Annotated in this window: 50 protein-coding genes, 1 other RNA gene and 1 pseudogene; 37 read left to right on the top strand and 15 right to left on the bottom strand. The window is 46.0% G+C overall.

What is annotated here, in order from left to right; translation table 11 throughout:
- The 5 genes from VST71_11560 to VST71_11540 form a co-directional block, all read right to left on the bottom strand.
- Positions 1-873: Hpt domain-containing protein (locus VST71_11560; GenBank protein MEC4686356.1), on the bottom strand; the 873-nt coding region annotated here is incomplete at its 3' end.
- Positions 873-1,268 (bottom strand): chemotaxis protein CheW, encoded by a 396-nt coding sequence (locus VST71_11555; GenBank protein ID MEC4686355.1) that lies wholly within the window; start codon positions 1,266-1,268, stop codon positions 873-875. The genes VST71_11555 and VST71_11560, both read right to left, overlap by 1 nt.
- Before the next feature lie 36 nt (positions 1,269-1,304).
- Positions 1,305-1,673 carry a response regulator gene (locus VST71_11550; GenBank protein ID MEC4686354.1) on the bottom strand — a complete coding sequence of 123 codons (369 nt, stop codon included), beginning with the start codon at positions 1,671-1,673 and terminating at the stop codon, positions 1,305-1,307.
- Positions 1,674-1,679: 6 nt separating this feature from the next.
- Positions 1,680-2,951 carry a response regulator gene (locus VST71_11545; protein ID MEC4686353.1) on the bottom strand — a complete coding sequence of 424 codons (1,272 nt, stop codon included), beginning with the start codon at positions 2,949-2,951 and terminating at the stop codon, positions 1,680-1,682.
- An 18-nt stretch (positions 2,952-2,969) separates the two neighbouring features.
- The gene (locus VST71_11540; GenBank protein ID MEC4686352.1) at positions 2,970-3,293 is read right to left on the bottom strand and encodes a septum formation initiator family protein; all 324 of its coding nucleotides are present in this window, start codon (positions 3,291-3,293) and stop codon (positions 2,970-2,972) included.
- A gap of 192 nt (positions 3,294-3,485) precedes the next feature.
- Here VST71_11540 and bioF point away from each other — a divergent pair, with 192 nt between their 5' ends.
- The 3 genes from bioF to bioD are packed head-to-tail and all read left to right on the top strand — an operon-like array spanning position 3,486 to position 6,035.
- Positions 3,486-4,634, top strand: coding sequence for an 8-amino-7-oxononanoate synthase (gene bioF, locus VST71_11535; GenBank protein MEC4686351.1), 1,149 nt, complete (start codon positions 3,486-3,488; stop codon positions 4,632-4,634).
- Complete coding sequence (locus VST71_11530; GenBank protein MEC4686350.1) at positions 4,631-5,326, top strand: SDR family NAD(P)-dependent oxidoreductase; 696 nt, start codon at positions 4,631-4,633, stop codon at positions 5,324-5,326. The genes bioF and VST71_11530 overlap by 4 nt, the downstream gene beginning before the upstream one ends.
- Positions 5,327-5,333: 7 nt before the next feature.
- Complete coding sequence (gene bioD / locus VST71_11525; protein MEC4686349.1) at positions 5,334-6,035, top strand: dethiobiotin synthase; 702 nt, start codon at positions 5,334-5,336, stop codon at positions 6,033-6,035.
- Positions 6,036-6,093: 58 nt separating this feature from the next.
- On the opposite strand, the gene VST71_11520 is transcribed toward bioD, so the two are convergent.
- Together VST71_11520 and VST71_11515 are read right to left on the bottom strand one after the other, a co-directional pair.
- Positions 6,094-9,612: an AAA family ATPase gene (locus VST71_11520; protein ID MEC4686348.1), complete on the bottom strand. Its 3,519-nt coding sequence runs from the start codon at positions 9,610-9,612 to the stop codon at positions 6,094-6,096.
- Positions 9,612-10,874, bottom strand: coding sequence for a DNA repair exonuclease (locus tag VST71_11515; GenBank protein MEC4686347.1), 1,263 nt, complete (start codon positions 10,872-10,874; stop codon positions 9,612-9,614). The genes VST71_11520 and VST71_11515 overlap by 1 nt, the downstream gene beginning before the upstream one ends.
- Positions 10,875-11,332: 458 nt before the next feature.
- On the opposite strand from VST71_11515, the gene VST71_11510 reads away from it, so the two are divergent.
- From VST71_11510 to VST71_11465, 10 genes are all read left to right on the top strand, one after another.
- Entirely contained in the window at positions 11,333-11,974 is a 642-nt protein-coding gene (locus VST71_11510) for a restriction endonuclease subunit S (protein ID MEC4686346.1), read from the top strand.
- Entirely contained in the window at positions 11,967-13,487 is a 1,521-nt protein-coding gene (locus VST71_11505) for a type I restriction-modification system subunit M (GenBank protein MEC4686345.1), read from the top strand. Before VST71_11510 ends, VST71_11505 begins: the two co-directional genes overlap by 8 nt.
- Before the next feature lie 77 nt (positions 13,488-13,564).
- Positions 13,565-13,864: a type II toxin-antitoxin system RelE/ParE family toxin gene (locus VST71_11500; protein ID MEC4686344.1), complete on the top strand. Its 300-nt coding sequence runs from the start codon at positions 13,565-13,567 to the stop codon at positions 13,862-13,864.
- A 1-nt stretch (position 13,865) separates the two neighbouring features.
- Complete coding sequence (locus tag VST71_11495; protein MEC4686343.1) at positions 13,866-14,963, top strand: HigA family addiction module antitoxin; 1,098 nt, start codon at positions 13,866-13,868, stop codon at positions 14,961-14,963.
- A 29-nt stretch (positions 14,964-14,992) separates the two neighbouring features.
- Positions 14,993-15,268: a thermonuclease family protein gene (locus VST71_11490; GenBank protein MEC4686342.1), complete on the top strand. Its 276-nt coding sequence runs from the start codon at positions 14,993-14,995 to the stop codon at positions 15,266-15,268.
- A gap of 129 nt (positions 15,269-15,397) precedes the next feature.
- A complete protein-coding gene (locus tag VST71_11485) occupies positions 15,398-16,636 on the top strand; it encodes a restriction endonuclease subunit S (protein MEC4686341.1) in 1,239 nt (412 codons plus the stop codon).
- Positions 16,637-16,653: 17 nt separating this feature from the next.
- Positions 16,654-16,890 (top strand): DUF2188 domain-containing protein, encoded by a 237-nt coding sequence (locus tag VST71_11480; GenBank protein MEC4686340.1) that lies wholly within the window; start codon positions 16,654-16,656, stop codon positions 16,888-16,890.
- Between the two features lie 74 nt (positions 16,891-16,964).
- Positions 16,965-20,330, top strand: coding sequence for a hypothetical protein (locus tag VST71_11475; protein ID MEC4686339.1), 3,366 nt, complete (start codon positions 16,965-16,967; stop codon positions 20,328-20,330).
- A gap of 89 nt (positions 20,331-20,419) precedes the next feature.
- On the top strand, positions 20,420-23,416 hold the full coding sequence (locus tag VST71_11470) for a type I restriction endonuclease subunit R (GenBank protein MEC4686338.1): 2,997 nt from the start codon (positions 20,420-20,422) through the stop codon (positions 23,414-23,416).
- Positions 23,413-24,141, top strand: coding sequence for a SprT family zinc-dependent metalloprotease (locus VST71_11465; protein ID MEC4686337.1), 729 nt, complete (start codon positions 23,413-23,415; stop codon positions 24,139-24,141). Before VST71_11470 ends, VST71_11465 begins: the two co-directional genes overlap by 4 nt.
- An 18-nt stretch (positions 24,142-24,159) precedes the next feature.
- Here VST71_11465 and VST71_11460 read toward each other — a convergent pair whose 3' ends face one another.
- From VST71_11460 to VST71_11425, 8 genes and pseudogenes are all read right to left on the bottom strand, one after another.
- Positions 24,160-26,265 carry a glycosyltransferase family 39 protein gene (locus VST71_11460; GenBank protein MEC4686336.1) on the bottom strand — a complete coding sequence of 702 codons (2,106 nt, stop codon included), beginning with the start codon at positions 26,263-26,265 and terminating at the stop codon, positions 24,160-24,162.
- Positions 26,266-26,628: 363 nt separating this feature from the next.
- Entirely contained in the window at positions 26,629-27,165 is a 537-nt protein-coding gene (locus tag VST71_11455) for an archaemetzincin family Zn-dependent metalloprotease (GenBank protein MEC4686335.1), read from the bottom strand.
- Between the two features lie 3 nt (positions 27,166-27,168).
- Positions 27,169-28,005, bottom strand: coding sequence for a 1,4-dihydroxy-6-naphthoate synthase (locus tag VST71_11450; GenBank protein MEC4686334.1), 837 nt, complete (start codon positions 28,003-28,005; stop codon positions 27,169-27,171).
- On the bottom strand, positions 28,005-28,580 hold the full coding sequence (locus tag VST71_11445; protein ID MEC4686333.1) for a LemA family protein: 576 nt from the start codon (positions 28,578-28,580) through the stop codon (positions 28,005-28,007). Before VST71_11445 ends, VST71_11450 begins: the two co-directional genes overlap by 1 nt.
- 76 nt (positions 28,581-28,656) lie before the next feature.
- Positions 28,657-29,412 (bottom strand): TPM domain-containing protein, encoded by a 756-nt coding sequence (locus VST71_11440; protein ID MEC4686332.1) that lies wholly within the window; start codon positions 29,410-29,412, stop codon positions 28,657-28,659.
- Complete coding sequence (locus tag VST71_11435) at positions 29,396-30,142, bottom strand: hypothetical protein (protein MEC4686331.1); 747 nt, start codon at positions 30,140-30,142, stop codon at positions 29,396-29,398. Before VST71_11435 ends, VST71_11440 begins: the two co-directional genes overlap by 17 nt.
- Before the next feature lie 78 nt (positions 30,143-30,220).
- Positions 30,221-30,844 carry a DUF2301 domain-containing membrane protein gene (locus VST71_11430; protein ID MEC4686330.1) on the bottom strand — a complete coding sequence of 208 codons (624 nt, stop codon included), beginning with the start codon at positions 30,842-30,844 and terminating at the stop codon, positions 30,221-30,223.
- A gap of 83 nt (positions 30,845-30,927) precedes the next feature.
- Positions 30,928-31,065, bottom strand: a pseudogene (locus VST71_11425) (SEC-C metal-binding domain-containing protein).
- A 120-nt stretch (positions 31,066-31,185) separates the two neighbouring features.
- Between VST71_11425 and VST71_11420 the strand changes: the two are divergent.
- The 24 genes from VST71_11420 to VST71_11305 all read left to right on the top strand — a co-directional run.
- Entirely contained in the window at positions 31,186-31,740 is a 555-nt protein-coding gene (locus tag VST71_11420; GenBank protein MEC4686329.1) for a UPF0158 family protein, read from the top strand.
- Between the two features lie 213 nt (positions 31,741-31,953).
- Complete coding sequence (zapB, locus tag VST71_11415; protein MEC4686328.1) at positions 31,954-32,211, top strand: cell division protein ZapB; 258 nt, start codon at positions 31,954-31,956, stop codon at positions 32,209-32,211.
- A gap of 9 nt (positions 32,212-32,220) precedes the next feature.
- Complete coding sequence (locus VST71_11410; GenBank protein MEC4686327.1) at positions 32,221-32,487, top strand: cell division protein ZapA; 267 nt, start codon at positions 32,221-32,223, stop codon at positions 32,485-32,487.
- 69 nt (positions 32,488-32,556) lie between these two features.
- Positions 32,557-32,811 carry a hypothetical protein gene (locus tag VST71_11405; GenBank protein MEC4686326.1) on the top strand — a complete coding sequence of 85 codons (255 nt, stop codon included), beginning with the start codon at positions 32,557-32,559 and terminating at the stop codon, positions 32,809-32,811.
- 416 nt (positions 32,812-33,227) lie between these two features.
- Positions 33,228-34,652: a cytochrome c biogenesis protein ResB gene (locus tag VST71_11400; protein MEC4686325.1), complete on the top strand. Its 1,425-nt coding sequence runs from the start codon at positions 33,228-33,230 to the stop codon at positions 34,650-34,652.
- Positions 34,645-35,727 (top strand): c-type cytochrome biogenesis protein CcsB, encoded by a 1,083-nt coding sequence (gene ccsB / locus VST71_11395; GenBank protein MEC4686324.1) that lies wholly within the window; start codon positions 34,645-34,647, stop codon positions 35,725-35,727. Before VST71_11400 ends, ccsB begins: the two co-directional genes overlap by 8 nt.
- Before the next feature lie 224 nt (positions 35,728-35,951).
- On the top strand, positions 35,952-36,587 hold the full coding sequence (locus VST71_11390; GenBank protein ID MEC4686323.1) for a response regulator: 636 nt from the start codon (positions 35,952-35,954) through the stop codon (positions 36,585-36,587).
- An 84-nt stretch (positions 36,588-36,671) separates the two neighbouring features.
- Positions 36,672-37,025 carry a response regulator gene (locus tag VST71_11385; protein MEC4686322.1) on the top strand — a complete coding sequence of 118 codons (354 nt, stop codon included), beginning with the start codon at positions 36,672-36,674 and terminating at the stop codon, positions 37,023-37,025.
- 88 nt (positions 37,026-37,113) lie between these two features.
- A complete protein-coding gene (trxA, locus tag VST71_11380) occupies positions 37,114-37,443 on the top strand; it encodes a thioredoxin (protein ID MEC4686321.1) in 330 nt (109 codons plus the stop codon).
- Between the two features lie 9 nt (positions 37,444-37,452).
- On the top strand, positions 37,453-38,784 hold the full coding sequence (gene ffh / locus VST71_11375; GenBank protein ID MEC4686320.1) for a signal recognition particle protein: 1,332 nt from the start codon (positions 37,453-37,455) through the stop codon (positions 38,782-38,784).
- A 102-nt stretch (positions 38,785-38,886) separates the two neighbouring features.
- Positions 38,887-39,123, top strand: a complete 237-nt coding sequence (gene rpsP, locus VST71_11370) for a 30S ribosomal protein S16 (protein MEC4686319.1) — start codon at positions 38,887-38,889, stop codon at positions 39,121-39,123.
- Positions 39,124-39,156: 33 nt separating this feature from the next.
- Positions 39,157-39,387: a KH domain-containing protein gene (locus VST71_11365; GenBank protein ID MEC4686318.1), complete on the top strand. Its 231-nt coding sequence runs from the start codon at positions 39,157-39,159 to the stop codon at positions 39,385-39,387.
- A gap of 111 nt (positions 39,388-39,498) precedes the next feature.
- Positions 39,499-40,005, top strand: a complete 507-nt coding sequence (gene rimM, locus VST71_11360; GenBank protein ID MEC4686317.1) for a ribosome maturation factor RimM — start codon at positions 39,499-39,501, stop codon at positions 40,003-40,005.
- A gap of 19 nt (positions 40,006-40,024) precedes the next feature.
- Positions 40,025-40,759, top strand: coding sequence for a tRNA (guanosine(37)-N1)-methyltransferase TrmD (trmD, locus tag VST71_11355; GenBank protein ID MEC4686316.1), 735 nt, complete (start codon positions 40,025-40,027; stop codon positions 40,757-40,759).
- Complete coding sequence (rplS, locus tag VST71_11350) at positions 40,756-41,106, top strand: 50S ribosomal protein L19 (protein ID MEC4686315.1); 351 nt, start codon at positions 40,756-40,758, stop codon at positions 41,104-41,106. The genes trmD and rplS overlap by 4 nt, the downstream gene beginning before the upstream one ends.
- Positions 41,107-41,124: 18 nt before the next feature.
- Entirely contained in the window at positions 41,125-41,742 is a 618-nt protein-coding gene (locus VST71_11345) for a ribonuclease HII (protein MEC4686314.1), read from the top strand.
- A 143-nt stretch (positions 41,743-41,885) separates the two neighbouring features.
- The gene (gene gatB / locus VST71_11340; GenBank protein MEC4686313.1) at positions 41,886-43,343 is read left to right on the top strand and encodes an Asp-tRNA(Asn)/Glu-tRNA(Gln) amidotransferase subunit GatB; all 1,458 of its coding nucleotides are present in this window, start codon (positions 41,886-41,888) and stop codon (positions 43,341-43,343) included.
- Positions 43,344-43,438: 95 nt separating this feature from the next.
- The gene (gene smpB / locus VST71_11335; protein ID MEC4686312.1) at positions 43,439-43,879 is read left to right on the top strand and encodes an SsrA-binding protein SmpB; all 441 of its coding nucleotides are present in this window, start codon (positions 43,439-43,441) and stop codon (positions 43,877-43,879) included.
- Positions 43,880-43,892: 13 nt separating this feature from the next.
- Positions 43,893-44,241: a transfer-messenger RNA gene (gene ssrA / locus VST71_11330) on the top strand.
- A gap of 274 nt (positions 44,242-44,515) precedes the next feature.
- Positions 44,516-44,704 (top strand): MIT C-terminal domain-containing protein, encoded by a 189-nt coding sequence (locus VST71_11325; GenBank protein MEC4686311.1) that lies wholly within the window; start codon positions 44,516-44,518, stop codon positions 44,702-44,704.
- Between the two features lie 76 nt (positions 44,705-44,780).
- A complete protein-coding gene (locus VST71_11320; GenBank protein MEC4686310.1) occupies positions 44,781-48,842 on the top strand; it encodes a P-loop NTPase fold protein in 4,062 nt (1,353 codons plus the stop codon).
- 725 nt (positions 48,843-49,567) lie between these two features.
- Positions 49,568-49,900 (top strand): hypothetical protein, encoded by a 333-nt coding sequence (locus tag VST71_11315; GenBank protein ID MEC4686309.1) that lies wholly within the window; start codon positions 49,568-49,570, stop codon positions 49,898-49,900.
- Between the two features lie 107 nt (positions 49,901-50,007).
- Positions 50,008-51,096 (top strand): Fic family protein, encoded by a 1,089-nt coding sequence (locus tag VST71_11310; GenBank protein ID MEC4686308.1) that lies wholly within the window; start codon positions 50,008-50,010, stop codon positions 51,094-51,096.
- A gap of 512 nt (positions 51,097-51,608) precedes the next feature.
- On the top strand, positions 51,609-51,782 hold a 174-nt coding region (locus tag VST71_11305), incomplete at its 3' end, for a helix-turn-helix transcriptional regulator (GenBank protein MEC4686307.1).

Here is a 51,782-nt window from a genome sequence, read left to right as displayed (position 1 = left end):
CTCTCTCATATCCATATTGATCCTGTCGATCATCCTGATATGATCCGAAAACCGAACAAGGAAATTGGCGGAGTCTTTAAGTGCCTCCGTTATATCATCCATTATCTCGTGGAGCTTGTTGGTAAAGAGATTCAGCTCATCATACCTGTCAAACTCGAGTTCCCTGAAATCTTCAAGTAGTGCATCCACATATGTAATCTTGTCCGGAATGGAATAAGCGTATTTGCTGTTGAAGTCATCTATTTCCTTTGTTAGCCTGCTGCCGGCATACTCGATTTCGTCTTTAATATCTAATATTCCCCTTGTTTCAGAAAGTAGATAATTTTTCAGGATTGTTAACTCACCTACGAGGTTCATCATCCGTTCTATGTTATCAACATGAACTCTGACGTAATTCGACAGTACCTCGACGTCTTCTTTTCTCCGGGGCACCTGCCTCTTTTCGGGTACAGCCTTTTCTTTCTTGACAGAGATACTCTTTGCAGTCTTTTCCCCGGAAAGGATTTCTTTAAGGCTTTCCTCGACTTCAGCGGCAACTTCTCTTGTTTCAGGATTTCCAAGTGTTATTTCCGATATGAGGAGTTTTATGGCATCAAGGGTATGGAGAAGCCAGTCAACGACCGGTCTGGTAACGGGGGTATTGCCGTCCCGGATTGACTCAAGGACATCTTCGAGGTTATGTGCAACCTTGCTTGTGGTATCAAGTTTGACAAGTGCAGCGGAACCCTTAAGGGTGTGAGCAGCCCTGAAAAGCTCCTGTATGCCGGAAAGTTCCGAAGGGTTCTTTTCCAGTTTAAGGAATCCTTTTTCAAGGACAACCAGGTGTTCTTCCGCCTCTGCAAGAAAGAAATCGCGTAAACCCTTTTCTGCCATTACCTCAACCTGTATGTTTCAAAAAATTCCGGGACATCAATAAACTCACCTCTGTAATCTGCGGCCAGATCCGGCATCTCGTTTGCAATAATTCCAAAAAGAGTCCTCTCCACCTCAAGCACTATCAGCCACCTTTCTTTAGCCTTTTCTTCCTGAAGCTCCTTCAGGGTGGCGAGATTCACAACGGGCACGGCCTCTCCTCTCAGGGATGTAAGCCCCTCTATGTAAGGGGGACTGAGAGGCAGGGGGGAGATATCTGAAAGCTCCGCTATTCCCTTTAGATAGGCCATGTCTACTGAAAACTCCTGCGCGCCGACAGAAAATATACAGGCCTTTAATTCGGGAGTAGCATACTCCTTTTCCGGAGTGCCTGAGTTTTCTATATTTTCAACCATTTTGCAATGTCTTCCTCATTGGACTGAATTTCACTGTTATCTACTCATGAGGTGTTTTTTTACCGCCTCTAAAAGATCTGTTGGCTCAAAGGGCTTTGTAACATATTCATCAGCTCCCTGCTTTAATCCCCAGAACCTGTCACTGTCCTGTGTCTTGGATGTAATCAGAATAATAGGGATGTGTCTGTATTTTTCATCTCTTTTAAGAGACCTGCATACCTGGAAGCCATTCTTTTTAGGCATAACCACATCAAGTATTATCAGATCCACCACTTCCGACCTCACCTTTTGTTCGGCCTCATCTCCGTTTGATGCAGTCAGTATCTCATAACCGGTCTCCTTCAAGGCATTTTTTATAAACTGAAGGTCGGTAATACTGTCTTCTGCTACGAGAATCCTTGCCATCTAAGCTCACCTCCTCTCATCCTTTATCTTTAATAGCCCAATCTTTTGCAGGGAATAACAAATCCTCTTTGCCTCCAGTTCGTCAATCTTGCTTTTAATTATAATATCCTTCAATCTCGTTTTACCATCAATGAGTGAGAATATCCTGAGTTCCTTATCCTCAAGGGTAATGCCCTCAAGTGCGTCCTCATTGGTTATTAATCTCAGGGGGATCATATCGTCACTTCTGAATATCTCCGCAGCAAGCCTGCTTTCATCCAGTTTTCTGAGTCCATCAAGAATGGTTGCACTCGTTGACAGCCTGAATTTTATGTCACTCATGTTCAGGGGCAGGGGTGTCTCTTCGAGATAGAAGTGGCCGGAAGTCGCTGCGAGCGTATGAAATATTGCGTCTTCAGTCAGGCGTTTCAGGTAGCCCATAAGTTCATCGTCTGTAATAGAGCCTTTCTGGACGAGTACCCTTCCCACCGGCAGGTTCAGTTTTTTTGCCTCCGCGACAATGTTTTTTAAATCTTTCTTTTTTAGTTTTTTTTCTTCAACGAGAAGGTCTGTAAGAAATGTCCTGTAGCCGGGTTTGCTTATGGTGGAGAAGACAATCTGTCCCCTTTCCAGGTATATCTCGGAGTTGAGATTCGATGAGACTACCGAGAGTCTGCCTGATAGATTCAGCATTCCTATGAATTGCAGGACATCTGCAACTGTAAGATACCTCAGCTCACCTGAGATTATCAGTCCGGTAGAACGGGCAACCTCGGTCTCCTTGAGGACTTCAACCATAAGGGTTTTGAGCATAACCCTGAATTCTTTCTCGAAATAATAACGTAACAGTTTGTCTATGCCTTCAATTAATTCCCCCTCTGTATCCAATGGTGCAGATATAACCGTTTTATCCGGAGCCCCTTCCTGAACACCCAGAACCTCGTTTATCTTTTCTATAAGCTCGTCGGGTTCAAAGGGCTTCTGAAAATAATGGAGGACACAGAATTTCTCTTCAAAGGACTGCCCTACATCCTCCCCCTTGGAGGTTATCAGTATCAGGGGGATATCCTTCAGCTTGCGGTCGGAACGTATAAGTTTACAGAGTTTATACCCGTTCATCCTCGGCATTACAAAATCAACGAGTATTATTGAAGGTATGACCTTTCTTGCGATTTCAAGTCCTTCGTCACCATCAGGGGCGGTATAAACCTCATAGCCTTCCCTTGACAGAACCACTTCCACCAACCTCCTGACAGTGAGAGAGTCATCTACAATAAGAACAGACTTCTTTTTTCCCATACTGCCTCCATACGGGGGTTATTTATCAAAAATGAAAATATACTCATCAGGTCTGGAGAGATTCATATCTTCACGGGCGTGTTTTTCTATGTAGAAGGGGTTTTCTTTCAGCAACGTTATCTCCTCATTCAGCTTTACATTCTCCTTCTGCAGCTCCGCAACCTCGCCGATTACCGTTGTGCGTCTTGCCTTGAGTTCAAAAAACTTTACAACCCCATTTTCATCAAACAAGAGTACCCAGGCCAGATAAAAGATAAACATCAGCAGGACGGTAAAGCAGACTATCGACTGCTTCTTCCTCTCATTAACTACCTGTTTCCTGAGCAGGTTCTGAGGATACATAACTATAGACCATTATATCATAATTTTCATAAAGTATAGCATATTTGCCCGTTGTATCAAAAATAGCGATGGAGAGATGACAGGGTTCCTGTCTGCAATCTTGCCTGTGATGCGTGACGCCAGGACGTGTGCTTTATCCTCTGAGGTCAGTAATACCCAACAATACTGTGTTCCCTTCTGGTAAAATATCCCGTGTTTGAAAAAAGGCTTGAAGGGTTAATACATGAGGGGCTTTTCAGGAGTATAAGCGACAGGTATTCCCCTCAGGGCAGGGTAATAAAGACGGGGAGAGGGTCCCTGATTAATTTCTCCTCTAACGATTACCTTGGCCTTTGCAATCATCCCTCCATAAGAGAGGCCGTTGTCCGGGCTGTTGAAGAGTATGGGACCGGCAGCGGTGCATCGAGACTCATATCTGGTGGAACAGTTCTTCACCGGAGGCTTGAATCTCTTGTATCAAGACTCAAGGGTACAGAGGCATCCGTCATATTCGGTTCCGGATATGCGGCAAACACCGGAGTTATCCCTGCAATATCCGACGGCAATACAACGATCTTCAGTGATGAGCTCAATCATGCCAGCCTTATAGATGGGTGCCGTCTCAGCAGGGCACGTCTCTTTATATACAGGCATAATGATATGGAGCACCTCAATGGGCTGTTGCACAGACACAGAAAGGGAAAATCAGTGATAATCACAGACTCTGTCTTCAGCATGGATGGAGATATTGCCCCTTTAGGAGAATTGCGGGAATTGGCTTTCAGGTATGATGCAATCCTTTATATAGACGATGCGCATGGCACGGGTGTTCTTGGAGGAGGGAAGGGGGCGCTCGGTCACTTCGGTCTTTCTCCCGAGCCCTTTATAATACAGATGGGAACCCTTTCGAAGGCTGTGGGCTCCTGTGGTGCCTTTGTTGCAGCTACGGGGGTTGTAACCGAATGGCTGATAAACACTTCAAGGACGCTTATGTACTCTACTGCACTTCCGGCACATCTCGTCGCTGCCTCTATTGAGGCAGTCAATATTATTCTTGATGACCCCTCCCTGGTGGAGAGGCTCTGGAAGAACAGGAACTGCCTTGTCCGTGGACTTCATTCGATTGGTGTAGATACAGGCTTGTCTCAGACCCCGATTGTGCCTCTTGTGCTCAAAGATAACCGGTCAGCCGTTGGTCTTTCGGAGTTTTTGATGAGCCGGGGGATTTATGCACCTGCAATCAGGCAACCGACGGTCAGGACTCCAAGGGTGAGGGTTACAGTGTCCGCAGTTCATACAGAAGAAGATCTGGATCTTCTTATAAAGAGACTGAAGGAGGCACGGGATTGCGGGTTGTTATGATCTCAGGAGCTTCAGGCGGGCTTGGCAGCAGGCTTGCCGAGGGGTTTGACAGTAAAGGCTACAGGGTTGTTCTCCATTATTTCAGGTCAGAAATTGAGGCCGGAAGGCTTGAGGGCGTACTGAAGAATGACCCTTACCTCCTGAGGGGTGATATCGGAGATTTCAGGGATGTGCAGGGGATGGCGGAAGCTCTTGACAGGGATGTGGGAAGACTTCAAGTGCTTGTAAATAATGCCGGCATTACAAGGGATGCGCTGTTACTGAAATATCCCGAGTCTGACTGGGATGACGTGATAAGGACAAACCTGAAGGGGGTTTTTAACAGTATCAGGAACTTTGCTCCGATCATGATAAAATCAGGGGGCGGGCATATTGTCAATATATCTTCTTACTCCGGATTGAGAGGGAAAGAGGGACAGGCGGCATACAGTGCATCAAAGGCAGCACTCCTGGGACTCACCTCTTCCCTTGCAATGGAATTTTCAGAATACAACATAAATGTCAATGCAGTTATACCGGGATACCTGCCGCTGGGAATGGGGCTTGAGTCACCAAAGGCAATGGAGGGGGCCAGGCGTGCAAGTATCAGGGGTAACCTTTCAGACCCTGACGATGTGGTTGATTTCATCGCCTATCTTATAGGGACCCGGGGGATAACAGGGCAGGTCTTTTCGCTTGAGAGCAGGAAGTGATGGAGTGATGAAACGCGGTGTGTTTATAACAGGTACTGATACAGGAGTTGGTAAGACCATAATAGCTGCTGCAATCACCCGTGCGCTTAAAATGAGGGGGGTAAATGTTGGCGTGATGAAACCCGTTGAGACAGGCTGCAGGGTGGAAGGTGAAAAAGGGCTTGTGCCTGTGGACGGTGCCTTTCTGCAGTATATGGCGGAGACTGATACCCCTCTGTCAGAGATTACTCCTTACAGGTTTGAGACTCCTGTTGCCCCGCTCGTAGCCTCTGAGATTGAAGGCAGGGCAATCAGGAAGGAGGTAATACTGACCACTTTTGAGAAGATTGCACGTAATCATGACTTTATGGTGGTTGAGGGCGTGGGCGGATTAATAGTTCCTGTGAGCAGGGACCTCCTGGTCAGTGACCTTGTCAAACTGCTCGACCTCTCTATTATTGTTGTTGCCGGAAACACCCTTGGAGTAATAAATCATACCCTCCTGACTGTAAAGGCTGCCGAAAATGAAGGTATCCACGTTGCAGGGGTGGTAATAAACCATACGCATCCACCTCATGGCGACATTGCCGAGGATACAAACCCCCGGGCTTTGGAAAAACTGCTTACCGTGCCGGTTATAGGGGTTTTTCCGTATCTGGAGGAAAGGAGTAAAGAGGAGATGGACAGGGTATCAGGGTATGCCTTGTCTGTAGAGACGCTGACGGCTTGATTATGAGGGTGAAGGGCGTGGAGACCCAGCCCCTGCTGCGCATGCAGGTTTAAAATCATTAACTCGTTATATTGCTGAGAGGGTGTATGAATACGAGATTATTTAGTTTAAGCGCTTCGGCACTCTCAACAATCTGCCGGTGATGTGTAAAGAGAATCACCTGATTCTTTTCAGCCAGAGAAGCCAATGCCTTTAGAGTTGCCTCGGCTCGGGCGTCATCAAAGTTGACAAGGATGTCATCTGCAATGAACGGCATCGGCTCATGCTTTTCAACCCGCCACTCAAGTGTCGCCAGTCTCAATGCAAGGTAGAGCTGGTCCCGTGTACCCGAGCTCATTTCCTGAACAGTCTTGAAACTGCCATCAGGGCAGACTCCAACAAGAATCGGCTTGCCGCTATCGTCAATATCAGACCTGAGACCTGAAAATGCTTTCAGGGTCAGTTTAGAAAAGTAACGGGCAGCGATTTTCAGGATCGGGTCCTGGTTCTCCTGCCGGTAACGGTCAACCTCCCTCTTGAGGACCAGAGCTGCAATTCTGAGACGAACATAGTTATCGGCGAGGCGTCTGACTTTTGTCAGAGCCTGTTGGGCCTCCTCCTCTTTTTCAGCAGCCTTTCCGCTGCCGTCCATCTGTTGCAGTATGGTGCGTGCCTCACCCTTATCCTCTGACAGCTTTTGGATCAGCGGGTCAAGTTCATCCTTAAGCTGTCTCTCCATTGTATCAATCTTGCCGGGCAGGCCATCAGGATCTACATCCAGGCTTTGTTTGTCCAACTCTTCAAGCGGTACTCCCTCAGCAATGCCGGCAAGCGTCTCTTCAACCTGGCTTAATTTTTCCTTTAAATCAACTAATTCCCGAAAATTTCTCTCAATCTCATATAACTGCTCATCATTTTCGCATCGTGCAGTTTTTTTCAGTTCATCAATTTTTTCCATAGCCCGATCAAGCTCTACTTTAGCCAGGCGTATATCTTCTTCAGTAGCTTCCACGCGTTCCATGAAACCATCTCTTTTTGTGGCCAGGGCTCTCGCTTCTTTCAGCATGGACTGAAGCTTGACCACTGCCTGCTCCGGAGGCAGATCGTTGATCTCCGGTGCAACGGATTCTACGAGAACCTGAACATCTCCGGAAAACTCATCCTTAAACTTATCCATAGCATCTATCCTTTGTTTAGATTCTTCAGCCTTTCCGAGTTGCTCAAGACAATCCCTCAGGTTTTCCAGAGCTTCAACCGCGTCTTCCGGAGTGGTGTCTTCAGGAAGCCCGATACCTTCCATAGGTTCCTTCCAGTCTTTATGCCAGCTATCCATTGCACTTTTACTGGTTTCTAATTCTTTTCTTGCAGGCTCAATATCTCTCTGAATCCTGTTAATGTCTTTTTCCAGCGAATGCCTTTGATTGTTATTTCCTTTCAGTTCCTCAAGAAGCTGTTCCGCATAGGCAATAGTCGGCTCTATATCATCACTCTGAAATTTTTTGTCTTTACCTATGTCTTTCAGTTCGCTGACAAGCAGCACCAAAAGGCCCTGACGCTGATCAACCAGGTTTTGTTTTTGCTCCATCTTATCCATCTGGTCTTTAAGCATTCTCTGAATTTCCTGACAGCGCTCGATCCAGCCTCTCATCTCTCCGGGTGATAAGGGCGTTATACCGCAGCTGTGCCATATTTCCTTCCAGGCTTTCTCTATTTGGATCAGACGCTCAGCAGCTTTGTCTCCTGATTCTTGTAATCGTTGAATCTGTTTATCAAGTTTTTCTGCCTCGGCTGTCAGGTGCGCATACTTGTGGACCCGCTCTGCCTCAGTACGAAGGTGGTCGGAAACATCATCCGCATTCCTGACTCCTTCTTCATAAGCCTCTGGAAGTTCTTTACTTAATCCAAGCTTTTTCAGCTCCTCTGCGATATCTTCTTTCTTCAGCCAGTCCCGCCTGACAATCTGCCACAACTGATCACGACTGTCACGCACCTGATCCAATTCCTCAACTGTAGGTACAGCTCCGGCTTTTTCCATTTCTCCAAGCTCGGATTTAATTCGGTCAATATCTTCCTGAGCCCCCTGTAGTTTTTCTTCTACGTTTCGGACTGTCTCAGAGGTGTCCCGAATATCATCAGCAAATTTATTCACCGTATCGAGAGAAGGAATGGGAAGAGAAAGAAGATCATCAATCTGACTTTCCCAGGGGACAAGCTGTTTCGTCTCGGTTTCCGCAGAGGCTCGGTGGTTTTTAATCTCCAGATCCAGACCCCGGATATGCTGGTCTATGTCCCCGGCTTTACGCGTACTTTTAACTGCCGAGGCCAGCCCCGACATCTCTGTATAAGCAGGTAGCGTTTCCAGATCGGTTTTGGTCTTCATGAGTGAACCCGTTAGATCTTTAACCAGCTTTTCAGCCTGCCTCAGGCTTTTCTTAATTCCGGCATATCGATTGCCAAGTTTGAGTATGTCCTGTCTTTTATCGATGAAAGGCTTTATTTCATTAATACGGGAAATTTCAAGGCCGGGAACAACATGATTCAGCAGGGTTGCGGCCTTTGTCCTGTAACGGATCATCTGGTCATGAACCCCTGGCTTGTCCTTCTTTGCCTGCAGTCGTGTTCCCAGCCGCTGATGCAATGCATCGACCGTTTCCGCCTGATTAAGGAGTTCCTGTCGAACAGCACAATCGGCTATCTTCTCCTCAAGACTCTCCTTTAGGGACTCAGCATCACTTAGCTTTTTACCGAACTCATCAATGTCATTACGAATTTCCGATAGGCTATCCAGAAAGTTTCCAGGCAGGTGATCCAGAGACCCCAAGGCATTCAACTTCTCCAGCATATCGCGCCTTCCGGACAGATACGGCATTGCGCGCTTCAGTCTTCTGAGCCGTTCCAGCTCCGCACGGCAATTATTTCGCTCCTGTTCAGCTTTAACAAGCTGAGCAGATGCTGTTTCAAAGAGGTCTTCCTGTTTTTTCCATTTGCTGCCGGGTAGAGACAGAACACGAATCTCTTTCTTTAAGGACTGAAAGTGTTTTGTCGTCTTATTTATTTCAGGCTTACTTCCTCCAGCCTTAAAGAGGTCTGCACCTTCCTTCTCCAGAGCTTCAATAATCCCGTGCAGGGACGAAAGTCCGGCGCCCGCTGAAAAGAGGGCCTGCCCCACATCCCCCTTCTGTTCAAGGATGTCCTTTCCTCCTGAGATCAGAGTTTCATGGTTAATGCCGAAAAGGGAGTCAAAAAGGGGCTCTCCCACACCTGCCAGAAAATCATTAAGAGTGCCGGCATCAAGTAAAGCCATATCAGCATCAAGAAGATCGCCGATATTCCGTTTTCTTCTCCAAAAGACCAGAGAATCTCCCTTCGAATTTTCGAGGTGTCCTCCAATCAGTAGCTTGCTGTAGTCGTGCAGGAAGTTGTCAGGAGTCCGCGCATCGATACCGTAAAAAAGGGCCTTGAGCGCTCTCAGGGCAGTGCTTTTGCCTGCCTCATTTGGTCCGAATATGACGTGAAGTCCCGGCAGTTCTGAGGACAGGTCGATCGGGAAATCAGTAAAATGGCCGTATGCTTTGATGTCAAGCCGTTTGATTCTCATTATGACCGTCCTTCGCTGAGCAGCCGTGCGACCAGGAGGTCTTTAATATCAGAAATGATCTCGTCCCACTGGCCGGGATCAGTCGGATCAAATGGATCAACCCCTCCGCGAATCTCCGCCGGTAATTTATTAAGAAACGCTGTCATTTCCGTGTCAAGGTCAGCCAGTTTGTCCACATCTATTGCGAGGTCCTTAAGATTGGTCAGCAGCATTCCTATCGGAGTGTCACCCTGAATTAATGATTCAGGGTCAGTGTGCTCCCGTGTTCTCAGCTTAACTTTCTCCAGCCAGACTCCGGCTCCGCCAAGATTGCCGGCAATTGCCCTGAACGCTTCAGTCCAGTAAGGGGACTGAGCGTGTAATTTCTGATGAGACGGGGTTGTTCCCTTCAGCTCCAATCGAACTATAACCGGACGTCCATCGCCGTCTGTCAAGGCCCTCTCGCAAACCTTCTGCACGCGATCACAGACCTCATCCGTGTTTAAACAGTCCTTGAGATCGATCTCATACAAGCTCCAGCGCAGGACATCGAGGTCTATATGTTCTACGTTGCTGATCTGGTTTCCATCGACCGTAACCATAGTACATCCCCTGGCCCCGGTCTCCCGGATATGTCTTCCCTGAATGTTTCCGGGAAAAACTATCCAGGGATCACTGTGAACTTTCTCACGATTATGTACATGGCCCAAGGCCCAGTATTGATAACCTTTTGCACTCAGGTCTTCGACAGTGCAGGGGGCATAAGGCTCATGACCATCCCGCCCGGAGAGTGCAGTATGTAATAACCCTATATTGAAGTGCCCGCTTTTGGCTTTTGGATAATCTAAACTCAGGTTATCTGACACTGCTCTGTTTGCAAAGCTCTGCCCGTGAACAGCAACATTTATATTATCGATAGTAACCGTCTCAGGTTTTCGGGAAGAAAACATATGAACATTATCGGGCAATTGCAAGGTTCTGGTCATCTGGTTTGAGGCATCGTGATTGCCCGATATAATAAAAACACGTATCCCCGCATCTCTCAGTTTAACCATGCATTTATTAAAGAACCGACCTGTGTTAAAGTCTCGCCATTCACCATCATAAAGGTCCCCTGCAATTAAGACAAAAGCAACTTCTTCACGAATTGCCAAGTCAAGCATATTTTCCAGGGCATGACGACTCGCTGCCCTGCTCTCTTCTAAAGGAGCGTCTTCCGGTAATTCTAAACCTTTAAGAGGGCTGTCGAGATGAATATCGGCTGCATGGATAAAACGAAACATGGTTTAAATTCCCCTTTTATTCAATTATGATCCGCTTATCATCCGTAAAAAGTATCCTGATTGTTCTGTAATCCTGCCTGAAAATAGCTGAACTATTGCCTACCCGGATTATTATGTGATGCAGAGTGTCGGGGCGTCAAGTCCGGCCTGCCGTGAAATGCTCCCACCTCCATTACTTGCGCGATTGGATACTATCGCAGCACTCTATATTATATGTTAAATTAGACAACAAAGCTTCAAAATAAATCATAACCTTCCTGACTGTAAGTGGGGGGAGGGGACCCCGCCCCTATGGGCAGGATTAAAAACTTTCCGAGTTATGCAACACAGCTTAAAAAGCATTAACTTAGACTGTAATTCTGAAATTTTATAGACCAGTATTCCAATACTGTATTGTAGTATTAAAATACTGCAATAATTTTGTTGACATTCAGCTCATTTATATTGTATAGTGTGTAATGTTTAAAGAAACCTCTGTAAGTCAGGCAAAAAACATCCGGCTCTCTCAGTTGGCTGAAAAAATCTTCCAGGGTCTGTACCCTTCCAGAAAGAACGGGAAAATCAGCTTAAGTAAAAATGTCCCTGCTATAAACATCAAAAACATTGTAGATGGCCGGATAGATATCGAGGCCCCTTGCCTGATATCAGTTGACAGCCATAGGCATTTGGAGAAATATACTGTGCGTTCCGGTGACGTGGTAGTTACCTGCAGAGGTACAGTCCTTAAATCGGCTGTTGTCCCCGAAAGTCTCGATGGTTATTTGATAGCATCAAACCTTATAGCCATACGTCTCAATGGTAATTTTGAGCCCATATTCCTGTCTGCCTTCTTTCAGAGTCCTGAGGGACAGAAGATTTTGCTTTCAAACGTCAGGTCTTCTACCAGGCAGATAGCCCTGACAGTATCAGATATTGAAAAAATAGAAGTACCTTTAATCCCTGTAGAAATTCAGAAAAGGCTTGCGGGCTTAATATCGGCTGCTGACAATTGTTATAGAGCTGCGGTTGAATCTGCCAATCTGAGACGTGATATAGCTTACAGCATTGCCCTTAAATCATTTATGCAATCATCTAACCAGTTGGAGGTAAAAGTTGAATAGAAGACTTACAAGGGAACAACTCAATGCTCACCTGTGGGGTGCTGCAGATATTCTTAGAGGCTCCATTGATTCATCGGATTACAAAAATTATATTTTTGGAATGCTTTTTTTGAAACGCCTTTCGGATGTTTTTGAAGAAGAGGCGGAAAAAGTTGAAAAAAGGGAGCTTGAGGCCGGAACTCCCCCGAAAGAAGCCAAGAAAATTGCATGGGAAGACCCGGATGAGCACCAGTTTTTTGTGCCTCCACGGGCAAGATGGTCTAAGATAAGAAAGGTGTCAACTCAGATGGGTGAAGCCCTTAACAAGGCATGTGAAGCCCTTGAGGAACAGAATCCATCTCTTGAAGGTGTCCTTGCAGTGATAGACTTTAACGACCCTTACAGGCTTGGGGATGCAAAAAACCGTGAAACGGTTCTTCTGCGGCTTGTTCAGCATTTTTCGCAGATTGGACTGAAAAATTCAGACCTGTCGGAACCAGATATGCTCGGCAGGGCCTATGAGTACCTGATAGAGAAATTTGCTGATGATGCAGGCAAAAAAGGGGGAGAATTTTATACACCGCGGAAGGTAGTCCAGCTTCTTGTAGAACTCCTTGCCCCGGGAGAGGGGATGAGAATCTGCGACCCAACCGTAGGTTCCGGAGGTATGCTTATTGAATGTGCCCATCATATTGAACGCCGGGGAGGAAACCCAAAGAACCTTTCACTTTTTGGCCAGGAGAAAAATCTCGGCACCTGGGGAATATGCAAAATGAACATGCTTCTGCACGGACTTCCTGATGCAAGGATCGAAAAAGGAGATGTTATTCGTGACCCAAAGCTTGTTAAGGACGCTGAACTCATGCTCTTTGACAGGGTGATAGCAAATCCTCCTTTCAGTCTTGATGAGTGGGGCAGGGAAGTGGGTGAAAATGATGGATATGGACGTTTCCGATTTGGTCTGCCTCCAAAGACAAAAGGCGATTATGCCTTTGTCCAGCATATGGTGGCAACCATAAATATGCAGGGCATGGTAGGTGTTGTCATGCCCCATGGTGTTTTATTCCGTGGAGCTGCGGAAGGAAGAATCCGCCGGGGACTTCTGGAACATGACCTTTTTGAGGCTGTTGTAGGACTTCCGTCAAATCTGTTTTATGGGACAGGCATACCGGCAGCAATATTGATATTCAATAGAAACAAACCAGATGAACGAAAAGGGAAAGTTCTATTTATCCATGCTGCAGATGAATATGAGGCTGGAAAGAATCAGAATCTTCTGAGGGAGCAGGACATAAAGAAGATTGTAAAAACCTTCAGCGAGTATAAGGATATTGAGCGTTATGCCAGGGTTGTATCGCTTGAAGAGATTAAAGACAATGACTATAACCTGAATATCACCAGATATGTGGATAACACAATTCCTGAACCAAAGATTGATGTAAAGGAGGCCTTAAAAAAGCTTCGCCGGCTTGAGAAAGAGCGTGATGAGGCAGAGGCAAGGATGAATGCCTTCTTAAAAGAATTAGGATATTGATAAACTGTATTCACCTTAGCGGTGAAAATAAGTTGACAAGTTATCAGTTATGTTTTATAATATATGGAGAATGATTAGTGAAGTTTAGGTTTGCTGATTCTAAGCTGAAACGTCTTTATCTTTATGGAACTGGAAGCGAAGGCTACCCTTTGGGTATAGTGGAGGCTTTCAAAAGGCGAGTAAGGACTATTGAGGGTGCTAAAGACGAAAGGGATTTGAGAGCATTAAAGAGTCTGCACTTTGAAAAGCTGAAATCAGAAAGGAATAGATATTCCATAAGGCTTAATAAAGGATGGAGATTAATATTAACGATTGAAAAAGATGAAGATGGGAAGACAGTGGTTTTAATAGAGATAAATAACCATTATGGGGACTAAAATGGAAAACAGGAAAAGGCCATATCGGCCAATACCGCCGGGTGAAATATTAAAAGAAGAGCTTGATGCACGTGGCTGGACCCAGGGAGATTTTGCAGAAATAACGGGTAAGCCTTTGCAGTCCATTAATGCAATAATAGCCGGTAAGAAGACAATTACCCCGGAGACAGCAATCCTTTTCTCGGAAGCACTGGGGACTTCCCCTGAGTTCTGGTTGAACCTTGAATCAGCTTACAGGTTGGATATGCTTTTTCAGGAGCAACATAAGGCAGAGCTTGTTTCACGAAAAGCAAAATTATACAGTATAGCTCCGGTAAAAGAACTGATAAAACGCGGTTGGATAAAGGCGTCAGAGTCGATTAACCTGTTAGAAGCAGAGGTTCTTGACTTCCTTGGCATTCCAGATTTGGATACCCCCCCTGCAATAGCAGCAGATTTTCGTAAGTCCGGCTCTGGTGTTATTGATACTCCATCGCTCATGGCTTGGATAAGAAAAGCAGAAATAGAAGCACGAAAACACTCCTGTCCCGAATTTGACTTAAAAAAGTTAAGGCAATCTGTTAAGGGGTTAGCCTTACTTTCTGTTGAGGAGCAAACCACCCGCCAGATCCATCAAAGACTCTGTGAACTCGGCATCCGACTTGTCTTTGTGCCACCTCTGCCCCAGACGCGTGTTGATGGTGCTGCCTTCTGGCTGGACAAAAAGTCACCGGTAGTTGCCCTATCTCTGAGAATGGATAGAATGGATAATTTCTGGTTTACGTTGATGCATGAACTTGCACATTTGTTAGAAAGTTCCAGGAATAATATCAGTTACATTGACAAGGATATAACAGACGAACCAGAGAACGAAGTTGAGAAAAGGGCAAATCAAACCGCACGTGACTTGTTAATCCCATCAGAGAGTTTCAGGGATTTTGTAAGCCGGAGCAACCCATATTTTTCAAGAAAGATTGTTATCTCTTTTGCCCGGAAACTTGGTATCCACCCTGCAATCGTTGTTGGAAGATTACAGTACGAAAAGCTGATACCCTATACCAATCTGCGCAATCTGATGAGTAAAGTACGCCCGATATTTGCTGAATATATCAAAACTTAGGTGCAGTTTCAGAGAAAGGAGGATTAAAAATGGCAAAAGGAAAAGTTTCAAAAGTAATCGATGGAGATACTTTTAAGATCCAAGGTGGAAAATCAGTTCGCCTTTCCAAGGTGAGGGCTCCAGAACTTGGGACAAAAGGAGGAGCTAAGGCAAGAAATGAATTGAGTAACCTGATTGAAGGGAAAACTGTCAGCTATGACGAAAAAGGCACATCTTATCGGCGAATTGTTGCAAATGTAAAAGTCGCTGGCAAATCCGTTAATCAGGTGATGAGGAATAAGGGGTATACTGATAAAGGAAGATAATCAGTGAGGTTTATGAAATGAGGGAAGACACACAGCATACGAAGACCTTCCAAATCTCCAACAACTTGTTGGAGTAAGTGTTGGAGAAACAGATTATGCAGGAACTTGGGAAAGAGGAGTTGGGGGGTGATGGTGAGTAAAGCGGTGCCGGAAGGGTGGAAAGAGATTAGATTAGGACAGTATTTACAGGAAATTAAAGAGAGAAACGGAAGTCATGGGAGGTTACCAGTTCTTAGCGTTACCAATACACAAGGCTTTGTGCTGTCAGAAGAATACTTTGAAAGAAAAGTCTATAGTAAAAATCTGGACAATTACAAAGTTGTTCGTAAAGGACAATTTGCCTACAATCCTTCACGTCTCAACGTCGGGTCTTTAGCACGATTAAAAAATTATGATGCTGGATTGCTCAGTCCCATGTATGTAATCTTTGAAACCCTGTCTGATATAGACGCAGATTTTCTTAGCCATTGGTTAAAAAGCGGACGGGTAAAGAATCTTATTAAAGTTAGTACGCAAGGCACAGTACGTGATTCTGTAAATTATTCTGCACTTGCTGCTTTCCCAATAGCTCTTCCCCCTCTTCTCGATCAGCGCAAAATCGCTGCAATCATTTCATCTGTAGACGATGCGATTGAAAAAACAAAAGCGGTCATTGAGCAAACAAAGGTTGTAAAAAAGGGGCTGATGCAGGAACTCCTCACCAGAGGTATCCCCGGACGGCATAATAAATTTAAAAAGACACCTATCGGAGAGATACCGGAGGAGTGGGAAGTGGTGAAACTTAGAGAGATAGCGAAAGTTCAAACTGGAGTTGCGAAGAACTCTAAAAAGAAAAAAGAGAACCCTATAACGCTTCCTTACTTGCGAGTTGCTAATGTGCAAGATGGATTTGTTGATCTTTCAGAAATTAAGCATATTGTTATTGACAAAAATAAAGCCGAGAGATACCTACTTCAAAAGGGCGATGTGCTTTTTAATGAAGGTGGTGACAATGATAAACTAGGAAGAGGCTGCGTTTGGGAGGCTAAAATTAATCCTTGTGTGCATCAAAATCATGTCTTTGCCGTAAGATGCTCTTCAAGAATATCGCCATATTACTTGGCTATTTTTGCTGCCAGTACGATAGGAAAACAGTTTTTCTTGAATGCAGCAAAACAGACAACTAATTTAGCGTCTATTAACTCTTCCCAACTTAAATTGTTTCCTGTTCCCCTACCGTCACCTGAAGAACAGCATAAGATTATAAGTATCATCAGGAGTATAGATAACAATCTTACTGCAAAACAAGAACTGCTTGATAGTATGCAAAATATAAAAACCGCACTCATGCAGGTTTTGTTGACAGGGGAAGTGAGGGTGAAAGTTTAAAGAAGGAGGATTAAATTATGCCAAGAAAAACACATCATGTAGTGCCTGATTCTGACGGAGGATGGAATATTAAAAAAGGCGGGGCTGACAGAGCTTCTGGTTATTTTGATCGTAAACAGGATGCAATTAACCGCGCAAGAGAAATCAGTAGGAATCAGGTGGGCAGCGAGCTTGTTATTCATAACCTTGACGGTAAGATCTCCCGTTCGGACAGTCGTGGTAACGATCCATGTCCACCAAAGGATAAGAAGTAGATTATAGTGAAAATAGGAAATTTGAGAATTCAATATCCATGAAAGACTTATGTAGATAGGTTATGAGGTAAAGTTTGAAACGAGACCGCTTTTATCAACAAATTATCGAACGTTTTAAAGGGCCAATTGACCCGGATCTATTTGAAGAATGTGTTGCTGACATTTTACGTGCTGATTTCCCGGCGATTGTCCCTGTACGTGGGGGCAGTGATGCAGGCATGGATGGCGCTGTTGCAGACGGCAAAGGTCGACCGTTTCCATTAGTGTGTACCACAAATAAAGATGTAATCGGAAATTTGACCAAAAATCTCAACTCATACTTAAGCAATAGCGGAACTCGTAGAGAGGTTATTCTTGCAACAAATCAGGAATTAACATCTATAAAACGCAGAAATCTTGAAAATCGTGCAGAAGAATTAGGTTTTACTTTAATACAGGTCTATACACGAACTGCTATCGCAGACCGTCTTTATTATAATCAGCATTGGTGTCGCGAACTCCTTAATCTGACAGGGGAACCTTCTCCAATTTCTATTATTCCACGTACTGCAAGACCTTTGCTTGGTGAGACATTGATTGGCAGAGAAGAAGATATGGCCTGGGTTCAACGAAGTAAAGGTGATCGCTTATTAGTTGGTCAGCCAGGTTCTGGCAAGACCTTTCTTCTCCACTTATATGCAAAACAGGGCAGAGGATTTTTTGTTATTAATAAGGATTGCTCTGTAATTGCTCCAGCTATAAGGATGCAAAATCCGGAAGCTCTTATAGTTGATGATGCTCATCTACATACTGATTTCCTTATAGAACTTCGTCAGCTTAGAGAACAAATCGGGGCTTCGTTTGAGATAATTGCCACTTGCTGGCCAGGTGCTCAGGATAAAGTAGCTGAAACACTTAATTTGCCAACTTCTCAAATTTATCGATTAGAATTGCTGACGCGGGACGAAATTGTTAAAGTTATCAAATTCGCTGGAATAAAAGGCCCTATAGAGTTAATTCGTGAAATCGTTAACCAGTCACAAGGGCGACCCGGCCTTGCTGTTACCCTTGTTTATTTATGTGTTAACGGTGATGTAAAAAAGGTGGCTTTAGGAGATGCACTTAGCAGATCCATTCTTGCTACATTTGAGTCACTTGTTGGAGAAAAAGCGAGTATAGTTCTGGCAGCCTTTGCAATTGGAGGAGATTCAGGGATGTCAATGAAAGTTGTAGCGGAGGCTCTGGAGCTACCAATAGGCGATCTTTATATTATAGTTACAGAGCTTGCTTCTGCTGGTGTTATTTACGAGAATAGCAGATTAAATACTCTATCAGTAAAGCCTGTAACATTACGGTTTGCTTTAGTAAGGGATATCTTTTTTAAAGGTCCACCATCCTTAGATTCAGAGCCTTTAATAGAAGAAGCGCCTGATTTAACGGATGTCGCATTAACGTTAGTAGGTGCAATAGCACGAGGTGCCATTATACCTTCTGACCAACTTTTGACGATTCTTGAAAAAGCACGGTCTGATGTGTGGAAGGCATATGCTTGGCTTGGCAGGAATGAGGCAAATATAGTGCTTGAACGTCATCCTGAACTTTTAATGAAGATAGCCCGTGCTGCTCTCCATAGAGCTCCTGAAACTGTGGTACCTTTACTTTTAAAGGCTGCAGTAGGTGATGAAAGACCCTTGCATTCTGCAACAGATCATCCATTGCGTCTTATCAGCGATTGGATCAAAGAAAGCTATCCTGGTTCTGGTGAGGTTATAGAACGCCGAAAAAGTCTCCTGAGAGCAACAAGAGATGCCATTGCAAAGGAAACTGACATAAAGGTCTGTCTCAAAGCCTTATCTTTTGTTTTTTCTTTAAGATATGAAAGTCATACTGTTGATCCAGGCTTCGGTAGAACTGTGACATTCACACACGGTGCTGTTACCTTGGATGAAATAAAAAGCATTGGAAAATTATGGCCAGAAGTTCTGGTCATAATAAAAAAAATAGATAAACCTGATTGGCTTCCTGTAATTGATGTTGTAAATGAGATAGCTTTTCCGGGGCCTCTTATGAATAAACCACAACCGTGCTTTTATGAAACAAGAAAAGAGATCATTTCTCAAATATTAGGTGATCTTGTGTCGTTGCCAGGAGTTGGACTTGGTTTGTTGCATCGAATAAAGGGAATTGCCAAGAGATTAAGTTTAGAACTCAAGATAGAATTGGACAGGGCTTTTGAAATACTCTTTCCTTGGAGAGAAATTGACAACTGGGAAAATGCCCAGGAACGTCAGAGGAAGGCCGTTCTTAAACTTGCTAAAGAATGGGCTAAGGAGTCACTTGACAGAGTTGTTGAAAAAATCGCTTTTTTTGAGGCAGAAGCGAAGGCTACGAGTGTAAAGTATCCACGTTGGAGTCCATTATTATGTTGGGAACTTGCACAAAAAGTTAAATTAAGAGTTCCTTGGGTCAAAGCTATGATAATGGGTGAGATACCAGGAGATCTAATTGAGCCTTTTCTTCGTCAGGCAGCATTAAACGATGAGGTTGGATGGAAGAAAGCCATAGTAGAATGTTTAAGTATCAGAAGTTTGAAGTGGGTTGTAATTCCAATACTTCTTACACTTCCATCACCACCAACATATTTGTTAAATAAGGCCCTTCAAAATCTTGAAGGATTTGCCGCAATGATAGAAACTTTATGTCTGAGAAGAGAAGTTCCTGAGGAAACATTGATTCGGCTATTATGTCATCCCGATCCTTTGATAGCTGGCAATGCAGCAATTGGTGAATGGCAATCATATCCTAAAGGCAGGGTACATGCCAATTTGAAAGATTATTGGAGAAAGGTAATACTCCATTTAAATTATGATGAATACTGGTTGGGAGAAATATTGAAGAATGACCCTGAACTTGCATATGAATGGTGGGAAATCCATATCAAACAAAAACGTATTCCCTATGAAATGTTGAACATTTATCAGTCTGCCATAACTCCTCTTGGTCAGGAGAAACGACAAGAGTTGTTAAAAATGCTCCCCAAAGATACTTGGTGGACAGAAATTGTTGATTATCTGATAGAAGATTCATTAGAACTTTATCGGGTTTTACTCGAAGACAAGAATAAAAAAGACTTCCATCTTTTGCCACTCCGTGGATTCAGGAACGACTTATTAGGTGAAGATGCTTGGGAAGAAGAGGCTTGGATTGCTAAAGCAGAAGCAGCTCTTGATGCTGGCTATGATCCCGAGGACATTGCCGGTGCCATCTTTTCATATGGGTGGTCCTATAGCGGGAATATATCAAATATGTGGAAAAGCTGGATAGAACGTTATGAAAGGCTTTGTTTAAATGAGGATCCAAGAATAAGAAAAATTGGTGAAATCGGCAAGACAAAGGCTATAAAAGAGCTGGAACGTTCTCTGAAAAAAGAAAGAAGGGAAGCAGTTTATGGGTATGCTTAGAACTTGAAACTTAAGAGAAAGTAAGAATTCATGTCTGGAGTACATTTGAGAATAAAAAGACTGGTTTTAATTTCCATAAGGAAAAGCCTATGACATCAACAGATTGGAACGAACTCCACCTCTCCGAAGACCCAGCGATTGAGCTTCTTCAGTCAATCGGATATGCCTTTATACCCTCAGACGAGCTTGATAAAGAACGTGCAAGCCGGAAGGAAGTTGTTTTAGTTAGACGTCTTGAGAAAGTTATCAAGAAACTCAATCCCTGGATTTCTGAAGAGAACCTTAAGAAGGCTGTTCGCGAGATTGCAAATGTTCAGGCTGTAAGCCTTATGGAGGCTAATGAAAAGGTTCATACTGCTTTAGTCCACACCATCTCTCTGGAGCAGGACCTCGGACAGGGCAAAAAGGGACAAAGTGTCCATTTTATTGATTTTGAACATCCTGAGAATAATGAGTTTGTTGTAACACGGCAATTCCGAATTCAGGGCAGTAAAAAACTTATATGTCCAGATATCGTAGTATTTGTAAACGGTATTCCTCTTGTGATTATTGAATGCAAGAGTCCTACAATACAAAATCCTATTGAAGAAGCCATTACTCAACTCCTCCGTTATCAGGAAATTGGTGAGAAGTTTAAAGGACTGGGAGCCCCACACCTTTTTGAGCCTGCACAGATTCTTATTGCAACATGCGGACAGGTGTCCATGTTTGCTACTGTGGGGACTATCCACAGGCATTACGCAGAGTGGAAGGTCCCGTTTCCCGTGACCCTTGATGACCTGCAAAAAAGGCTTGGAAGAATTCCCTCACCCCAGGATGTTCTGCTTTATGGGATGCTTTATCCCGACAATCTCCTTGATATTGTGAGGAACTTCATTGTATTTGAGGTTGCAGGAGGCAGTACGGTTAAGAAACTTGCACGATATCAACAGTTTATCGCTGCAAACAGGGCTATAGAGAGGATTCTTTCCGCAAAGAGCCCTGCAAGGCGTGGTGGCATAATCTGGCATACTCAGGGTTCAGGTAAATCCCTGACCATGCTCTGGCTAACTGTCAAACTCAGGCGTATAGCAAGGCTTGAAAACCCTGTAATTGTGATTGTTACTGACCGAGTTGACCTTGATAGACAGATAAGCGGTACATTTGAAAGGTGTGGGTTCCCAAATCCTGAGAGGGCTAAAAGCGTGACAGACCTTCGTAAGCTGCTCACATCAGGACAGGGGAAGACCATCATGACCACTATTCAGAAGTTTCAGGAGGCTACGGGTAAGCTTCATCCAGTACTTACCGAAGAGAGGAACCTGTTTGTCATGGTTGATGAGGCACATCGAACGCAATATAAAAGTCTTGCGGCAAACTTGCGCAGGGCAATGCCCAATGCCTGTTTTTTAGGGTTCACAGGAACACCCATTGATAAAAAAGACAGGAGCACCATCCAGACCTTTGGTCCCTACATCCATACCTACACGATTGAACAGTCTGTTAAGGACAGGGCAACAGTCCCGATATATTATGAGAGCCGTCTCCCGAATCTCAGGGTTGAGGGTGAAACCCTTGATACCATCTTTGAAAGGGTATTTAAAGATTACACAGATAAGGAAAGGGAAGAGATCAAGAAGAAATACGCAACTCATGAGGCTATTGCCGGGGCTCTCAGGAGAATCGAACGGATATGTCTGGACATTATAGAGCATTTTGAGAAATACATCTATCCAAATGGTTTTAAGGCACAGGTTGTTGCTGTAAACAGAGACACGGCAGTTACCTACAAGGAAACCCTTGACAGACTTGGGGCTCCCGAATCTGTTCTTATAATGTCTGCAAATCACAATGACCCTGAGCGTCTGGCAAAATACCATCTCAGCAGGGAAAAACAGCAGGAACTTATTGAGAGATTTAAGGACAGGAATGATTCCCTTGCCATACTCATTGTGTGCGATATGTTGATTACAGGTTTTGACGCCCCTGTTGAGCAGGTCATGTATCTGGACAGCCCGTTTAAAGAACATACCTTACTTCAGGCTATAGCGAGGGTAAACCGGACTGCTGAAGGCAAGGATTACGGGCTGGTGGTGGATTATTGGGGGATATCACGGTTTTTACAGGATGCCTTAGGCATATTCCATCCAGAGGATATCAAAGGTGTAATGCGTCCGAAATCTGATGAACTGCCCCGGCTTGAGAGCCGCCACAGGGCAGCCCTGCGTTTTTTTGACAGGATTGACAGGGGAGACCTGGAGGCATGTCTAAAGGTGCTTGAGCCGGAGGATGTAAGGGCTGAGTTTGATATTTCCTTCAGGAGATTTACACAGAGCATGGATATGCTTCTACCTGACCCTTCAGCCCTTCCGTACATAAAAGACCTCAAGTGGCTGGGTAATGTTCGTAATGCTGCCCGTACCCGCTATCGTGACCCGAGGCTTGACCTCTCAGGATGCAGAGAAAAGGTACGCAAAATCATTGAGGAACATATTCAGGTCTCTGGTATAGACCGGCTCCTTGAGCCTGTCTCAATATTCTCGGAGAGGTTTGATGAAGAGGTATCCAGGCTTTCGTCAACAGAGGCACAGGCGAGCGAGATGGAACATGCCATAAGACACGAGATTTCTGTAAGATTAGAAGAAGACCCTGTGTTTTACCAGTCCCTGAAGGAACGTGTTGAAAAGATAATCGAGGAAAAAAGAGAGGAGAGGATAGATGCTGCACGGCAGCTCAAGCTCCTGCAGACAATAAAGGACGAAATAATAAATGTCCATAGGGTTGCTGAGACAATGGGAATGTCAGAGGCAGAGCTTGCTTTCTACAACCTTCTATCTAAAGAAGAGAACGATATCGGTATTTTGAGGTCTGATGAAGAACATGCTTCCTATGGGGAAGACAAAGAACCTAAAAAAGAACTGGCAGGGTTAATCCTGGAATCCCTTGAAAAGCTTGCAGTAATAGACTGGATACATAAAGAGGATGTTCAGCGCCAAATGCGGAGACAGATCAAGAGGCATCTGAGGGCGGCAGGCTATAAACCGGATGAAATAGAGCCTCTGACAACTGGGTTGATGGAACTGGCAAGGGTGAGACTTGGAAGATGAATAAAGTAATTTTTGGCCGGAAAACGATTAGATTTTCAGTAATCCGCAGTGCCCGACGCAAGAAGACGATTGCCCTCTCCATAGAACCTGACGGAAAAGTCTTTGTCAGGGCACCAGTTAACACATCCTGTTCGAGACTTACACACGTAGTTAAATCAAAAGCAGAATGGATCATTACAAAACTGGGGTCTCTAAATGATGTTTCGCAACAACTAAAAAAAGAATTTGTAAGTGGCGAATCATTTTATTATCTCGGGTGTCACATGAGACTCAAGATACTGAAAGACAGAGATGTAAAGAAAACCGTTGTGCGGATGTATCGGGGCCGTCTTGAGGTCATAATGAATCCGGTAGGTAAAAACGGGAAAGTTCCTGAAGAGATCAGGGATGCAATAACTGAATGGTATAAGATACAGGCAGCAAGACGCATTCCCGAACGTGTTGAAATACACGCTAACAAAATGGGCCTGAAAGTACCTGGTGTGTTTATTAGAGACCAGAAGAAAATCTGGGGTAGCTGCAGTACAAAAGGGGTTTTAAGGTTTAACTGGAGAATTATAATGGCACTCATGAGCCTTGTTGACTATGTGGTAGTCCATGAGCTTTGCCATCTCAAATACAGGAATCACTCGAAATCGTTCTGGAGATACGTTGGCATGATAATGCCTGACTATGAAAGACGCAGGGAAATACTAAGAAAAAAGGGAGAATTATATCAATTTTAGAACTACTGCCGCGTAGGATCAAAAATTATCCGCTGCCTTTCTCTCCATCCCCTTGAATCCATAGCATTCGAAGATGCTGTAATCCCTCAATACCCTTGTCTCCTCTCTTACGGTATATAGCCTCTTGTCGCATCTTTCAAAGGCGCGGCCTATCCTTTTGGGCAGGGGGTTGTCTCCCGTCATTACAAATATGGCATTGTATCCCTTCAGGTCGTAAAACCCGGGCCAGAGATCGTACTGGTTCATCCTCCTGCCGAGGTTTACATTGTATGTTACAGGGTTTCCCCGCACATAGAAGGCGAGCTCCGAGGTAACCTGGTATCTGTCGGAAAATATAAAGTATGGGGCTTTCATCTCGTCAGCGATTTTGCCGACCTCTTTTCCCAGTTCGTTCCAGCCCCTGAGCCTTGCCGTCGGGTCCATCTTGAGGGGAAGGCTAATGGCCGAAGGGTAATGGGCTACTGCAGTAATGGCGATGGATATCAAGGCTCCGGCTACAAGTAAGGCCCTGACGGATTTCCTGAATCCATGCCAGTATCTTACTGTATAGATGCTAAGGGAGATAAACCCTGCAATGTATGCCGGAAGTGCCCAGTTTGCCTGCACCTTGCCCTGCAGGCTTTTCAGAGAGAAAAAGAGGAGAATCGGGATGGAAAACCAGAAGAGAAGGCTTCCGTCTGAATTCTTCTTTCTGAGGACAAATAGGCTGATAAGTATAAATACGAAGAAAACAGGGGAAACCACTCCTAATTGAGAGCCGATGAATTCAAGGAAACGTCCTGTGGTTAGCTTGAAGCCGTCAGCAAGGTGGGCCTGACCGGCTGTATGCAGAAAAGTGACCCAGTTGTGTTGTGAATTCCAGATCAGTACAGGGACAAAACATAAAATGCTTATGAGAAACGACAGCCATGGCCCTGGATGCGCAAGGAGTCCCCTCCTCTTCCTGTCCGTGATGAGATAGAGAAAGGCCGAAAGATAGAAAAATGACATTGTATATTTTACCAGCAGGCCTATGCCGACAGTCAGCCCTGCCAGGGCCCAGTACAGGAGCCTTGTCTTTCCTGTTTCGGGCCAGTCTTTCTGTGCAAGATAGAAGAGGTATAGGGAGATGGTCCAGAAGAATATAAAGGGTGAATCAATGGTCATCACTATCCCGTATGTTGAAAACAGGGGAACTATCTGTATCAGCAGTGCTGAGAGGAGCCCTGCAACCTCCGGCATGTCTGAGCCTTCAGGTGCTTCCCTCTTCATCATATCCCTGCCCATCTGATAAAGCACCAGGCTGCTGAAAAGACTGAAGAAGACCGCCGGGAGCCTTATCCCTATCTCCGTATTTCCCAGGAATGTCTTTCCTATGGCAATAATGTAGGCTATTGCAGGCCCCTTGGAGTAATAGCTCAGATCGAGCCTTCGTGACCAGTCCCAGTACTGTGCCTCGTCAGGGCTGAGGTCAAGTGGACCCACGAAGATATAGTAAATCCGGAACAGGCTCATCACCAGTAGCACAACGCCGAGCACAGTCGGATAAGGGGCGATTTTATAGTATTTCTCTGTTTTTACAAAGACGAGGATTATAAACAGGCCTGTCAGGATGCCTATAGCCATGCCTGCAAGCACATCCGATGGATAGTGCACACCTATGTATACCCTTGAAAATGCAATGGTGGAGGCCACAACAACAAGGTATCCACTCAGGATAGTGATAAGGGAGGAGGCAGATGAAGATAATGAGGCCCTTCCTGAACGCAGCGTTGATAACATGTAGATCAGTACCGTGGCGACAGAGGCTGTATTGGCGGCATGGGCTGAGGGCATTGAAAAGGACTTTCCCCTGCCAGCCAGCACCATGATATCCGTCAGGTTTACAAAGGGTCGGGGACGCTCAAAGTAATGCTTCAGGATGTTTGAAAGCCCGTCCGAGAGTGCAAGGGCTGAAAGGCCGAGGATTATCGCAAGTAGGGCCTTCTTTCTGTCCTGCCAGAAGATAAAAAAAACAACAGGGAGTAACAGAGCTAAAGCCCTGTCAGTGATGAACGGCATAAATGTGTCAAAGAGTGGATTTGAGAGGGACCTGTTGATAAAAAAGAATAACTTATGGTCGAGGAGATTCTCTATGCCGCTCATCGGGTATTTCTCTTATTTATTTCCGGAATAATTATATGTCCTGAGGGGTTTATTTATAAAGTCGGCTTTCTCTTGCAGGGGAAAGGCCTCTGATTAACATCAAGTCTAACATTTGTTGACCGGGTTAGACAAGGATTCCGGATTCCGCACCCCGGAGTTCGTATATAAACCTCTGTGTTGATTCAGCTACTTGCAGGATGGCACCTTAAATAAAGTGGCCCCCATCTCGGAGGGAAGAGATGGGGGCCGGGGGTTTGACCCAATCTCGAGGGGGCGGAGAAAGGGTCTGGTAGGTATGTTTACCATTATATAAAAATCCGGAAGAAAAAGCAATGGTTTTTTTTAAAAAAAATTAAAAAAACTTCAAAGATTCCTCAAAATCTTGATGCAAACAGGACAGAATTCCTTTGATTTTCTGTCGGTTTCTTCGATAGAGTTGGAAAAATGCATTACACATCGCGGGTCGGGGCAGTGCTTGAGACTGTAGAGATGGCCCATTTCATGGATTGCCTCTTTTAGTGTCCTTTGCAGCAGCAGCCCTTGATCAGCCCCCCTGCCGTAGAACTCCTCTTTCAGCCTTGTAATCGATACTACGGCAACCCCCTCTGCGGGGTCTGCCTCGCCAAAGACAAAATTGAGGCTTGGTACAAAAAGGTCGAAATCTATTATTCCCAGAACCATTCCATTATAGCACCTGTTCGCAATAGCCTCGATTAAACCTGTTGAGTAGATCTGGCCCCTGTCCCTGTTTAATACCTCAACAGGGGGGGGCATCTCGTCTGCTATAATGGTTTCCTTGCCAAAGACTTCCCCGAGCTCCTCCTTGACCTCACTCAGGAGCCACCACTGTATCTTGGCTACAGGGAGTATAAATAGCCTTTCTGCTTCCTGAAACCACATGGATTAACAGAACACAGGTATGGTTGTTTCAGGCAGGAGCCCTTTCTTTCGGGCCTTGACAATGAGGGTCTCAACCGCCTTTTGACCTTCTTCCCCGACATCTGTACTGAACTCATTGACGTAGAGTTCAATGTGTTGCCTTATTACCCTGTCGGACATCTCCTGTGCATGCAGCCTGATGTATTTCACCGGCTCCTCCGGATGAGACCTGGAGTATTTTATTCCCTCTGAAATGAGGCGTTCAATCCTTCCTGTCATCTCCTTGCCGAGACTCCTCCTGGCAACAATCCCTCCAAGGGGGATGGGCAGACCTGTTCCCTCCTCCCACCACTTCCCTAAATCCATTACCTCTGTCAATCCATACATGGGATAGGTAAACCGTCCCTCATGGATTATGAGCCCGGCATCGGCTTCTCCGGTCTTGACACTCTCCATAATGCGATGAAAAGGCATGGGTATCGCGTGACCTTCAAATTCAGGGTCGTAGAGGCAGAGCAGCAGGAAGGCGGTTGTCAGTCTTCCCGGTATGGCTATCCTTTTGCCCTTAAGCTCCTCTATCCCTATCTTTTCCCGGGCAACCACGAGGGGACCACATCCCTTCCCAAGGGCACCCCCTGAACGCAGGAGACAATAGTCTTTAAGCAGATGGCCAAGCGCATGGCAGGAGACCTTTGTTACGTCAAGCTCTCCCCTCAGGGCCATCTGGTTGAGTTCCTCCACATCCCCGAGCCTCTCCCTGAAGACAATCTCTCCTGTATCTATCTTCCCGTGGACTATGGGGTGGAAGATAAACGTATCATTGGGGCATGTCGAAAAACCGAGCGACACCTCCTGACTCATCAGAACTTTACCTTGGGTGTCTCCTTCTGGGCAGTGGGAACCTCATAATACTGTGCCTCGCCCACTCCTGCCAGAGAGGCAAAGAACCTTCCAAATACAGTCCGCCTGTATGTATTAAGGGCACGGACAGCGTCATTGTAACGTTTCCTCTCAACAGCAATCCTGTTCTCCGTTCCTTCAAGACTGTCCTGCAACTTAAGGAAGGACTCATTGGCCTTCAGTTGCGGATAGCTCTCTTTGAGAAGGAGTAACCTTGAAAGTGCACCTTCAAGCCCGCGGGAGGCCTGAATCTTCTGTCCAACGGTCTTGGCCTGAAAATACTTGGTTCTCGCCTCTGCTATATTCTCGAAGAGCTCCTTTTCGTGTTTTGCATATCCCTTCACTGTCTCAATGAGATTGGGGATCAGGTCATACCGCCTCTTGAGCTGATTTTCAACCTGGGCCCACTGTGCCGTGACCTGTTCATCCATGGTAATCACCCTGTTGTACTGTGCAATCCCCCAACCAACAACAGCTGATGCAGAGAGCAGAAAGATTGTAAGTACTATCAGAAATATCTTTAATCCCTTATTCATCTACAACCTCCTGTAAATAGTAAATCTTCAATAGTATATAGTAAATAATCAATCGTCAATCGCCAATCGTCAATCGCTACCATCCCCCCGAGGCCCCGCCACCGCCAAAGCCGCCGCCACCGCCGCCGCCAAAACCCCCTCCGCCTGACCATCCCCCTCTGCGGCCACCACCTGAAAAAAGAAGGAGGAGCAGAAAGAGCCTGGGGTTTTTTATAAAGAGTATGACGGCAAAGATAAGAAAGACGGCAGTCAGTATTATACCGGGCAGACCCATCTTCTTGCCGGCCCTGTTACCTGAAACCCTGACCGTGGGCATTCCTGTTATCGTAACGCCCTTGCTGCCTGCGATCTCCTGGGCCACTGCAACAACAGCGGCATATATGCCTGTAGAATAATCCCCTTTTCTGAAATACGGGACTAAGTATTGCCTGCCGATGGAGCCCACAAGGCTGTCCGGCAGTATGCCCTCGAGTCCGTATCCGATCTCAAAGCGGTATTTCCTGTCCTTGGATGCAACGGTGAAGAGGACACCGTTGTCCTTGTCCTTCTGTCCGAGTTTCCATTTTTCCGCTATCCTGAGGGAAAAGCCGTCAATGCTCTCTCCGTCAAGGCTCTGGACAGTCAGTACAATCATCTGGGCTGTAGTCTTCTGCTCGAGCTCCCTGAGATAGTTATCCATCTTTCTCTCCACGTCATCCCTGATAATGCCTGCAAGGTCAACCACATAGTTTCGTGGCGTTGCCGGAGGTTTTGGCGTGGATGCCCAGGAGACTGAGGTCAGACAGAGCAGCGTGATGAGGGACAGGACTATGCTTCTACGTATGGAGGTCATTGATAATCTTGCCTATCCTCTCTGTGCCAGCGTAGTATTCTTCAAAGAAGGCAGTCAGTTCATCCATGGAGAGGGTGAGTTCGTTCCTTTTAAGCAGCAGCATCTTTTCAAATATGCCTGTTTCAATGGATGTCATTTCCTGAAGTGTAACCACCACATCATGACTCCTGACAGGAGGCTCCTTGCCGAGCAGATGAATAATCGCCCTGAAGAGGGGGATGTACCCTGTAATTGACTCTGAAAGTTTCTCTCTGAGGAGCGTTTTGTCTCCAAGAGAGGAGATATACCCCTGTCTCAGCCAGATGAGTTTTGTCTTTATCTCCCTTTCGCACTGAAGCCTGATGTCCTTGTCTTCAATCTCCAGTCCTGCCAGTATGTCGTCACCAAAGACCGTGTGGTGTATCAGTTTGAAGTTGAAAAACTCTATGGGAAAGACATCAAGGGATGTTTTTATATATTCCGGGGTCATAATCAATGGCGCTGCTACACCTTTTTTCCTGTATTTCTTGCCCAATGGCGCCAGGAATTTGACAAACCCGAGATTCATCTCTTTAAGAACAACCACTGAATTGATATCAGAGGTCTTTTTGTTGAAATCAGGGGTGAGGGCACTGCCGACAATATGAAAAGAGTGCAGATTGTTGGAGTCTCCCTTCATGATATCCTCTACAAAAGGGGTTATCCTGTCTGAAACTTCAGGGATGATGCCTTTAAGGTTTAGATTTTCCATCTGTAAATTATAGCATTTTTTACCATAGTTATTAAAACAAGATGCACCCTGTACCCGGATATCGGGCCTCCAGGCGTTCTATGGCTCATATGCAGACTTGTCACCTATATCAAAGTGCATGGGCATCGGGACCTTTCTTATTGTAAAGAGCACCATAAGTCCGGCTATCAGAATAAGCCCGAAAGCAGCCCCCCGGGGGCTCATGACTCTTACAGAGAGGAGCAGGATATATATCGGCATGATGATGGCCAGGAGGTAGCCCTCGTTCAGCCTGAAGCAGAATGCTTCTTTTGCCGTAATAAAACCAAGACATCCGGAAAGGGGTAGCAGGAATAGGGGGCCGTAGCCGGTGCCGAAGATCACGGAACCTATATCGCCATTGCCTGCAACGAGGGGGATAAGCAGAGCAGCAAGCGAGACGTAATACAGTCTCTTAAGGAATTTCCTGAACTTTGCAATGTAAAGGTGGATGAAAAAGACGCTCATGCCAACTGCAAGATAGAGTGCGAGTATGTAGAAAGTGACACCATATCCCCGCAGGGATGAACCCGGCTTCTGCCAGTCCCCGCCTGCATAGTCCCTGATGAAGAGAAAGGCTCCAAGGACAAGGAGTATTGCAGACAGGACTATGCCTGTCCTGTAAAGTATTACAGACCTCCTGTCCTTGCTGCTGAGTGGCTGAAAAACTGTTTTTTCTCCCATATATCCCTACCTGCAGGTGATACTCACCCTGTCTTGCTCTGTCAGGATGTTTTGCATGCTGCAGTCCTCTGTCCGGCCCTTTTTTTGTCATCTTTTTCAAGATGACACCTCTTGTATTTTTTTCCGCTCCCGCACCAGCAGATATCATTTCTTCCAAGTCTCGGCACGGGCTCTTCAGTTTTTTGGTCAAAGAAAGAAGCAACCTTTTCTATGATGCCCATCTTACTAATTCCTCCGGTATGTTTATAATTTATTATAATAGAAAATGCAGAAAATCCTGGTCTGAGATATACTTTATTATTTCAACAATCTATGTTAACAGAAAAGGGCCGTGTTTTCCCATGAACAAGAATATCCCGGTAAATTATAATGAAATTCAGAAGGCTATGGAGGACGTAAAGAGGGACTGGTTCGACTATTTTCTCGATTTAGAGACCTTCAAGGTGGTTGTCCTTTCAGTTGGCGACTTAAACGAGGCATTGATGACACTATACGGCAAGACCTCACCGGATTATGAAAAAGATGTAGTCTTTGACAGCGAGGTGAATCTTGATGCAGAACTTCCTGATTCATCTGAGGATGCCCTGGATATTGCACTCTCAGTATTGATGGATGAGGAGAGGTATCTCCGTATACCTGAGAGGAGCGCTGAGGAGGCGTTTAATGTAATGAATAGCTTTATAGATACAGTGGCAGACCCGGAGTTGAGGGACTCCCTCCGGAGCGCCCTTGACGGCGCCGGTTCGTTCAAGCGGTTCAAGGATGCCCTGTTATCTGACAGGAAAGAGCGTAAGCGCTGGCATGGTTATAATGCAAAGGCAATGAAGAGGGTGATAGCCGGATGGCTTAAAAGGGAGGCTGGGGAGCGGAAATTGAACAGAAAAACCGAATCATGACACCTTGTTTATCAGGCAGGGTGGAAATCTCCATGTGATTTTTGGTATTTTAGGAGCAGTGCACCAGTGAAAAGTTTGACAGGATAAACGGTATTTGGAAAGAGTTTTAGACGGGATTTTAAGGGTATCCTGTTAATCCTGTCTGAAAATAGCTGAACTGTTACGTATTTTAATTTAATGTGTTTAAAACGTTACACGGAGGCAGTGCCTCGAATGAATTCTTTATTTAATGACGATAAGGGGGTATGCAGATTGGAGACTTTGAGGAATCTTGACGAGAAGATAGTATCGGCTATTGAGAAGGTAAGGGTTTTGAGAGAAGAGAAGATATCTCTTGAGAACAAAGTGAGAGAACTCGAAGCGTTGCTGAATGAAAAGAATGTGGAGATCGAGAGTCTCAGAACGGAAAAAACGTCTGTAAAGGGACAGATCGAGGAGTTGCTCAGCGAACTGGAAAGCATAGAGCTGTAGTGAGGGGAAATGGGCAGTGTTGAGGTAAACATACTGGGGCAACGATACAGGATTAAGGGTGACGCTTCTGATGAGCATATCCAGGAACTTGCCCGGTTCGTTGACGAAAGAATCAGGGAGATTTACGATAAAGGGCCAAACACCGTACCTCTTAAGGCTGCAATACTGGCAGCACTGGATATAGCTGACGAGCTTTACAGATACAGGAAGGAACAGGAAGACCTGACAAAGGGCATAGAGAAGAAGACTGAACAACTGGTGAGGCTTTTTGACTGATATTTTCAGGCTGCAGGCGATGGCAAGTCAGTCAGTACACTTTTTATACTGTTTTGGACACTGCTGATTATGGATATATTATCACAATCAAAGGTGGCACTTGTAATAGGGCTCTTTCTGTTTACCTATCTGATTAATCTTCCCTTTGGTTCCCTCAGGGTGAGATCAAGGAAGTTCTCCTTCAAGTGGTTTATGTATATACATATCCCCATTCCTGCTATATTTCTTCTTCGGGTGTTTTCACATCTTGAGTTCCGATACGTTCCCATTTTTGTTTTTGCGGCATTGATGGGGCAATTCCATGGCGGGAAGATAGAGGTATGATCTGCCGGCAAAACCTCTCTTCTGCCCTTTATCCACTTCCATGCTTTTTACACACCCCTGCCCCCTCTTTTTAGAGGGGAGTTAGACTTGTTTCCCACCCATTATCTCGTTTTGTTTATCCTGGTGAGGCCGGTATCGTCAAGGATTTTCCCCTCTATCAAGAGGGGATTAAGGGGTGTGTTCCTTTTCCTGTTTCCTGTTATTATTAACCTTTAATTATTACCCTTACAAATGAATACGGAAACGGAGAGATACTGAATCAAGTTCAGCATGACAAGGATCAAGTTCAGGGAGACAAAACAAGGGCTTGGCAGCAAGCTCTTAAGTGGTTGATTTTGACGAACGGGGCTTACTTGTTAGAAGTTTATGGAAAATATTAGTATTAAGTAGGCGTGTTGAGAGGAGAGCAGGAGCAGATGACAGAACGGAAAAAGAGCTTTGTTGACCGGATATGGGATTTATTTGCATCGATAAAGCTTGCTGTCGTGCTCTTTTTCCTTATAGCCCTCTCTTCCATAGTTGGTACTGTTATTGAGCAGGGAGGAGAGCCTGAAAAGAACCTGATACTCCTGAAGCGGCTCTTCGGAGACTCCCTTGCCCCTTCAGCATACAGGGTTTTCGAGACCCTCGGTTTTATGGATATGTACCGTTCGTGGTGGTTCGTGGCCCTTCTTGCCCTCTTTTCAGCAAACCTCATTATATGCTCTCTTGACAGGCTTCCCCGAATATGGAAACTCGTCAGCGAACCGCTGAAGCCGCTCTCTCCACTGATGGCCATGACCGTTCCCATACGAAAGAACGTACAGCTAAAGGGGTCCCCCGCGTCTATAAGGGAAAAACTCGTGCAGGTGCTTAAATCCCTGGGGTTCAATGCTGAAGAGAGTGCCATGGAGGACGGAGGTTACCAGCTCTATTCACAGAAGGGTAGGTACTCAAGGCTCGGTGTCTATATAACACACCTCAGCATCATCGTCATTATGCTGGGTGCGGTGATAGGAGTATTCTTTGGCTTCAGGGGTTATTTGCCCATTCAGGAGGGCTATATCTCTGATATTGCATATGCAAGGGATGATACCGAGCATAAGCTTGGCTTTGCCATCAGGTGTGATGACTTTGATGTTGAGTTCTATGATATGTCGGATATGCCGAAGGTTTACAGAAGCCGCCTTACTGTTATCAGGGACGGAAAAGAGGTCCTGAAAAAGGTTGTGGAGGTTAACTCTCCACTAAGGTATGGGGGGTATACTTTTTACCAGTCGAATTATGGAATGGTTCCCGATGCACAGGGATATTTTATTCTGAAAATCAGGGGCAGCAGTGGCAAGGCAGTGACCGTTAACAGGATGCCCGGTGAGTCCTTTGTCATACCAGGCACAGAGATTGTTGGCACAATCAGGGACTTCAGTCCTGCCCTTGCCATGGATAATTCAGGGAAGACCTTTACGTATTCGGATATGATGAACAACCCTGCCGTCTACATAGAATTTTCAGAGGGGGGCAAGGCAAAGTATGCAGGGTGGATACTGAGGCGCTTTCCTGCAACGTGGCGTCTCCCTGACGGCAATATGGTAGAGCTTGTAGACTACTGGGGGGTTCAATATACGGGATTGCAGGTCAGAAAGGACCCCGGCGTGTGGCTGGTCTATCTTGGAAGTGGTATAATGACTCTGGGCCTTTACATGGCCTTTTTCATGAGCCACAGGAGGATTTGGGTCCTGGTCAGAAGCGAGGGCAGGCACAGTACGGTCACAGTGCTTGCCACAGCAAGCAAGAACAGACCGTCCTTTGAAAGAAAGATCGAGAGGTTTATAGCGGGCCTGTCAGGAGAAGCAGATGGATAGTTCGGTGCTCTTTGGTATAGCAACTATTGGATATATGCTCTCGATGGTTGCATATATTTCATACCTGGTCTTCAGGAAGAGAGGGATAGGGGTGGTTGCCACAGGTATAACTGTGGCGAGTTTTGTGGCTCAGACCGCTGCGTTTCTGATGAGATGGGTTGAGGGTTATGAAATGGGGTTGAGGAGTTTCTGGCGGCCGCCTGTCTCAAACCTCTATGAATCCCTTATATTTTTTGTCTGGTGCCTCATCCTTGGTTATCTTGTTATTGAGTTTAAATACAGGAACCGCTCCTTCGGTGCCTTTATAACCCCTGTGGCAGGCCTGGCGCTGGCCTTTATAGAGATGACAGGCATGTCTAAGGAGATACAGCCACTCATGCCCGCGCTTCAGAGCAACTGGCTGCTTGCACATGTCACGATGAGCTTTATTGCCTATGCCGCATTCGGCCTATCCTTTGGCACGGCACTTATGTACCTGATAGAGAAGACTGAAGAAAGGACCGAGCCGGCCTATATCTTCTGGACGGTTTCACTTGGCGTCCTCATTGTCCTGCTTTCAGCCATGGGTCTTGATTTCATTAAGTATCACGTTCTGGCTACTAATTCCGAGGTAATAAAGAGCTACCTCTTCAGGGCAACCTTCAAGAGCGCTTCAGCTGCGGTGTCACTGACAAGCTGGATCGGGTCCGTAGTTATTATTGCCCTGGTCTGGAGATACGGCTATCTGTTAAAGAGGATAGTGGCTGCCTTCAGTATAACCACTGATCTGCTCGATGAACTGACGTATAAGACTATAGCTGTAGGCTTTCCCATATTTACCCTCGGTGGGCTCATCTTTGGTGCCATCTGGGCTGATCAGGCCTGGGGTGTATACTGGAGCTGGGACCCGAAGGAGACGTGGTCACTCATTACATGGTTTGTTTATGCCTTTTACCTGCATGCCCGCCTTATGAGGGGCTGGAAGGGGCGGAAGGTGGCAGTGGTTGCGGTTGTGGGTTTTGTTACCGTGGTTTTTACATATCTCGGTGTTAATCTGTTACTGTCCGGTCTTCACAGTTATGGAGCCCTGGGATAGTGGATATTATAATAGAGTAAACTATACCAGGAGATAGTGATAAAAAGCCTCAATCATGGGGAAAGAAGCGATATGACAGGCTCTGAACGGTTTTAAGTATCCGTTGATACTTACCTCGGAGTCCCGGACGGATGGCCGGGACGAGAATGAGTGAAGAGTCTGTCATATTGCTTCCAACAACCATTTATCAATGGATTCGGAGTATAGTGTGAAAGGAGATTCCCTTGAAGCAAGCCAGGATATTGATAATAGATGATGAGAAGCTCCTGAGATGGTCCCTGCAGCAGAACTTCGAAAAGGAGGGATGCTCTGTTATTACTGCAGAAAAGGGGATAGAGGGATTGAAGCTGTATAAGGAGGAACGCCCTGACATTACCCTTCTCGATATCCATCTGCCGGATATCTCCGGAATGACCGTGCTTGAGAGGATAAAGGAGCTTGACAGGGATGCCATTGTCGTGATGATCGTACCCTATGGAGATATTCAGACCGCTGTAAAGTCTGTCACGATGGGGGCCTATGACTTTATTGAAAAACCTTTTAATATGGACAAACTGAATATCCTGATAAAAAAGGCATTTGAGACCGTGGTGCTTCGAAAAAAGGTGAGCCGGTTGAGGACTAAACTGTCCCTGCAGAACGGTTTTGAGGGATTTGACTGCATAGTCGGCCGATCCGGTTCAGGGGAGCTTGAGATAAGTATACCGGCCGGTGGTGTGGATATTAAGGAATTTGAAAGAAAACTGCTTGAGAGGGCTCTTGAGATGACCGGAGGAGACCAGGGCCGGGCTGCAGGGCTTCTGAATATTACGGGAGATGAGTTAGAATATAGAATGCAGAAGGGTGGCCTCCTTGAGTGAGAAGGGGCTTGGTTTGATTTTCGAATGTAAAAAGAGGCGGGGTTATTCAGGATTACAAACAGACATTGTCCTGTATGGAGAGCTATGAAAGCATTTGTGGTTGACGATGAGCAGCTTGTAAGGTGGTTTCTTGAGAGGGCTCTGAAGCGGTGGGGTTATGAAGTGACCTCGGTCTCAAATATTAATGATGCCATGGTTATTACCGGGAAGGAAGACTTTGATTTTGATATAGTCTTTACTGACCTGAAAATGCCCGAAGGCAATGGCTCAATTCTGGTGGATCAACTCTGCAAAAAGAGCAAAAGGCCTCATATTGTAGTCTGTTCTGCCTATATCACGCCTGAGATGGATAGTGATTTCAGAAGCAAGGGTGTCCTTACACTTAAAAAGCCGTTTAAACTCAGTGAACTGGAAGAGACACTGAAGAAGATAATCTGAACTTATTTGACAAATTCTTTTTCCGAAAAATATAATAACTTGATTAACTATTTAAGATACTTATAAAAATTCATGACAGGAGGTTCATATGGCTGAAGGCGTTATAGAAGTAACAACATCATCCTGGGATCAGGAAGTGTTGGGGTTTAAAGGGCTTGTAATGGTGGACTTCTGGGCGGTATGGTGTGGCCCCTGCAGGATGGTGGCACCTACTGTTGAAGAGATAGCAAAGGAATATGCAGGTAAGGTCAAGGTCTGTAAATTGAATACTGACGAAAACCCTGATATTGCCAGCAGATACAAGATTATGGGTATACCCACGCTTATGTTCTTTAAGGATGGCGAGAAGGTTGAGCAGATTGTCGGGGCCGTTCCAAAACCCCAGCTCAAGGCAAAAATTGACCAGTTTTTAGGTTAGTGAGGGGAGATGTTTGACTCTTTAAGTGAAAAATTAGAAGGTATATTTTCAAAGCTCAAGGGCAGGGGGTTTTTAAAGGAAGAGGATGTTGATGTTGCCCTCAGAGAGCTGAAGCTCGTCCTGCTGGAGGCTGACGTTAATTTCAGGGTGGTCAAGGATTTTATCACCCGACTGAGGGAAAAGGCCATAGGCAAGGAGGTTCTTGAGAGCCTGACCCCCGGCCAACAGGTTGTAAAGATCGTTCATGAGGAGTTGATCGAGCTCCTCGGCAGTCAGAATGAAAGGATATTATTCGCTCCAAATCCCCCAACAGTAATCATGATGATCGGTCTTCAGGGTTCGGGTAAGACAACGACTGCGGCAAAGCTTGCCAATCTGTTTAAAAAACAGGGCAGGAGGCCCATGCTCGTGGCTGCAGACCTGCAGAGACCTGCTGCAATTGACCAGTTGACTACATTGGGAGCCCAGATTGACGTCCCTGTCTATTCTGCCCGGGATGAGAAGGACCCTGTAGCGGTTTCCAGTGCATCCCTGAAAAAGGCACGGCTGGATGCAAGGGATATCCTTATAATAGATACCGCAGGACGGCTCCATATTGATGAGGAGCTGATGAGTCAGCTTGAGGGTGTCAAGGCCGCGGTAAAGCCGGATGAGGTCCTCTTTGTGGCTGATGCCATGACAGGACAGGATGCCGTTACTGTTGCAAAGAGTTTTGACGAGCAGACGGGCATAGACGGAATAATACTGACAAAAATGGACGGAGACGCAAGGGGTGGTGCTGCCCTGTCAATAAGGGCTGTAACCGGCAAACCCATCAAGTTCATCGGTGTTGGTGAAAAGATAGATATGATAGAGCCCTTTCACCCTGACAGGGTTGCATCAAGGATCCTCGGGATGGGTGATGTCCTCAGCTTTATAGAGAAGGCCCAGGAGGCGGTTGACGTCAAAGAGGCTGAGGCGCTTCAGAAGAAGATTACCGATGAGACTTTTACCCTGGAGGATCTCAGGGATCAGTTGCTGAAAATAAAGTCAATGGGGTCGATAGAGAACCTCCTCTCCATGATACCCGGGATGGGTAAACAGCTGAAGGGTGTGCAGGTGGATGAAAAGGAGTTTTCGAGGATAGAGGCCATTATAAGCTCCATGACCCCGCGGGAAAGGAGAAATCCCCATATACTGAACGGCAGCAGAAAGAAGAGGGTTGCCCTTGGAAGCGGCACAACCGTTACCCATGTAAACAGGTTGCTGAAGCAGTACAAGGAGATGAAGCGGATGTTGAAGATGTTTAAAGGCAAAAAGGGCAAAAAAGGTAAATTCAGGGGCATGCCGATGCCCTTTTGAACGGGGCAGGGTTTACTTTACCCCCTCGGGTATATTAAAATTCTAAGGTTGTATGCCCTATTACCGGTATGCTAAATATAGTCAGATGCAGGAGGTGAGTAGTTGGTAAAGATCAGGTTAACAAGGTTGGGGGCTCATAAGAGACCTTTTTACAGAGTTGTAGTTGCAGATTCAAGGACCAGAAGGGACGGAGCCTTTATTGAGATCGTGGGTTTTTATAATCCAATGAAGGACCCCTCTGAAATAAAGATTGACACGGAAAAGGCCAGGTTCTGGTTACAGCGTGGTGCGCAACCGACTGATGCGGTCAAGAGGCTATTACAGAAGGCTGGCCTGTAGGCAGCCGAATCAATCTGATGGAGGTGGCAGAAGATGAAAGAATTAGTGGTATCTATGGCTAAGGCTTTGGTTGACAGACCTGAAGAGGTCGTTGTACAGGAAGTTGATGGTGAGAAAACCACTGTTCTTGAACTCAGAGTGGCTCAGAGTGATCTTGGTAAGGTAATAGGAAAACAGGGGAAAACAGCACGGGCGATGAGGACAATCCTCTCTGCAGCGGGAACCAAGATGGGTAAACGCTGTGTCCTTGAAATTCTCGAATAAAACTTGAATAAAAGAATGATATACCCGGAAGGGGGGCGCCCCTTCCGGGGCAGTGTCCTTGCTCCTGCCTTTAAGCCGGTAAAGTCAGATCTTCCATCTTCAGGATAAACTATGTCTTCTCTTGTCAGTATCGGGCGAATAGTCAAATCACGGGGAGTGAAGGGGGAATTTATAGTACTGCCCCTCACTTTTTCTCTGGAAAGGTTTGATGATGTATCTCGAGTGTATATCAAATTTGATGACGAGATAAAGGAATTTACCATTGAATACTCCAAGCCCTATGGCCGTACAGTCATTATGAAATTGCGCGGGATTAACTCCCCTGAAGATGCCGCAGCCCTCCGAGGAGGGCAATTAATGGTTCCGGAGGAGGAGAGTCCCCCGTTACCTGATGGTGTTTATTATTATTATCAGATAATCGGTCTTAGGGTCTTTACTGTTGACGGTGAATATATCGGACGGGTGACCGACATAATCGAGACCGGAAGCAATGATGTCTATGTTGTCAGGGAGGGGGAGAAGGAGTACCTGATTCCTGCTATAAAGGATGTTGTCAGGGATATAGACATACGAAACAAGAGGATTGTTATCTCCCCGGAGGCGGGGCTTCTTGAATGAGCCCGGGATATTTGACACCATGACATTTGAGGTGCTGACACTTTTCCCCGGTATAATAAAGTCTTACCTCTCGGAGAGTATCATGAAGAGGGCAATAGAGCGGGGAGCTGTCAGTGTGGATGTCTATAACATAAGAGACTTTACCACGGACAAACACCGTCAGGTTGATGATTCTCCATACGGAGGCGGGGCAGGGATGGTCCTGAAACCCGAGCCGGTATTTAATGCCCTGGATTATCTGAACAGGGATGGGCAGGAGAGGTTTAAAGTGCTGCTTACACCGGGTGGCAGGGTTTTTAACCAGTCGCTTGCAGAGGAATATGCAGGAAACAGGAGGCGTATCCTCTTTATAGCTGGCAGGTATGAGGGGTTTGACGAGAGGATAAGGGCGGTGTCGGATGAGGAGGTATCCATCGGTGATTATGTGCTGACTGGTGGAGAATTGCCTGCTTTGGTTATAATAGATGCCGTTACAAGATTATTGCCGGGTGTTCTTGGAGACTCAAGGTCTGCTGAAGAGGAGTCTTTTACAACAGGTCTGCTCGATTATCCCCAGTATACAAGGCCTGTAGAGTTCAGGGGGATGAGGGTGCCCGATGTGCTGCTTGGCGGAAACCACGAGTTGATAAGAAGGTGGAGGAGAAAAGAGGCGCTTAGGCATACCCTTCAGCGAAGACCCGAGTTGTTGCAGAGAGTAAACCTCAGTGAAGAGGATAATGAACTGATCAGGGAGATAAAGGAGGAAGAAAAATGAATATGGTAAGCTCTGTAGAGGAGGCTTTCAGGAAAGAGGTTCCGCAATTCAATATTGGTGATACTGTAAGGATCCACGTCAGGGTTGTAGAGGGAGACAAGGAGAGGATTCAGCCCTTTGAAGGTGTTGTTATAGGCCGTAAAGGCAGTGGTATAAGGGAGACCTTTATGCTCAGAAAGGTCTCTCACGGCATCGGTGTGGAGAGAATCTTTCCTGTTCATTCACCTGTTATCGAGAAGCTTGAAGTCATCAGGCAGGGAGATGTCAGGAGGGCAAAGCTTTACTACCTCAGAGACAAGAAGGGGAAGGCTGCCAAGGTTAAGGAAAAAGAGCTTTTCAGACGCTGATACTGATGGGCAACTATCGTGGCCTCTGAAGATCCTTACACCTATGACGACCGTTTTCGTGCACAGGGCTACAATCCCCTGTCCGGGGTGGATGAAGCCGGCAGAGGGCCTCTGGCAGGCCCTGTAGTTGCCTCGGCAGTGGTGTTGCCTCCTGCTGTAAGGATCCCCGGGCTCAGGGATTCCAAAAAACTTAGCCCGAAGCAGAGGGAGGCCCTGTTTTGGGAGATACTGACTGAGGCTGAAGGTATAGGGGTAGGGGTTATCGGTCCTGATGAGATAGACAGGATAAATATATACAGGGCCACAAAGCAGGCAATGATAACGGCGATAGAGGACCTCGGTAATCCCCCCGGCATCCTGATAATAGACGCAATGGAGCTTCCCCTGAAGATAAAGCAGGTCTCCATGCCGAGGGCAGAGAGTATCAGTGCCTCGGTTGCAGCGGCATCAATAATAGCAAAGGTTACCAGGGACAGGCTGATGGAGCATTTTCACTCCCTTTATCCTGCCTATGGTTTCAGAAAACACAAGGGTTATGCAACCCGGATGCATATCGAGATGCTCGAAAAACACGGGCCCTGTCCCATCCACCGCCGGAGCTTCTCTCCGGTTGCCGCACTCAGCCTGCCGTTTTAAGGTAAATAAATATGGATTTTTTTAACCCTCGGATTTTTTATTCATTCCATGACTTGATAAATCAGCTGGTTTGGGGTTAAAATTATTGCCGGGTTCAACAACACCTGAAATAAAAAAATTCGGCAATGGAAAGGGTACATGCAATGTCATCGGAAGTCATAAGCCGTAAGTCGGAAGGAACAGAATACGAAGTAGTAATAGGCCTTGAGATACATGCTCAACTCTTAACGGATACAAAGATATTCTGTGGCTGTTCCACCCGGTTTGGCTCCGGCCATAATACGCAGACCTGTCCTGTCTGTATCGGTATGCCCGGGGTTCTGCCTGTTCTGAACCGCCGTGCTGTGGATTTTGTAGTGAAGACAGGCCTTGCCATGAACTGCACTATATCTCCTTACAGCAGGTTTGCAAGAAAAAACTACTTTTATCCCGACCTCCCCAAGGGATACCAGATAAGCCAGTATGAACTCCCCATCTGCGAGCATGGATATGTGGACATAGTGACTGACGGGATTGAGCGAAGGATAGGTTTAACACGCATTCATATGGAAGAGGATGCGGGAAAGAACATACATCAGAAAGACGGCAGTCTTGTTGACCTCAACCGTGCGGGTGTGCCCCTTATGGAGATTGTATCAGAGCCTGATATCAGGACACCGAAGGAAGCCGCAGCCTTTATGAGGAAACTGAGGGCCATCCTCAGATACCTCGGAGTCTGTGACGGCAACATGGAGCAGGGCTCCCTCAGGTGCGATGCCAATGTCTCTTTAAGGCCGGTTGGGGCTGATGAACTTGGAACAAAGGCGGAGATAAAGAATATAAACTCCTTCAGGTTTGTTGAGAAGGCCCTTGAGTATGAGATAAAGAGGCAGGTAAAGATCCTGAAGGAGGGGGGCAGGGTTATTCAGGAGACGAGACTCTGGGACTCAGGTGCAGGCATTACCGTGTCAATGCGTTCAAAGGAAGAGGCTCATGACTACCGCTATTTTCCCGAGCCCGATCTCGTGCCGATTGAGGTGTCAAGGGAGTGGATTGATGAGATGAGGTCAGGCCTTGTGGAGCTGCCTGATGAGAAGAGGAAGAGGTATACGGAGGAGTTCGGGCTGCCGGACTATGATGCCGGGATGCTTGCTGAGGAGAGGACGGTTGCCGAGTGGTTTGAAGAGGCGGTCAGGCTTGGCGGCAAGCCAAAGGCAGTGAGCAACTGGATGATGTCGGAGTTTCTGAGGCTCCTTAACGAGACAGGCAGGGAGATATCAGGGGTGCCCCTGACCCCGGCGCATCTGGTTGACATGCTGAAGCTTATGGATAACGGTACGATCAGCGGTGCAATTGCAAAGACCGTGTTTGAGGAGATGTTCCGCAGCGGTAAAGCCCCGGAAGCGATTGTAAAAGAGAAGGGGCTTGTCCAGATAACCGACACCTCGGAGATCGAGAAGTTGATAGATGAAGTCCTGGCTGCAAATCCTGCTGAGGTTGAGCGGTACCGCAGCGGTGAGACAAAGCTTCAGGGATTCTTTGTAGGCCGGATAATGAAGGCCTCAAAGGGTAAGGCAAACCCGAAGCTTGTTAATGAACTTTTGAGAAAAAAGCTTTCCTGAGAATGCCGGCGAGCCGGCTGGCAAGCTATTATCCTGACAGACTAACAGGCACAACCCGCCCGTGTTTCCAAAAACTCTTTGTGGTATAATAATAAATGAAGGTAGTATGTCAAAACAGGAAGGCCTATCACGACTATCACATAGAAGAGACCTATGAGGCTGGCATTGTACTGACCGGTACCGAGGTCAAGTCCCTGAGGGAAGGCAAGGCAAACCTTCAGGACAGCTACGTGATAATAAAGGATGGCGAGGCCTTTTTGCTGAACTGCCATATCAGTCCTTACAAATACGGCAATATAATGAATCATGACCCTGTAAGGACGAGGAAGTTGCTCTTTCATAAAAAAGAGATTCAGAGACTGATGGGCCAGGCAGCCCAGAAGGGTTCTTCCCTTATACCATTGAAGATTTATTTTAAGGGGCCGTACGTTAAGGTAGAGGTAGCCCTTGCAAGGGGCAAGAGACTCTACGAGAAGCGTGAACGGATAAAGGAGCGCGAGGCAAAGCGTGAGATTGAACGGGCACTTAAGCATTGATAGTTAACGATTAGGGGGCGTATGGATTCGACGGGGGTTACGAGACTCAGGTTGCATGCCGTGGTTCCGTCACCACGAATAAAGACGGGAAAAAACACAAACGCCAACAACGAACTGGCACTCGCTGCTTAATTAAAGCAGCGCATCTTTCGGGAGATGTCTGCTATCCCGAAAAGGTGTCGATCAGCAGGCTGGCCTGACATTCCTTCCTCTGGTGTTGGGCGAGACTAAAAGAGGAATAAGGCATTGAGAAGCCTGTCTGGCGGCGGCTCAATTGCCTGAAAACCAAAAGACAGACTAAGCATGTAGGAGCCTGAGTGCAGTGCTTTCGGACGTGGGTTCGATTCCCACCGCCTCCACCAGCCTTCGCTTCTCAATATCTTTCGAGCTACGGCCCGGTGAACCAAGCCGGAGTTTGAAACGAAGGCTGGCGGGCCGGCTTAAACAGCACAATTCGAAATATATTGAGAAGTGAAGGCTGATGAAGTTTCAATATATAAGTTCAGGTCTCAATATTTGACATTCGGCCATAGCCAATCCTTGGTTATCATTTTAAAAATGCAGTTAATAACAGCAAAATAGCGGAAAGAGAACGGCTAAGGTGGTACAACAAAGAGAAATGTCAAATGTTGACCCCTGTTTTTCTACAACAATCTTCATGACCGATGGATAGAAACGGACACGGGGTGGAGAATTATCTTGGGCCGTGGACTCGACATATTCCAAAAACCGGAGGATAAGTTCACCTTGGGATTCCTGGATCAGACGAAACGGAAATGTAAGGCAACAACAATCACCTACACTCGAGTGAAAGCGGCCTCTTGATGAATTGTTGTCGTGAACAGCAAATAGAAGGACGGAGAGGGACCCGATAGAGGACCTAAAAGGAAACGGGGTAATTATGCCACAGTCAAAGCTGATGCCGAGCATCCTGGATCGAGAGATTACCGCGAAAGCTGATGATGCCTTCGGACACCAGGATTTCGCGAATGCTTTGAGGAGCTTAATCGAATCTGAGCATAATCAACCACCATATAGTATTGGACTGCTTGGTCCTTGGGGTACTGGCAAGAGCACAATCAAATCTCTCTATCTAAAGGACTTGCAGGATGATGCGACTACTTCTTCTCGCGGGAAAAAGAGAAGTCAACGCATCAAGGCCCTCACATTCAATGCTTGGCGATATGGTGGCAGCAGTGATATTAAACGTGCATTGCTACGGCACGTGTTTTTGGAGCTTGGGGGTAGCGATCAAACGCTCAAAGACGAACTTTATAATCAAATCAAGAGTACTTTTCTAAAGCCGAGAACATGGAAAGATATCTGGTTTGAGGTTTACGAAAAGGGAGTGTGGAATCTAATTCCTGTTGCAGTTTTCTTGATCATCCTTTTTTCCATGGTGTTGATCACCAAATTCTGGCTCGGTGTCAATGACCCCACCGCTTTGGGGATTATATCTCTTTCTTTTTCTTTAGCAGGTGCTTTCGCCACGAAATACTTGGGAGACGCAGCGACTTTCTTGATTCCGAGATATTCCAGAGCAACTCGAATTGAGATGCCTAAAACGTCTGCAGAAGAATATGAGGAATTGCTGGTAAACCAGATTGCTAAGTTCAAGAAAAGCCACAAGAGTTATGAACGGCTCGTAATCTTTGTTGATGATTTGGACCGTTTGTCCGCCCATGAAATGGTTGATGGACTTGATGCAATTCGTGTGTTTATGGATCTGCCACAAGACGTCTTGGGTATTATTTTTGTAATTTCGTGCGATGAAAACAGAATAGCTGAGGCTCTTAAACGGCGTCAAATGAATTCTGACCTCCCTGGTGCTGTTATCACACGAGACGATGCCAGAAAGTATCTCGACCGTATTTTTCAGTTCCGTTTGGAAATCCCGCCCTTTCCGAAGCAGGATATGCGCAATTTTGCACTTCGTCACCTAAAAGGAGCAGCATCGCACACCATAGAAGAAATCGAAAAGAATGGTGGACATATTGGTAATGTTGTGGACCGTATGATTCATGTTGACGTTTCAAGTCCCCGTAATGCTCTTCAGATAGTAAATGCCTTTATCCAGTCCTGGTGGCTTGCCCAAAAACGTGAGTATTCCGGCTCAGGCACTCAGCGAGCTGGCGGCTTGCTTGAAGGGACAATAACAAAACACCCAGTAACTCTCGCAGTCATAAGTGCCTTAAAGGTCAACTATCCTCACTTTTATAACAAACTACAAGAAGAGTCAGATCTAATTAGATATTTTACTGAAGTTTTTGTGCAACAAAGTCGGCAATTTGAAGACCTCCCACCAAAGCCTAAACATCTCTTGTCTGAGTATTGTAAAGATAGTGAACTCCGTCCCGAGCATACTTCTCTTCGACGCTTTGTCGGCAGCTTACGAGGACTTCGTTGGCCGGACTCGATACAACCATTTATACAATTAACCCAAGATCCTGTTACTCGTAAATACGGCAGTAGAGCGGCGAATATAGTTGCCGCGCTCGTCTCCGGAGATACTATAGGTGTTCTACAGGAGTTTGGGCGCGATAAGGATAATAAGCCTATATCAGAAGAGGACGCACTTTTATTGGCAAATATCATCGAGGATCTCGAAGGGGAATCTGAAACCAGACGAAATCATGCCGTCGCCGTAGTAGCTTCTATTTCTGAACGGATTCCTGCCGTTTCGCAACCAAGATTACTTCATCCATTATGTCGCCAACTAGAGCTCTCTCAAGACTTCAGATCACGCATAGGCGTTGAAATAATCGCGAGAATCCTTGATAAGGTCCACCCAGATTATCAGCGATGTATTGTTGCATTGCTTATTGATGATGCATATGGAGATTCGCACGGTTTCTCATTGCTTTTGGAAACAATGCAACCTCCATCGCTTGATGAGGCCAAGCGCATGGCCGAAACAATTGCATCTATGGCCCTTTCGGTTTGGGATAGACACGGACTTCCATCCGAACCGCAAAACAAATTCTGCGACTGGTTGTTAGAACGCACAATCTCTTTAGGCAAAGAATCAGCTACTCTTCCATATGGCCTTCTCGATCAATGGATGGAACGATATCAGAATATCCTACTCCCTAAACTTGGCAGTAAATACACGGATCTTTTAATTGGTGAGATAGAGAACGAAAGAACAGCTGATCTCAACCTTGCGGCAGCTTTTCAGCGCTGCCGGATTGTTTTTGATAATTTATGGTCAGCTGGCGAGGATGACCGCCCAGTACTGTGGGAGCAGTTGACGCGCATGGTGTCAGTAAAAACAGAGGAAGCTCTATCCTTCGCCTGGGATTACGCAAACCGCCACAAGGATGGTGCTGGCGGGACCTTTATCTCTTCGTTTGTAGCATCACTATCTACCCGGCTTTTAAGAGATATGGAGGATGAGAGCTCATGGGGCATCGATCAGTGGAAGGAAGGGGGAAAAATTCTACTGCAGATTGCATCCACGCGTACAAACGACCTTGAAGAGCAGGCCTTGGATAAGCTGGCAAACTTAGCAATCGCATATTCTCTTACCGAAGAACCCGACGAGTTTTGTATTGCAATAATCGATATTCTTACAAAAGCCTCCAGGGATATGGCTCACCAAGTGATAACCCATATGGTATCCAATCTTCTTACGGAGCTTCCAGATACGGGGATCTCATGGTTGGCAAGGCATTTTCAGGATTTATTGGATAAAGAAGAGCGACAGCAAATTCTACAAGAACTTAATAAACTTCTAACTGTCCCTGAAGTAGACGATGTTGCTTCCCGTAAGTATGCCAGTTTCTTCAATTCGCTGACATCGGCAGGTTATACCACGAAAGAAATGCAGTCCCATATGCAGCAGGCATTCCAGGCGCTGCAAAATAGACATAATGACTTTGAGCCTTTTGTGAAGAAGCTGTTCCCGACTATGGTAATGATGCTCAACAACGAGCCACATAGCAGTGCTGGAGGTAATCTCCAGCATCTATTTAATAATGCACAATCCCAGCCTGTTTGGCTTGCTTGGTTGCACAAAATAATTGCTGACCACTGGCCTGAAGAACTCTCGGGTATCAACATGACAACAGTGTTCAATAATGGGTTGACAGTTGCGACAAGTAATCCAGCGCAAGAAAACACGGATGGGATTCTGCTCTCATTGGCCAAGATGATAAAGCTTGGTCTTGTGGCTGGAGATGGAAATGTTGCACGCGTCGTAAAATTGGCGTGCGACCTTTGGTCATATCATAGGGAAGCCTCCTTAGCAGTCCTGAAATCATTTGAAGAGGCTCCAGAACCAGCAGATATTGTAAAGCTTATGGAGGGCATTGATTCAGCTGACGATGCTTTTTCTGATCTTCGAGTAGCATGGCAGCATATTGTGCCTCTTTTGGCCAGAGACAGACTGCAACAGGCAACCTCTCTTATTTTGTCTCAGAGTATGATTGGGCCAGAAGACGAACCGGATCGAGCCTTGGCAATATGGTTGGATAGTATGAATGCCGAAATGTGTGCTGAAGTTCTGCATACGTGCCTGGAAGATAGCAAGACCCCTGATGAACATAAGGATAGATTGTGGAGCCAGGCTATAAACTTGGGCAAGAAGGTAGAAAAAGAATTCTATTTAAATGCTATCCCTACTCTTTTCTCCGCTGACAACATTCCTAAAACTCAAAATACAGTCATCGAATCTGCCGATGAGACGAATGCATTATTTGGAAGCGCATCTGAAAAAAGTCTGCTCGCAAAGTCTCTGCTTAATGCATTCCTCAATTCGTCATCTATCGAGATGAAACGTCGTATAGCCACTTGGCTACACAATATTGGTGGGGAAGCACAGCTAAAAGATTTGAATACTGATGAATTCTCTGTCAATGAAGACGACATCGAGATTCTAAAGGAAATATTCCCTGGTAAACGAAAGGAATTAGAAAAATACCTAAAGGAAACTAAACAAGACGGAGAAGATCAGCACGAATAACGGGGACATTCATTAAAATGAGCTTTCGTTTTTGGAAACAAAGAGGGGTCATGGAAACAAAGAAGTTCAGGTCTACACATTTCACAAACAATAAAGAATGATGACAAGAGAAAATTCCAGAGCAGGGATAATCGCCTGGTGCGGACGGCTCAGGGCTGTTCAGCCCCGAATCCGCCCTCTTACGGTCTTTTGATGAGCGGCACCACAGCAACCAGGGGTATGTGCTCCGTATTGACGGAACATACGGGGACGAAATCGGTGAATTCCTGATCGCCATTTGGAGAGGCCGCACACGGGAAGCACCGGTATCTTTAGGCGGCCGGAATCCAGTCTCTTCAATGCATTCTGGATGCCCCGAACGTTTTCTGTTTTCGGGGCATGACGACAAAAAGACATTTATACACGGACTATCACTACTGTCCCAACGTTTTTTCGAATAAATTCAATTGGTTAAGGGATAGTGGTTCGTTAAAATTGTAATTGGAATTTGTAAGCACCTGTAAAATAGGCATTTTTTCAAACATAGTGAGTGGTGAGTGAGGTGAGTGAGGCAAAAGTACAATCAGTGGTCCTGGATGTAGACGTGTTGCTATGGAGACTTCTGTAGTTGGCGAAAAGACTTGATTCGGAAACGAGGGGCAGGAATGGCTGAGATGAACAGCAGGCCGTTGGAGGGTGCTATAGGACGGAAACTCACAAGTTTGTTGAAAGGAGTGGTCTGATAAATGTGGGTAATTGACATAAGACACTGGTTGAACAAACAGCAAGACGGACCGGCTGCGCCTCAGTTGCGGCTCAAGGTGAAAAAGCTTGCGGAGATCATAACCTGGATAACATTACATGACAGGGGTTTATCAGGAGGTGACGCGCCAAAATGCTGGCGGCGGCCGGAGAGAAAATCGTGCAAGGGCATTTTGAAAATCCAATTTGAGATAGACGACCGGATTCACTGGTTCTGCCCTGTATGCAAGGATGAAGGCCTTATCGACGGCTGGCAGGCAATCTCGGCTTTGAGAACTGCGGCCAAAGTTGAGGACGACGGCATACCTTTCGAGTAAAAGATGACCGAACTTACGGCAAAAATTTACGAGCAGTTCGCCAAAGCTGACCAGATTGAAGCCGCGATCAGGAAGAATCTGAAGGCTTTGGGATATGGGGAGGTTAAATGAAATTTGATCCGGATAAACCCTACAATAGCCTTCCGCCTTTGCCTCCTGAGTCGGGCTTTGAAACAAAAGCTATCCTTAAAAGAGCCATCGCCGCAAACCGTGCCCTTGCCGAGCTTAAGGGAGTCGGGCTGACGATACCCAACCAGGCTATGTTACTCGATTCACTGATTCTTCAGGAAGCAAAGGCAAGTTCTGAAATTGAAAACATCATCACAACCAATGATGCCTTGTTCCGGGCCTTTACCGCCAATACAAGTCAGATAGATGCTGCCACCAAAGAAGTGCTTCGTTACCGTGAAGCTCTCTGGGGGGGGTACAATACGCTGAAAAAGCGACCGGTGTTGTCTACAAATCTATTTGTCAGGATCGTTCAGACAATCAAGCAAAACCAGGCGGGCATCCGCAAAACGCCGGGGACAAAGGTTGTAAACAGCACCACCGGAAAGGTTCTCTACACACCACCTGAAGGTGAGTCGATCATCCGGGACAAGCTGAAGAATCTGGAGGATTTTATCCATTCTGAGGACGATATAGACCCTCTGATCAAAATGGCATTGATCCATTACCAGTTTGAAGCGATACATCCATTTCCCGATGGTAATGGCCGAACCGGCCGAATAATAAATATCCTGTTTCTGGTCTTTCGGGGGTTGCTTGATTTGCCGGTGCTTTATCTCAGTAAAGCAATAATCGAACGCAAAAGCGAATACTATCGCCTTCTTCGGGAGGTTACGGAAAAGGGTCAATGGCAACGGTGGATTCTCTTTATGCTCGAAGCAGTTGAAGAGACCGCCGGGTTTACCCGCGAGCGCATTATCGCCATCCGGAACCTGATGGAGGAGACTATGGAAAAAGCCCGTAAGGAACTCCCCCGCCATGTTTACTCCAAGGAGCTCATCGAGCTGCTTTTTCGTCAGCCATACACCAAGGGGAAGTTTCTGATAGAGGCGGGTATTGCCAAGAGAAAAACAGCTGCGGAATATCTCAAGGAGTTGGAGGAAATCGGGACTTTGAAAGCCCGTAAAATTGGCCGGGAAACCCTGTATCTGAACTGGCGGCTCTATGATCTGCTGGCAGGGAAATAGTTTGTGTGCCGGTTCAGTCCCTGAGTGTAACTTATGCATGACAAATTCAGAAATCGGTGCAGGTGGTTGCGACATGCACGTCTGCAGTGTCTATTAGGAAAGCAATTTTTTGCCAGAAAAACATGTCCATAACGTGGACGTATTGTTATAATGTGTCCATAAAATGACAAAATATGGACATGTTTTTGCGTTGTGTCCATGTCGTGGACATGTTTTTTGTCCTTCTCAGAAAATGTTTTTGCATCACCTGTCACACCTCGCTTTTCTTGAGCAGCACATCAGGGATAGCCGGTCCATGGTTCGTGGATAAGGGTGCTGCAATTATCTCGCTCTTTAAGCCTCAGCGGCTGCCGTAGTTATTAGATTTTCCTTGCACGTGACATGACACCTGTTATATTATATCTTCGTATTGCGGGTTGGACGGATTGCCTGAGCCTGGCTGGCCGTGGGCAAACACATGCTTGCTTGCAGAGCGAAAACAGCCGTGCAAAGACACGGCAAAGGATGTCGCAATGATCGAAAGTCCAAAGACATTTCCGGTATTGGTCAGGGAAGTCCGAAGGCAACTGGGGATCAGCCAGGAAGAGCTGGCCCATGAGCTGGGGGTGAGCTTTGCCACGATCAACCGCTGGGAAAACGGCAAGACCACGCCATTTAAGCTGGCCCGGGCGCAGTTTGACGCCTTT

This window comes from Nitrospirota bacterium, assembly GCA_035873375.1.
GTDB lineage: Bacteria > Nitrospirota > Thermodesulfovibrionia > Thermodesulfovibrionales > JdFR-85 > BMS3Bbin07.
Note: the sequence above shows the minus strand (reverse complement) of the source record. Positions and strands in the feature narration are given on the sequence as shown.

Excerpts from the sequence above, each read along its gene's own strand:
- ccsB (MEC4686324.1), top strand. The coding sequence starts at position 34,645 with ATGGATAGTTCGGTGCTCTTTGGTATAGCAACTATTGGATATATGCTC.
- VST71_11315 (MEC4686309.1), top strand. The coding sequence starts at position 49,568 with ATGTGGGTAATTGACATAAGACACTGGTTGAACAAACAGCAAGACGGA.
- trmD (MEC4686316.1), top strand. The coding sequence starts at position 40,025 with ATGACATTTGAGGTGCTGACACTTTTCCCCGGTATAATAAAGTCTTAC.
- VST71_11460 (MEC4686336.1), bottom strand. The coding sequence starts at position 26,265 with ATGAGCGGCATAGAGAATCTCCTCGACCATAAGTTATTCTTTTTTATC.
- VST71_11470 (MEC4686338.1), top strand. The coding sequence starts at position 20,420 with ATGACATCAACAGATTGGAACGAACTCCACCTCTCCGAAGACCCAGCG.
- VST71_11530 (MEC4686350.1), top strand. The coding sequence starts at position 4,631 with ATGATCTCAGGAGCTTCAGGCGGGCTTGGCAGCAGGCTTGCCGAGGGG.
- VST71_11445 (MEC4686333.1), bottom strand. The coding sequence starts at position 28,580 with ATGAATAAGGGATTAAAGATATTTCTGATAGTACTTACAATCTTTCTG.
- zapB (MEC4686328.1), top strand. The coding sequence starts at position 31,954 with ATGAATTCTTTATTTAATGACGATAAGGGGGTATGCAGATTGGAGACT.
- rimM (MEC4686317.1), top strand. The coding sequence starts at position 39,499 with ATGTCTTCTCTTGTCAGTATCGGGCGAATAGTCAAATCACGGGGAGTG.
- VST71_11405 (MEC4686326.1), top strand. The coding sequence starts at position 32,557 with ATGGATATATTATCACAATCAAAGGTGGCACTTGTAATAGGGCTCTTT.
- VST71_11400 (MEC4686325.1), top strand. The coding sequence starts at position 33,228 with ATGACAGAACGGAAAAAGAGCTTTGTTGACCGGATATGGGATTTATTT.
- VST71_11485 (MEC4686341.1), top strand. The coding sequence starts at position 15,398 with ATGGTGAGTAAAGCGGTGCCGGAAGGGTGGAAAGAGATTAGATTAGGA.
- ffh (MEC4686320.1), top strand. The coding sequence starts at position 37,453 with ATGTTTGACTCTTTAAGTGAAAAATTAGAAGGTATATTTTCAAAGCTC.
- VST71_11550 (MEC4686354.1), bottom strand. The coding sequence starts at position 1,673 with ATGGCAAGGATTCTCGTAGCAGAAGACAGTATTACCGACCTTCAGTTT.
- VST71_11450 (MEC4686334.1), bottom strand. The coding sequence starts at position 28,005 with ATGAGTCAGGAGGTGTCGCTCGGTTTTTCGACATGCCCCAATGATACG.
- VST71_11310 (MEC4686308.1), top strand. The coding sequence starts at position 50,008 with ATGAAATTTGATCCGGATAAACCCTACAATAGCCTTCCGCCTTTGCCT.
- VST71_11520 (MEC4686348.1), bottom strand. The coding sequence starts at position 9,612 with ATGAGAATCAAACGGCTTGACATCAAAGCATACGGCCATTTTACTGAT.
- VST71_11540 (MEC4686352.1), bottom strand. The coding sequence starts at position 3,293 with ATGTATCCTCAGAACCTGCTCAGGAAACAGGTAGTTAATGAGAGGAAG.
- bioD (MEC4686349.1), top strand. The coding sequence starts at position 5,334 with ATGAAACGCGGTGTGTTTATAACAGGTACTGATACAGGAGTTGGTAAG.
- trxA (MEC4686321.1), top strand. The coding sequence starts at position 37,114 with ATGGCTGAAGGCGTTATAGAAGTAACAACATCATCCTGGGATCAGGAA.
- VST71_11440 (MEC4686332.1), bottom strand. The coding sequence starts at position 29,412 with ATGACCTCCATACGTAGAAGCATAGTCCTGTCCCTCATCACGCTGCTC.
- VST71_11510 (MEC4686346.1), top strand. The coding sequence starts at position 11,333 with ATGTTTAAAGAAACCTCTGTAAGTCAGGCAAAAAACATCCGGCTCTCT.
- VST71_11430 (MEC4686330.1), bottom strand. The coding sequence starts at position 30,844 with ATGGGAGAAAAAACAGTTTTTCAGCCACTCAGCAGCAAGGACAGGAGG.
- VST71_11465 (MEC4686337.1), top strand. The coding sequence starts at position 23,413 with ATGAATAAAGTAATTTTTGGCCGGAAAACGATTAGATTTTCAGTAATC.
- VST71_11435 (MEC4686331.1), bottom strand. The coding sequence starts at position 30,142 with ATGGAAAATCTAAACCTTAAAGGCATCATCCCTGAAGTTTCAGACAGG.
- VST71_11385 (MEC4686322.1), top strand. The coding sequence starts at position 36,672 with ATGAAAGCATTTGTGGTTGACGATGAGCAGCTTGTAAGGTGGTTTCTT.
- VST71_11410 (MEC4686327.1), top strand. The coding sequence starts at position 32,221 with ATGGGCAGTGTTGAGGTAAACATACTGGGGCAACGATACAGGATTAAG.
- VST71_11555 (MEC4686355.1), bottom strand. The coding sequence starts at position 1,268 with ATGGTTGAAAATATAGAAAACTCAGGCACTCCGGAAAAGGAGTATGCT.
- gatB (MEC4686313.1), top strand. The coding sequence starts at position 41,886 with ATGTCATCGGAAGTCATAAGCCGTAAGTCGGAAGGAACAGAATACGAA.
- rplS (MEC4686315.1), top strand. The coding sequence starts at position 40,756 with ATGAATATGGTAAGCTCTGTAGAGGAGGCTTTCAGGAAAGAGGTTCCG.
- VST71_11495 (MEC4686343.1), top strand. The coding sequence starts at position 13,866 with ATGGAAAACAGGAAAAGGCCATATCGGCCAATACCGCCGGGTGAAATA.
- VST71_11490 (MEC4686342.1), top strand. The coding sequence starts at position 14,993 with ATGGCAAAAGGAAAAGTTTCAAAAGTAATCGATGGAGATACTTTTAAG.
- VST71_11480 (MEC4686340.1), top strand. The coding sequence starts at position 16,654 with ATGCCAAGAAAAACACATCATGTAGTGCCTGATTCTGACGGAGGATGG.
- smpB (MEC4686312.1), top strand. The coding sequence starts at position 43,439 with ATGAAGGTAGTATGTCAAAACAGGAAGGCCTATCACGACTATCACATA.
- VST71_11515 (MEC4686347.1), bottom strand. The coding sequence starts at position 10,874 with ATGTTTCGTTTTATCCATGCAGCCGATATTCATCTCGACAGCCCTCTT.
- VST71_11365 (MEC4686318.1), top strand. The coding sequence starts at position 39,157 with ATGAAAGAATTAGTGGTATCTATGGCTAAGGCTTTGGTTGACAGACCT.
- VST71_11545 (MEC4686353.1), bottom strand. The coding sequence starts at position 2,951 with ATGGGAAAAAAGAAGTCTGTTCTTATTGTAGATGACTCTCTCACTGTC.
- VST71_11455 (MEC4686335.1), bottom strand. The coding sequence starts at position 27,165 with ATGTGGTTTCAGGAAGCAGAAAGGCTATTTATACTCCCTGTAGCCAAG.
- VST71_11320 (MEC4686310.1), top strand. The coding sequence starts at position 44,781 with ATGCCACAGTCAAAGCTGATGCCGAGCATCCTGGATCGAGAGATTACC.
- VST71_11420 (MEC4686329.1), top strand. The coding sequence starts at position 31,186 with ATGAACAAGAATATCCCGGTAAATTATAATGAAATTCAGAAGGCTATG.